Genomic DNA, 56501 nt, shown 5'->3' on the forward strand with positions numbered 1-56501 from the left:
CGTCCAGCTCGGCCGCGCGGTGCGGGGAGCAAGGCGTATTCAGGCGATACGCCTCGGGCAGCACGCGCGCTGGCGCCAGTCCGCTCAGCGCCGCCACGCGCTCGGCATCGCTATCGCCGTCGAGCCCGGCCTGTACCGGCTTCCAGTAATGGCCGCCCAGCGCCCCCACCAATGCCGCGGCGAACACGGTCTTGCCGATATCCGTATCGGTGCCGGTCACGACATGCGCCAGACTGTTCACAATGCATCTCCCAGCGCCACCGCCAGCGCATCGATCTCCGCGGTACCGACATTCAGCGTCAGCGACAGGCGCAACCGCGATGTGCCCGCCGGCACGGTCGGGGGCCGCACCCCGCGCACGTCGAATCCCGCCGCCTGCAGCGCGCTCGCCACACGCATCGTCCGCGCATCGTCGCCGAGCACCAGCGGCATGATCTGCGATCCTGTCGTCGTCACGCCGTACGGCGCGAAGGTTTTGGCGGCATATTCTGTCAGCGCGTCGAGCGCGCTGCGCCGCGCCGGCTCGTCGGCCAGGATCCGCAGGCTCTCGCGCACGGCGGCTGCGATCAACGGGGAGGGCGCGGTCGAGAAGATGAACGCGCGGCCGCGATTGATCAGCATGTCGCGCATGATCGCCGGGCCGCACAGCAAGGCCCCCTCGCACCCCAATGCCTTGCCGCAGGTCCTGAGCGTGATGACGTTGTCGCGACCCTCCAGCGTATCGGCGAGGCCGCGCCCGTCGCGTCCGAACACGCCCGTGGCATGCGCTTCGTCGATCAGCAGCATCGCGCCCAGCCGATCCGCCAGCGCGCCCAGCTCAGCAAGCGGCGCGCGGTCGCCATCCATGCTGTACAGGCTCTCGACCGCGATCCATGCCTGACCGGTCGCGCCGCCAGCGCGCCACGCGGCGATCGCGTCGGCAATCGCCTGCACGTCGTTATGCTCCGCCGCCACCACGTCGGCCCGGCCTAGCCGCATCCCCTCATGCGCGCTGGCGTGGATCAGCGCATCATACACCACCAGGTCGCCGCGCTGTGGCAGCGTCGACAGCAAGGCGGCATTGGCGGCATAACCGCTCGAGAAGAACAGCGCGCTGTCGCTGCCGAAGAATGCCGCGGCCTCCGCTTCCAGCGCTTCATGCTCGGGATCGTTGCCGCGCAGCAGCCGCGATCCGCCCGATCCCACCGCCACGCCGCGCGCCAGCGCCTCGGCCACGGCGGTGCGCAGGCGCGGGGCATTGGCCAGCCCGAGATAGTCGTTCGACGCGAAATCGATGCCGCCGCGCGGCTGCAGTCGCCGCAATCGCGCGCGCGCGTCGAGCGCGTGCAGGTCCGCTTGTTGTGCCGTCAGAAATGCCATCGCAGCTATGCGGTGCCCGCCAGCGCGGCGATCGCCGTGCGCGGCGGGATCGCGCCGGCATGGCCGATCGTCACCGCCGTCACGCGGTTGGCGAACACCGCCGCCGCGGCCGCGGTGAGATAGGCCGGCGCATGCTCCAGCCGTGCGAGCGCGACGGCGATGTTCAGCGTATCGCCGCCGATCTCGATCATCCCTTCGCCAAAGGCGACTATGCTCGCCATTCTGGTCTGCTCCCGAAACTGACATCGCGCCACATCGCGCGCACCCCTAGCGGGCGCGCCCGATGCTGTCTGCACCGCTCCGGCCACCGCCTGGCGCTTTCCGTATCGGGCGGGTTGCCAATCGCCGCGCGACCGCGGCAGGCTGAGGATCGGGGCAGCAGCAACGCCGAATCACGTCGATCTGCCCACGCGTACCGATATCGCGAGCGACTGTTTCTCGCCCGCCTGCGCCTCCCGCTGATCATCGCGGGCATCCTGCTTCACATTCGAGGAGACCGACGCATGGCTTTCGTCACGACCCAGGACGGCACCGAGATCTATTACAAGGATTGGGGGCCCAAGACCGCGCAGCCGATCGTGTTCCATCACGGCTGGCCGCTCAGCGCCGACGACTGGGATACGCAGATGCTGTATTTCCTCGCCCAGGGGTATCGCGTGGTGGCACATGATCGTCGCGGACACGGGCGGTCGAGCCAATCCGCGGACGGGCACGACATGGATCACTACGCCGCCGATGCCGCGGCAGTGGCCGACGCGCTGGATCTGCAGAATGCGGTGCATATCGGCCATTCGACCGGCGGCGGCGAAGTGGCGCGCTATGTCGCGGATGCCGCGCCGGGGCGCGTCGCCAAGGCCGTGTTGGTCAGCGCCGTACCGCCCTTGATGGTGCAGACGCGGGCGCATCCCAAAGGACTGCCGATCGAAGTGTTCGACGGCATCCGCGCCGGGCTTGCCGCCAATCGCGCGCAGTTCTTCCTCGATTTCGCGAGCGGCCCTTTCTACGGCTTCAACCGGCCGGGCGCGACCGTCCATCAGGGCGTGATCGATAATTGGTGGCGCCAGGGCATGATGGGCAGCGCCTGGGCGCATTACCAGGGCATCAAGGCATTTTCGGAAACCGACTTCACTGCAGACCTGCAGAAGATATCGGTACCGGTGCTGGTGATGCATGGCGAGGACGATCAGGTCGTGCCGATCGCCGAGGCCTCGGAACTGAGCGTCAAGCTGGTCCAGGACGGCACGTTGAAAACCTATCCCGGCTTCCCGCACGGCATGCTGACGACGCATGCCGAGGTGCTGAACGCCGATCTGCTGGCGTTCATCCGCGCCTGAGGGCCGCGGGCCGGATCGCCATGCGGTCCGGCCCGTCGCTCAGCTGTCGATCGTGCGGGGCGGCAGCAATTCGCCCAGCGCCGCAATGCCTTCGCCGAAGAACGAGGCGTGCGACACGCCGTCGATCTGCACCGCGCGTTCGGGCGTCAGCGTCGCGGCGACGCGGTGCTGCGGATCGAGCGCGATCCAGGCGCGCACCGCGCCCTCCAGGCTGGTCACTTCGGCGACATCACCGCCCCCGCGCGGCACGTCTTCCAGCGCGGCGCTCATCCGCCAGTCGATCTCGGGCGTCTTGGCATCGGTGCCCCAGGTGGCTTCGGTCATGTCTCGGTACCTTGTTCGGCGGGCCGCGGCGGCCCCTCGTCAAGGTAAGCGCCTGCCTGGCGCCCATGTTCCGCAAACGTGGGCCGAAACTATAAGAGAATGCGGAACAGCGCGCCGCCGGCAGGGCCCTGACTGACCTCGATATTGCCGCCATGCGCGACGACGATCTGCCGCGCGAGATTGAGCCCCACGCCGGTGCCGCTTGCGCGCGTGGTGAAGAACGGCAGAAACACGTCGCCATAGAGCGCGGGCGGTACGCCGGGGCCATTGTCGGACACCTCGATCGCCAGCTGGCCGGGCGCCCTGCGGTACAATCCCAGCACGATGTCGGCGCGCTCGATCGCTATTGTCGCCTCGCCCGCATTGCGCAGCAGGTTGATCAGCACTTGCGCGAGCAGATCGGGATCGGCGTGGAGTTCCAGGCTGGGGGGATCGATCTGTACGTGCAGGTGTACGCTCGGCCAGTCGGCGGCGAACAGCCGCGCGATCTCGGCGACGAACGGCGCGGCGGCGAACGTCTGGCGCTGCAGTCGCGGCGGGCTGGCGACCGCGCGATAGCTGTCGATGAACCGCGCCAGCCCCTCCGCGCGCCGCGCCAGCGTGGCGACCGCCTGGTGCGCATCGGCGAGACGCGGATCGCCACCGCGATCGATCTCGCCGAGCAGCCCCGCGGCGGTCGCGGCGAGCGAGGTCACCGGAGTCAGCGAATTGAGGATCTCGTGCGTCAGCACGCGCACCAGATCGGTCTGCGCCGCCATCTCGATCTCGTTCAGCGTGTCGTGCACCGGTTGCACAATCGTCGCGCGCGTCGTCCGCCCGAGCCGCGTCAGCGTGGCCGATCGCACCAGCGCGCGCTGGGCATGGCCATCGAGATTGAGGATCAGCATCTCCTCGCGATCCGCCCCGCCGCCCGCCAGCCGCGCGGCAAATGTCGCGCCGTATACCGCATAGTCTTCGGCCCGCGCGCCGCCATGGCGCGCGAACAGCCGGCGCGCGGCCTTGTTGCCGGGATCGATCCGCCCGCTCGCATCGGCGGTGAGCAGCGCCACCGGCATGTCGTCGATCAACGCCTCGAGATAGCGCAGTTCGTCGCCGGAGAGCCGCCGTTCCTCGCGCACCTGCTGGATCGCGGCGTTGAACGCATCGCCCAGCGTGCCGAAGCCGGATCCCTCGCGACCAGAAAAATGCGCGGTCAGATCGCCCAGGCGCAGCGTTTCGATGAACCGCGCGACTTCGACATTGGTGCGCGAGATCAATTGCCACAGGCCGTATACCGTGCCGGCCAGCACCAGTGCGGCGAGCCAGCGTACTGCTACCAGTCCGGGCGTCTGCCACGCCCATACGACGGCAAAGGTTGCGCCCAGCAGCAGCACGAAACGCACGATCAGCGCGCGCGTGAAGCCGCGGTCAAAGCCCATGCTTTTCCATCCGGCGGTACAGTGCGGCGCGCGACAGGCCCAGTTCCTGCGCCGCGAGCGAGATATTGTAGCCGTGGCGGCGCAGTGCTTCCTCGACCAGCCGTCGCTCGACGCGATCGAGATTGAGGTCGTCGGCCGCCGCCGGCGTTACGACCGCGCTTGCGGCGATCCGCGGCGGCGCGCCCAACGAGAAATCCTCCGCGTCCAGCACCGGCCCCGGCGCCAGGATCACCGCGCGCTCCACCGCATGGCGCAGCGCGCGGACATTGCCCGGCCAGTCATGCGCCTCGAGCGCGGCGCGTGCCGCCGGCGATACGCGCGGCGCCGGGCGATCATAGCGTCTGGCGTAGATCTCGACATAATGATCCACCAGCACGGCGATGTCGTCGCGCCGCTCGCGCAACGGGGGCAGGCGGATCTCCACCGTGTTGAGGCGGAACAGCAGATCCTGGCGGAAATGCGCCTCGTCGTGCAGCCGTTCGGGCGACAGGTTGGTCGCGGCGATCACGCGGATGTCGATCGCCACCGGCTTGTTCGCGCCGACCGGCGTCACCTGCCGCTGCTCCAACGCGGTGAGCAATTTGGGCTGCAGCCGAAGCGGCAGATTGCCGATCTCATCGAGAAACAGTGTCCCGCCGTCCGCTGCCTGCAACCGTCCGATGCGATCGCTGCGCGCATCGGTGAACGCGCCCTTCACATGGCCGAACAGTTCTGAATCGATCAGATCCTCCGCCACGGCGCCCAGATCCACCGTCACCATCACCCGCTCGGCGCGGCGCGAGGCGGCGTGCAGCGCGCGCGCGACCAGTTCCTTGCCGGTGCCGTTCTCGCCCAGCACCAGCACGTTGGCGTCGGTCGGCGCGGCGCGCGCGATCAGCGAATGGACGCGCGCCATTGCCGGCGCAGCGCCGAGCAGGGGCGAGGTGCCGCCGCCCGCGGGCGCGGCGATCGTCGCCACCTTGCCGCGCTCGGTCGCCACCGCACGGCGCGAACGGCGCAGTGCGGCGGCGGTGCGCACCGTGGCGAGCAGCCGCTCGTTGCGCCACGGCTTTGAGACGAAGTCGGTCGCGCCATGCTTCATCGCGGTCACTGCGACCTGCACGCCGGCATGCGCGGTGATCATCACCACGACCAGCTCGGGATCCGCGACCAGCAGCCGATCGAGCAGCGCCAGCCCCTCGCCGGCGTCGGTCGCACCGCGCCCGAAATTGGCATCGAGCAGCACCACGTCGGGCGCGCGTCCGGCGATCGCCGCCAGCGCCTCGTCGGGTCCTTGCGCGGTCAGCACCTCGGAGAACAGCGTGCGCAACAGCAGCCGCGCCGCCATGAGGATGTCCTCATCGTCGTCGATCACCACGCAAAGATCGAATTCCGCCCCCATCGCGTTCGCTTCCGTACAGCCTGTGTGCGGAAACGGACAATCAATTAACGTGCCAGACGCTTTCGCCCTCCGTCACGCCACAGCGAGCAGGCTCTTTGCACTATAGGTGCAGCCGCCTCCCCAATCGTCACCCCGGACCTGTTCCGGGGTCCACCGTCCCGCAAGACAAAGACTTGCGAGCCGCGCCGCACAGTGGACCCCGGAACAAGTCCGGGGTGACGAACTGGATTGAGGAGCGACGGCCCGCGTAGGCCGGACGCGCATCTCATTTGGCACATCCCCTGCAATGCGTCTGAGGTCGGCATGCTCGCCGGCAGCGAGGAAACGACCATGCAGCCCGACTGGCCCCCGAAAATTCTCGCCGTGATGCTGGCGCTGATCGCCGTGGCGGCGCTGACGCTGGCATCCACCTATGGCTGGGTTCAGCTCCCGCAGGTCCACGCATCCGCCAGCCTCCAGATGGAGATCGTCCTGTGACCGTCGCGCCGACCGATCTGTCCGCTATCGGACGCGACTGTTCGTTTCCGGACAGTCCGGGCCGCCGCAACCCACGCATTTCCCTCAAAAAATATGGCACGCCGATTGCGTGGGGTGGTGCATGAGCATCGCCCGCATTCGCCCCGAGACCGATCCGGCCGGCGCCGCCGTCAGTGGCAGCGGGATGGACCGCGTCGTCGAATCGCGGAAATGGCCGCTCAAATACAAGATCGGCGCCGGGATCGTCCTGCTGCTGCTCGCGCTCGCCGCCTTCTGGTATGCCGCGCCGCGCAGCGACAGCCAGAACGTCGCCACCGGCCGGCTTACCATTTCCACCGTGTCGCGCGGTACGTTCGACGACTTCATCCCGCTGCGCGCGCGCGTCACGCCGCTGCAGACCGTGTTCCTCGATGCGATCGAGGGGGGGCGGGTGGAGAAAGTGCTGGTCGAGGACGGCGCCAGCCTCGCCGCCGGCCAGCCGATCGCGCTTCTCTCCAATGCCGAACTGCAACTCTCCGTGCTGGCGCGGCAAAGCGAAGTGACCGAGCAGCTCAACAATATGCGCAGCCAGGAACTCGCGCTGGCGCAGACCCAGCTCGCCAACGAACGCGCGATCCTCGAGGCCGATCTCGCGCGCACCAGGGCGGAGCGCCAGTACGCGCGGGAAAAGGCGCTGGCGGCACGGGGCTTCGTCGCCGCGCGGACGTTCAGCGATACCAGCGATTCCTACGCTTATGAGCGCGAACGCGGCACCGTGCTGCGCCGCGGCCAGGCAACCGACCGCAAGCTGATGTCGAGCCAGCTGGCGCAGCTCCGCGCCTCGTCCAACTCGCTGATGTCGAGCCTGGCGCTGGCGCGCGCCAATCTCGATGCGCTCAATCTGCGCGCGCCGGTCGCCGGGCAGCTGTCCGGCTTTTCGATCCAGGTCGGCCAGTCGCTGTCGCGCGGCCAGCGCATCGGCCAGATCGATTCGCCCGGCCGCAACAAGCTGATCGCCGGGGTCGACGAATATTATCTCGGCCGCGTCGTGATCGGGCAGAAAGCGACGATCGACGTCGGCGGCAAGAGCTTCGCCGCGCGCGTCAGCAAGATCTATCCGCAGGTGCAGAACGGCGAGTTCCAGCTCGATCTGCAGTTCATCGGCGCGGAACCCAAGGACATCCAGCGCGGCCAGTCGCTGCAGGCGCGGCTCACGCTCGGCGATCCCGCACCGGCGATCCTGTTGCCCAACGGCGCCTTCTACAACGAAACCGGTGGCGCCTGGGTGTTCGTCGTCGCGCCGGGCGGCGGGCAGGCGATCAAGCGCCAGGTGCGCATGGGCCGCCGCAACACCGAGAGTATCGAAATCCTCGACGGGCTCGATCCCGGCGAGCGCGTGATCACTTCCCCCTATACGGGCTTTGCCGACAAGGCCGAGCTCTCCCTCGCCAAGTGAAGGACCGCCTGATGGACACCGCCCTGCTGACGATGCGCAATCTGTGCCGCGTGTACCGCTCCGACATGATCGAGACGACCGCGATCGATGCGATCGATCTGGATATCCTGCCCGGCGAATTCGTCGCCATCATGGGGCCGTCGGGCTGCGGCAAATCAACCCTGCTCAACCTGATCGGCATGCTCGATAGCCCGTCGAGCGGCTCCTACATGTTTGCCGGCAAGGAGGTTGCGGGGCTGAGCGAGAGCGCGCTGTCCGGGGTGCGAAAGGAAAATATCGGCTTCATCTTCCAGAGCTTCAACCTGGTCGATGAGCTCTCCGTGCGCGAGAATATCGAACTGGCGCTGCTCTATCACGACGTCTCCGCCGCCGACCGCAAGCGCCGCACCGATGCGGTGATGGACAAGGTCGGCATCGCCCATCGCGCCCGGCATCGGCCCAGCCAGCTCTCGGGCGGGCAGCAGCAGCGCGTGGCGGTGGCGCGTGCCTTGGTTGCCGCGCCGAAACTGATCCTGGCCGACGAACCAACCGGCAATCTCGATACGCAGCACGGCGAGGAAGTGATGAAGATGCTGCAGACGCTGAACGCCGAGGGTTCGACGATCGTGATGGTCACGCATTCGCCCGCGCATGCCGATTATGCCGGCCGCGTCGTCAACATGCTCGACGGCCGCATCCTGCAGGAACGCCGCCGCGCCGCCTGATCCCGATTACGGAGACTATCCCCATGTGGCGCAATTATCTCACGGTCGGCATCCGAGCCCTGCTCAAGAACCGCACCTATGCCTTCATCAACATCCTGGGGCTGGCGATCGGCCTGGCCGCCTGCCTGCTGATCTCGCTGTTCGTGCGCGAGCATCTGTCGTTCGATCGCTTCGTGCCGAATGCGGACAATATCTATCAGTTGCAGTCGTTCAACACCGACCCGCAGACCGGCGCGGTCGATTCCATGCAGATGTCGCCTTATGCTGCCGGCGCCGCCCTGAAGAAGGATTTCCCGCAGATTGCCCGGCTGTCCTATGCCACCAACTGGCAGCCGGTGATCATGGACAAGGGCCAGCCGCGGCAGCTGACCATCACGCAGGTCGGCGCCGATTATTTCAAGATCTTCGATCTGCCGTTCGTGCGCGGCACCGCTGCCACCGCGCTCTCCGATACCAACAGCATCGTCGTGTCGCAAAAGACCGCGCTCGCGCTGTTCGGCACCGAGGATGCGATCGGCCGTACGGTCACCACACAGGCACGAGAGGGCAGCCGTGACTTCCGCGTCACCGGCGTGTTCAAGGATCTGCCGCGCAACTCGCACAACCGCATGGGCATGGCCGTGCTGATCGATCCGGCCAAGTTTCAGCCCGGGCAGGAAACGCAATGGGGCTGGTACAGCGGTTACAATTACGTGCAGTTGCAGCCGGGCGCCGATGTCGCCGCGCTTAACGCGCAACTCGATGCCTGGAAGGCGCGCGCTGCGCCCAAGGATATGGTCGGCGGACAACTGGTAAGCCAGGCGGCGGACAATCGCTTCGAGCTCGTCGCCTTGCCCAAGGTCCATCTCGGAATCGCCAAGCACGGCCCGGCCGGTAATGAGGAGGATGCCGGGACGATCGTCACCTTTGCCATCCTCGCCGCGCTGATCCTGGTCATGGCCTGCGTCAACTTCACCAACCTCGCCACCGCCCGCGCTTCGCAGCGCGCCCGCGAAGTGGCGTTGCGCAAGGTGCTGGGCGCCAGCCGCGGGCAGCTGATCGCGCAGTTCCTTGCCGAATCCGTGCTGGTCGCGGGGATCGCGATGCTCGTCGCGCTGGCGATCGTCGAACTGTCGCTGCCATGGCTGCGCACCTATCTCAACATGGAGCTGTCGCTGCGTTATGTCGGCGCTGACGGCGCGCTGCTGCCGGCGCTCGTGCTGGTGCTGCTCGTCGGTCTCGCCGGCGGCCTGTACCCCGCTTTCTATCTCACCCGTTTCCAGCCGGCGCGCGTGCTCAAGGCGAACAAGTCGGCGGCGGAGGCGGAAGGATCGGGCCTGCTGCGCAACGGCCTGGTGGTCGTGCAGTTCGCCATCTCGATCGGGCTGATCATCTGCACCGCGATCGTCTATTCGCAGACCGCCTTCCTGCGCAGCGCCGATCCCGGTTTCAAGCGCGCCGGCCTGGTGCAGATCGAAAATATGAGCCGTACCGCGGTGCGCGCATCGATCGACACGATCGAGCAGCAATTGCTGCGCACCCCCGGCGTGACGCATGTCGCGCGCACCAGCATCGCCGTCGCCACCGACAACCGCATGAACCAGAGCGTGGTGCTGCCCGGCAGGCCTGCCCCGCTGACCATGGGTTCGTACAGCGTCGGGTTCGATTATCCCGAGACGATGGGAATGAAACTGCTCGCTGGCCGCACGCTCACGCGCGATCGCGCCATGGACGATGCCAGCATCGGCGACCAACCTGATATCGCAAAGGAAAAGGTGCTGGTCGCGCGCGGCATCAATGTGATGGTCAACGAAAGCTCGGCGCACCAGATGGGCTTCGCCACCCCACAGGCCGCGATCGGCAAGCAGTTTCGCATCAGCTTCGTCGATCCCAAGAACGGCACCGTCCCCGCGACGATCGTCGGCGTGCTCGCCGACACGCGCTTCCGCAGCGCGCGCGAGCAAGTCGAGGACATGATCCTGTACCACGACGAGTTCAACCTGCCGTGGCTCGTCGCGCGTGTCGAGGATCCCGATCCCGCGGCGGTGATGGATCGGATCGGCGCGGTGTGGAAGCGGATCGTGCCGACCGTGCCGTTCGCCGCCGACTTTTCGGACGACAAGGCGGCCGAACTTTATCGCTCGGATGTCGCCACCGGGCAGGTGTTCGCCGGGTTCGCGATCCTCTCGGTGATCATCGGCTGTCTCGGCCTGTTCGGGCTTGCCGCTTTCACTGCCGAACGCCGCACCAAGGAGATCGGCATCCGCAAGGTGCTCGGGGCGCGCACTCGCGATATCGTGCGGCTGCTGGTCTGGCAGTTTACCCGGCCGGTGGTCGTGGCGAACCTGATTGCCTGGCCGATCGCCTGGTGGGTGATGCGCGGCTGGCTCAACGGCTTCGACGACCGCGTCGCGCTCGGGCCGCTGCCCTTCCTCGCCGCCGGTGGCCTGGCATTGGGCATCGCGGTGGTGACGATCGCCAGCCACGCTTGGCGTGTGGCGCGCGAAAACCCGATCCGTGCGTTGCGCTACGAATAGCGCAAAAAGGGCGCGGGCATTGCTGCCCGCGCCCTTCCGATGCGCTCGGAAGCCGATCGTTACATCGTCTTGAGCATCATGATGTGATGCTGCACCACCGGCACGATCTTCGCCGCGGCGGTCTTCAGCGGCATCGCTTTGCCGTCCATGGCATAGGCCTGCTGCACTGCCAGTGCCTGGCCGTGCGCCGCCTTTTGCTGCGCAACATAGGCCGCATCGCGCGCCGTGCCGGTTTCGGCGCGAAGCTGCGCGATCATCTCGGCCTGGGTCGGCGTCAGCATCGCCGCCGCGGGCCGGACACGGGCTTTGAGGGCCGCCGCCTTGATCATCAGCGTGCTCTTGCCGTGATCGGTGAGCATCATCTGCGCGAAGGAGCGGATTGCCGGATTGGTGGTCGTCTGGAGCACGATCTGCGCCGACTGGCGCTCGTACAGATCGCTCGCGCCCGCGGTTTTGACATAGTCGGCCGCGGGCATGACCTGCGCCATGGCCGGCGCGGCGACGATCAATGCCCAGGGGGCGAGGATGAACAGCTTCTTCATGGTAATCTCCTTGGGTGCCAGGGCGGCGCGATTATTTGGCAAAGGCGGCCTTGAGCCGGGCAATGGCATAGTCGTTCGCGTCATAGGCGCCGCGCACAACCTTCCCCATGCCGAAGAACTCGTGCGTCACGCCCGGGAAGGTGCGCTGCTCGACACGGTCGCCGGCTGATTTCATCGCCTCGGCCAGCGTCTCGCCATCCGAGCGCAACGGATCGATCTGCGCATTGATGATCGTCGTCGGCGGCAGCCCGCGCAGATCGGCACCGACCAGGTTGAGCCGCGGATCCATCATCTCCGCCTTGCTGGTCGCATAATAATAGCCGAACCAGTTGAGCATCGCGGTGTTGAGCGGCTTGGCATTGGCGGAATCGATGCGCGACGGCAGCGTCATGCTGCTGTTGGCGATCGGATAGACCGACAGGATATGCACCGGCATCGCGATCTTGGTGTCGCGCGCATGGATCGCGGTGGCGACGGCGAGATTGCCGCCGGCACTTTCGCCCGCCACCGCCAGCCGGGTCACGTCGCCGCCCCAGGACGCGGCATTCTGCACCGTCCAGTCATAGGCGGCGAAGGCATCGTCATGCTGCGCCGGGAATTTGAATTCCGGGGCGTGGCGATATTCGACCGACACGACGATCGCATTAAGCTGCTTGGCCAGCAGGCGCGGCGCCGCGTCATACGTGTTGACGTCCGCGATCACCCAGCCGCCGCCATGATAATAGACGATCACCGGCAACGCGGCACCGCTGTTGGCAGCGGCAACCGGCTTGTAGATCCGCGCAAACTGCATCGGATCGGCGCCGTACGGCATGTCCATCGTCGTCACCGCAGGATCGGGCGCGGTCGACTGGCCCTGCTTGCGCATCACGGCCTTGGCGGCATCGGCGGCCGATGGCTGCAGGCGCGCCATGACGGGCGTGAGCGTTTCGATCGGCTTGGGCTGCAGCGCCATATGGGCATCGAGCACGGCCTGCATATCGGCGGCTGCGGCCGCTGGCATCGTCGATACGGCGGGCGGCGTCGGCGGGGGGGCGGCATTTGTGGAGGGGGCGGATTGGGCGATTGCCGCACCGGACACGCCCACCATGGCTACGGCGAGAATAACGAGCTTCATAAGGTCTTTCCCTGTTACGCAAACTACTTGCGACAACAAGGAGCAGGGGACGGGGTTCCCCGGCTTTACTAAGAATTACTGAAATGGCCTTCGCGCGGAACGCCACAAAGAATTGCCGCCACCCCGGCATATTTCGGGGTGACGGCAACGGAAGATTGTACAGCCTGGATCGTTTAGGCCGCTGCGGCCTTCGCGTTGGCCTTGCTTTCCGCCATCGCGGTCAGCTTCTCGTCGGTGGCCTTTTCCTCGGCCAGCGTTTCGGCGAACAGGGCAGCAGCCTCGCTATGGCCGAGTTCCTTGGCCCAGGCGATCAGCGTGCCGTAACGCGTGATCTCGTAATGCTCGACCGCCTGTGCCGCCGCGATCAGCGCCGCATCGAGCACCGCCTTGTCGGATACTTCGCCAGCGATCTCATTGGCTTCCTTGATGATCCCGTCGATCGCCGGGCAGGTCACTGCCTTGGCCTTTTCGTCGAGCGAGGCGAACGCGCGCTCGAGCCGTGCGATCTGGCCCTCGGTCTCCTTGAGATGCTTCTCAAAGCCCTTCTTGAGCGCCGGTGCCGTCGCCTTGTCGATCATCTTGGGCAGCGCCTTCATGATCTGATTCTCGGCGTAGTAGATGTCCTGCAGCGTGTGCAGGAACAGATCGTGCAGCGTGGCGATGTCTTTGCTGAACAAGCCCATGGTCGGTCTCCTAAATGTGTGATGCGATCAATTGTCGGCGGTGCCCGGCTCGGCCATCTTGCGATGCTGTTCGGCAAGCACGGCGTTCGGGGTGACGTTCGCCACCGCCGACTGGATCTTGTTCTTCAGCCCCGAGACGACGCTCGCCTTGCCGGACATCAGCGCATCCCAGCCGTTCTTGGCCGTATCCGCCGGATCTTCCTTTTTCGGATCGGTGCCGACCGACGTATCCATCATGTCGCCGCGTTCGAAGAAATCGGTGTCCGTCGGTCCGGGCATCAGGTTGGTCAGCGTGACGCCGTCCGCCTCCTTGATCTCGTTCTGCAGCGCCGCGACGAAGCTGTCGACGAACGCCTTGGTACCGTTATACACCGCCTGGAACGCGCCCGGGATATAGCCCGCGATCGACCCCGTCACGAGCACCTTGCCGTCGTTGCGCGCCACCATGTGCGGCAGCACCTTCTGCAGCAGATAGGCGGTACCGACGATGTTGGTGTCGACGACATGTTTCCATTCCGCCGGATCCTGATCGAGGAACGCGCGGCCCAGGCCATGGCCGGCATTGGCGCAGAGCAGATCGATCTGGCGGCCGCCAGCAGCTTCCAGCAGCCGATCGACGCCCTCGAAGGTGGAGAGATCGACGTCGAGCGTCTGGGCATTGCCGACGCTTTCGGTGAACGGCGTATCGGCGGCGAGCAGCAGGTCATAGCCCTCGGCCGCAGCCAGCTTGGCGAGCTCGGCGCCGATCCCGGCAGAGGCGCCGGTGACGATTGCGAATTTGGCCATAGTCTTACTCCTAAATTTCTTCCCCTCCCTGGAAGGGAGGGGGCAGGGGGTGGGTGGACTGGGGCGGCCGCTACATTTCCTCGCGACCCACCCCCGACCCCTCCCTTTTAGGGAGGGGCGTTAGCTCAGCGGCCCAGACCGGGTTTCAGCACGACCTTGGTCACATTGTTCTGGTCGTTCTTGAACATGTCGTACGCCTTGGGGGCGTCCTCCAGGTCCATGCGGTGCGAGATCAGGAAGGTGGTGTCGATCTTCTCTTCCATGATCGCGTTGAGCAAAGCCGGCATGTAATGCTGCACGTGCGTCTGGCCGGTCTTGAGCGTCAGGCCCTTTTCCATGAACGCGCCCAGCGGGAATTTGTCGACGAACCCGCCATAGACCGCCGGCATCGACACGCGACCGCCCTTGCGGCAGGCGATGATCGCCTGGCGGATCGAATGCGTGCGGTCGGTGCCGAGGAAGGTCGACGCCTTGATCTGATCGACGATATTGTCGACGAACAGGCCGTGCGCTTCCAGGCCGACCGCGTCGATCACCGCATCGGGGCCGATCCCGCCGGTCATCTCCATCAGCGCTTCATAGACCGCGCTTTCCTCGAAATTGATCGTCTCCGCGCCGAATTTGCGCGCCAGTTCGAGCCGCTTGGGGAAGTGATCGATCGCGATGACGCGCTCGGCGCCCATCAGGAACGCCGATTGCACCGCGAACAGGCCGACCGGCCCGCAGCCCCATACTGCCACTGTATCGCCGGGCTCGATCTCGGCATATTCCGCCGCCTGCCAGCCGGTCGGCAGGATGTCGGACAGGAACAGCACCTTGTCGTCGTCCACGCCGTCTGGAATGACGATCGGGCCGACATCGCTGAACGGTACGCGGACATATTCCGCCTGGCCGCCCGCATAGCCGCCGGTCATGTGGCTATAGCCGAACAGGCCGGACATCGGCTGACCGTAGATCGTCTGCGCGATATCCTGATTGTCGGCGGGCAGGCCGTTGTCGCAGGCCGAATATTGATGCTTGCCGCAATGATAGCAGCTGCCGCACGCGATCGTGAACGGCACGACGACGCGCTGGCCCTTCTTGAGCGTCGATTTGGGGCCCGTCTCGACCACTTCGCCCATGAATTCATGGCCGAGAATGTCGCCTGCCTGCATCGTCGGGATGTAATTGTCGTACAGGTGCAGGTCCGATCCACAGATCGCGGTCGAGGTGATCTTGATGATCGCATCGCGCGGGTTGAGGATCTCGGGATCGGGCACCGTATCCATGCGGACGTCGTGCTTGCCGTGCCATGCCAGTGCGCGCATCAGCGTCGCTCCTCTTTACAAAAACGTGCGCGCATCAGTTACGCTCCTCGTCGAGTTGTTCTTGGGTGAAGGCCGCGGTGGCGATCTCGCCCGTTTCCATCAGCTGCTTGAAGCGGCGCAGATCGCGCCGCGCCTGGATCGCCGGTTCGCGCTGGAACAGTTTGGCGATCACCTTGCCGACCACGCCCATCGGCGGATCATAGTTGATCGTCGCGGTGACGACGGTGCCGCGCGCGCCCGCTTCGCGGAAATCGATCCGTCCGCTGTTCGGCACGTCGGCACCTTCTTCGGATGCCCAAGCGATGAAGCTGTTCTCGGCTTCGTCGGTAACCACCGCGTTCCATTCGACGGTCTTGCCCGCGGGCGCTTTGACGACCCAGTGCGAGCGCTTGGCGTCCAGCGTGTCGATCGACACGACGTTTTCCATGAACGACGCGAGATTCGAAAAATCGCGCCAATAGGCGAACAGTTCGGCGGCGGGACGGTTGATCGTGACGGCGCGGCCGACAAGACTGTCGCCCTTGGGTTCGATCAGCGTCTGGCCGGCCTGCTCGGCGGCGTGCTTGTCCTTCGATGCGGTAAGTGGCGCATCGTCCGTGGTAGCAAATTCGTTGGCCATGAAGTTCCTCCGGTCTTGCTGGTCGGCGGCTCAAGCAAACGAAACGGCGGTAAGTTCCGGGTTGTTTCACCGGCGAAATCAAACGATGTGAGCGGGTTAATCTGGATCAGTGATTTTCTTGAATGGTTGCTTTTGATGCCGCCTTCGTCACCCCGCACTTGGTCCGGGGACACCAGGCGACCCCCGAAACGACTTTTATGATTGCCGATCAGCGGCCTGGCAGACGTCCGACCAGTCCGCGGTCTGCCATGTCGGTTTGCCGCCCTCAGCCGCGCCACGCCCGCATCGCGGCATCGTAATGCTCAGCCAGCCGATCCCGCGCCTCTTCCAAGGCACGCGTCTCCTCGCGCTGTTCGCGCACCAGCGCGTCGCGGTCCGCCTGCAGCGCGGCGATCCGCGCCTCGATCGCCTGGCGTGCCTTGTCGTGCTGCTTCCCGGCACGATCGATCGCCGCATCGGCATCGTCCAGCGCCGTGCGATCCGGCCGCGGTTTCGGCGGTTTGGGCTTGGCAACGGGTTTCGCCGCGGTCTTCTTCGCCCTGGGCGGTGCTTGCTCGGCATCGGCTGGCTTGGGTTTGCGCGGCTTGTCCGGCGGCAGCGCGGCGATCTGCTCCGCCGCGGTGCCGCGCGAGCGCTTGATCACCACGCCGGGTTCGGCGAGCGGCGCCTTGCTCAATTCGGCATCGGTGACGAGTTCGGCCGATCCGCGCGCGAACAGGTCCTTGGCGCTGCCCCAGGCGCGCAGCGCCGCCTTCTTGCTCGGCGCGGCGACATAGGCGTCGTGAAAGCCGATCGGCGTGCGATAGACTTTGAGCGTCGCCATGGCGCTACAATCCCCGGTCGCGCCGCGTTGTTCCGGTGCGCAGCAGCCCCATATCGGTCGCATGACCGCCCAGTTCGATCTGTTCGCTGCTCCCCCGCCGCTGCCGGCCGGCCTCACTTATGCCGACGCCATTCTTGACCCGGCCGAGGAGCGCGCGCTGCTCGTCCGGCTCGCCGACGTGCCCGTCACGCCGTTCAAATTCCAGGGCTGGCTGGGCAAGCGCGAAACCGCCTCGTACGGCTGGCGCTACGATTTCGCGGATGCGAGCTTCGGCCCGACCGAACCGATCCCCGATTTCCTGCTGCCGCTGCGCGCCCGCGCCGCCGCCTTTGCCGGGCTCGCCGAGGAGGATCTCGTCCAGGCGATGGTCACGCGCTACGATCCGGGCGCTGGGATCGGCTGGCACCGCGACCGCCCGGTATTCGAGCATGTCATCGGCATCTCGCTCGCCAATCCCGCGACCTTGCGCCTGCGCCGCCGCACGGCAGACGGGTTCGAGCGCGCGCATCTGCCGCTGCCGCCGCGCTCGATCTACCGGCTGAGCGGCGCGGTGCGGCACGCTTGGGAGCATAGCATCGCCGCGATGGACGTGCCGCGCTGGTCGATCACCTTCCGTACCCTGTCCGACAAGGGCCTCAAGGAGCTCGCGCGGCGATCAGGCGGGCCAGATCGTCCGGCCGGTTGATGTTGGGAATGTCGCCCGGCGCGTCGATCGCGGCCGCGCCGACCAGCGCGCCCCAGCCGCGCACCGAACGATCGCCATCCCGCACAAGATGCGCGGCCAGCAATTCGGCCAGAGCTACCGGCCACCAGCCGACGATCGGCATCTGCCGCACATAGCAGGGCCCGCGCGCCGCCAGCAGCAGGTCGAGCAACGCCGGCGGCATGGCGGGCGTGTCGCAGCCGATCGTGAGCACCGCATCGAAACCGTTGCCCGCCGCATGATGCAGCGCGCCGCACAGGCCCCCCAAAGGTCCGAGCCCGGGCGCTGGGCGATCGGCAATCGTGGTCAGGGAGTCAGGCGCTGCCGCTCGGCCGCAGACCACCACGTCGTCGCATTTGCTGCGCAATATGGCTGCAGCATGTTCGATCAGCGTGCACCCTTCGAGCAGCGCCATGCCCTTGTCGCTGCCGAAGCGCCGCGCTTCGCCGCCGGCCAGGATCGCGCCGAGGATCGTCACTCGGCCACTGCCAGCAGCGCGTCGCCCCGCGCCAGCATGATCAGCCGCAACCCGGCCTCCCGCGCCCGCGCGATGGCCAGGTCGGTCGCGGCCGAGATCGTCACCAACAGCGGGCAATCCGCCAGCGCGGCCTTTTCGACCAGTTCGTACGAGCAGCGCGATGACAGCAAGGCGAAGCCGCCGTCCCAGCCGCGTCCGCCCCGCGCCATCGCCCCGATCAGCTTGTCGAACGCATTGTGCCGCCCGACATCCTCGCGCACGATCAGCACGTCGCCGGCGGCGGAGCACAAGGCCGCCGCATGCACCGCTCCGGTCGCGCGATTGAGCGGCTGCTCGGCGCGCAACGCGGCCAGCGCGCGAAACACCGCCGTCTCGTCCGCCGTGCTGACCGCAGAAATGCGGGGCAGGGGGCGCAGCGCCTGTTCCAGATTCTCGATCCCGCACAGCCCGCACGAGGATTCGGACACGCGGTGCCGGACGCGCTCCAGCAGTCGGTCGCTGCACGACGCCGCCAGCGTGGCGCGCACGACATCGCCGTGCGGCGCGGTATGCACGTCCACGTCGAGAAGTGATCCCGGCGCATCGACCAGCCGTTCGCTCAGCGCAAAGCCGGTGACGAAATCCTGCAGATCGGCCGGCGTTGCCATCATCACGGCATAGCCGATGCCGTTGAACTCGATCGCGATCGGCCGTTCGATCGCGATCGCGCGCTCGATCGGCTCGGCGCCGCCATCGGGCGTCACGCGGACAAAGGAAGACGGCAGGGAGGTCATCCCTGCCGTCCTACAGCATCCCGCGCTTACGCCAACTCGCTCGTCGCGGCCGGCTCGTGGATCGGGCAGCCGTTGAACTTGGCGCGATATCCCGCCGAGAATTCGTACGGATCACGCCGCGCGCGGTTGACGCCGCCCAATGGCTGATGCGCCGCCAGCCCATGCCAGGGCGCGAACGACAGCGCGTCCTCGGTCTTCTCGCTCTTGCCCGATTCCCACGCCGCCTGCGGTTCTGCGGTCAGCGTCGCCACGGTGCGGAACGGGCTTTCCTTCTCGTCCCACAGGACGGTCGGATCCTCGATCGGCATCTTCTCGAGATCGGTGCACAATTGCACCTGCAATTCCCAGGTTCCGCCCTGTTCGACGAGCAATTCGTTTACCGCCTCGCGGATCGCATCGGGGCGGCCGCTGGCGTTGATCGTCTCATCGGCGAAATCCTTGATGCCGGAGACCGGCTTCAGCGAGAATTTGGCGATATAGTCGCCGTAGCGGAACGGCGTCTGAGTATAATAGGTCGCGCCCAGCGGATGCACCGGCTTGGCCCCGCCCAGCGTGCTGAGCAGAGAGGATTCGCCGCCGAATGCCTCCAGCGTCGCCTCCGCACCGCGCAACACCGAGGACAGCACCTTCTTCGCGCCTTCCGCCTTGTCGGTGGTCTTGGCGAGCAGCTTGAGATTGCCGAGGAATGCCTTGGGGTTGGGCGCGGCGAAGGTCGGGCCGTTGACCATCACGAAATCCTGCGTCGAGCCGTCGGCGCCCTGCAGCCGCTCGCCCGGCACCCCCATGATCTTGAGCGCCAGGCCGCGCGGCAGCGAGATCGCGTCATCCAGGATGTCGCCGGCATTGGTCGACAGGCGCAGCACGGCATCATAGCTGCCGGGTTGGGCGAACAGGCCCTGCGCCAGTTCGGGCGGCAACCCATCGGCCACCGTCAGCGTAGCCCGCGCAAGGCCATGGCCCTTGGCGTGCACCGAGCGCACGGCATGGCCGTAATCGGCGGAGGTCGTGTCGAGAATGATCTTGAACTGCTCTTCCAGCCCCTTGATCGTCTCGGCCTCGTCGGGCGCGGGGGTTTCGACGGAGGGGGAGAAACGCACGGGGGTCGGCATGGCAAATTCCTTACATTGGAATTCGGGATGAACCATTTTGTTGCCGTGCCGTTCCCTGCATAGGATAGGCGCCGCGCCTAAAACCAGCCCGGGCAGGAGTCGATCATGGCCAAGCAGCATTCCGACAAGCCCGAGATTACGCCGTTCGAAGGGCCGGCGGGCGGCTGGGGCTCGGTGCGCTCGCTTGCCGAAATCTTCCCGCGCGAACGCGTCCCGCCGGAAACGCTGCGCGAACTGGTGCGGCAGAACAAGCCCGACGGGTTCCAGTGCGTCAGCTGCGCCTGGCCCAAGCCGGCCAACCACCATCCGGTCGAATTCTGCGAGGAGGGCGCCAAGGCCACCGCCTGGGAACTCACCACCTATCGCACCACGCCCGAATTCTTCGCCAAGCATACGCTGGCTGAATTGCGCGGCTGGAAGGATTACGATCTCGAACAGCATGGCCGTCTGACCCATCCGCTGCGCTATGATGCTGCGACCGACAAATATGTCGCCTGTGCGTGGGACGAGGCCTTCGCCGAGATCGGCGCGGTGCTGCGCCCGCTCGATCCGAAATCGGTGGTCTTCTATTCCTCCGGCCGCACCAGCCTGGAAGCGTCGTACATGTACGGGCTGATGGCGCGGATGTACGGCAACCAGAACCTGCCCGACAGTTCGAACATGTGCCATGAATCCACCTCGGTCGGCCTCAAGGCGGCGATCGGTGTGCCCGTCGGCACGACGCGACTCGAGGATTTCGAGCAGTGCGACGCGATCCTGTTCTTCGGCCAGAATGTCGGCTCGAACGCGCCACGCATGCTCCATGATCTGCGCAGCGCGCGCAAACGCGGGGTGGAGATCATCACCTTCAATCCCTTGCGCGAACGCGGGCTCGAACGCTTCACCGATCCGCAGAATCCGATCGAGATGGCGACGCGCGCGGAAACCAACATCTCCACGCAATATCACCAGGTGAAGGCGGGTGGCGATATCGCCGCGATGATGGGGATCGCCAAGTTCCTGGTCGAATGGCACGACGCGGCGATCCTGGCCGGCCAGCCCGCCGTGCTCGATACCGCCTTCATCGAGGCGCACACGCACGGCTTCGAGGATTTCGTCGCCGCGGTGCGCGCCGCGGATTGGGGCGCGATCGTCCACGAAGCGGGCCTCGCCAAGACCGCGCTCGAAGAAGCCGCGCGGGTCTATGCCAAGTCCAAGGCGGTGATGGCGATCTATGGCATGGGCCTGACGCAGCATGTGAAGGGCGTCGAGAACGTCCGGATGGTCGTCAACCTGCTCCTCATGCGCGGCAATATCGGCAAGCCCGGCGCCGGCCCCACGCCCGTGCGCGGCCATAGCAACGTGCAGGGCCAGCGCACCGTCGGCATCACCGAGAAGACCGAGCTCGTGCCGGTCGAGAAGCTCGAGGCGCAATACGGCTTTACCGCGCCGCGCGAGAAGGGGCTCGATACGGTCGAAAGTTGCCGCGGCGTGATCGACGGATCGGTCAAGGCGTTCGTCGCCTTGGGCGGCAATTTCCTCCGCGCGGTGCCCGAGACCGGGCCGATGGAAGCCGCCTGGACCAATCTCGATCTGTCGGTGCAGATCGCCACCAAGCTCAACCGCAACCATCTCTTTCCTGGCAAGGTCACCTATCTGCTGCCGTGCCTCGGCCGGATCGAGACGGACGTGCAGGCGAGTGGCCCGCAAGTCGTGACGGTCGAGGATTCCACCAGCTGCATCCATGCCTCGCGCGGCAAGGCCACGCCGGCCAGCAAGCATCTGCTGTCCGAACCGGCGATCGTCGGCGCGCTCGCCAAGCAGATCCTGCCCGCCAATCCCAAGGTCGACTGGGACGCTTGGGTGGCGGATTATGCCACGATCCGCGACGCGATCGAGCAGACCTATCCGCTGGTCTTTCGCGATTTCAACGCGCGCCTGTTCCAGCCCGGTGGCTTCTGGAAGGGCAACAAGGCAAGCGAGCGGATCTGGCAGACCGAGAGCGGCAAGGCCGAGTTCCTCACCCCCACCGGCCTGTCGGCCACCGGCTTCGCCGACGCGGACGGCCGTTTCCGGCTGATGACGCTGCGCTCGAACGATCAGTTCAACACCACGATCTACGGCTATCACGATCGCTTCCGCGGCGTGAAGGGCACGCGCGACGTGCTGTTCATGCACGCGGCGGACATCGCTGCGGCGGGGCTCAAGGAAAACCAGATCGTCGCGCTGGAAAGCGATGCCGGCGACGGCATCACGCGCCGCCGCGAGGGGCTGATCGTCACGCCGTACAGCATCCCGCGCGGTTGCCTCGGCGCCTATTATCCGGAATGCAACGTGCTGATGCCGGTCGAGCATTTCGCCGAAGAAAGCCATGTCCCGGCGGCCAAATCGGTGCCTGTGAAGATCGTCGCCTGACCGTCGCCCCGGCGACGGCCGGGGCCGCCGGGAGGCATGCGGCGCAGCTGCGGCACGGCGGCTCCTGCCGTCGCCGGCGTAGACCTATTTCGGCGCCGCAGTGATAGTCGATCGCAATAGGCACCTTCCGGCGTGCCTGACGTTATGCCCGATTGAACCAGTACATCCGGCCCGCTGGGCCCCGTTGAGTGAGGAACGATATTGCCATGAGCGATAGCGGAGAATTTGAGATGTCGCGCCGCGGCCTGCTGGGCGCAGGGGCCGCATCGGTGGCGGCCACCGCCGTTCCGGTCAGCGCGGCGCAGGTCGGCAAGCCGGCCGCGCCGAGCCTGGCCAAGCTCGCCTTCGAGGTGAACGGCAAGAAGCGCACGCTGCAGGTCGATACGCGCACCACCTTGCTCGATGCGCTACGCGAGAACCTGCAGCTCACCGGCACCAAGAAGGGCTGCGATCACGGCCAGTGCGGCGCCTGCACCGTGCTCGTCGATGGCGTGCGGATCAATTCCTGCCTCAGCCTCGCGGTGATGCACGAAGGCGACAAGATCACCACGATCGAGGGGCTGGGCCAGCCGGACAACCTGCATCCGATGCAGGCCGCCTTCATCAAGCATGACGGCTATCAGTGCGGCTATTGCACGCCGGGGCAGATCTGCTCGGCGGTCGCAGTGCTGGGCGAGATCAAGGCCGGCATCCCGAGCCATGTCACCGCCGATCTCAACGGCCGTCCGACCGCCTCCAATGACGAGATGCGCGAGCGGATGAGCGGCAATATCTGCCGCTGCGGCGCCTATTCGAACATCCTCGAAGCGATGACCGACGTCGCGGAGAAAGTCGCATGAAGCCCTTTACCTATCAGCGCGTCAGCACGCCCGCCGAGGCCGCCGCCGCCGCGGCGCGCATGGCGAACTCGAAATTCATCGCCGGTGGCACCAACCTGCTCGATCTGATGAAGCTGCAGATCGAGGCGCCGGCGCATCTGATCGACGTCAACGCGCTCAAGCTCGACAAGATCGAGGATATGCCGGACGGCGGGCTGCGCATCGGTGCGCTGGTGACCAACACCAATCTTGCCGCGGACACGCGCGTGCGGCGCGATTATGGCGTGCTCAGCCGCGCGATCGTTGCCGGCGCGAGCGGCCAGCTGCGCAACAAGGCGACCACCGCGGGTAATCTGCTGCAGCGCACGCGCTGCCCCTATTTCTACGACACCAACCAGCCGTGCAACAAGCGCCAGCCCGGCACCGGCTGTTCGGCGATCGGCGGCTATAGCCGCCAGCTCGGCGTGATCGGCACGAGCGATTCGTGCATCGCGACCTATCCCGGCGACATGGCGGTGGCGATGCGTGTGCTCGACGCCACCGTGCATACGGTGAAGCCCGATGGGCTTACGCGGACGATCCCGATCGCCGATTTCCACCGCCTGCCTGGCGATACGCCGCAGGCCGATACCGTGCTGCAGACGGGCGAGCTGATCACCGCGGTCACGTTGCCCAAGCCGATCGGCGGCACGCACGTCTATCAAAAGGTGCGCGATCGCGCGTCCTATGCCTTCGCCCTGGTGTCGGTGGCGGCGGTCGTGCAGTCCGATGGCAGCGGTCGTATCGCGGTTGGCGGCATCGCGCCCAAGCCGTGGCGCAACGAGGCGGCGGAAGCCGATCTGCCGCGCGGCGCCAAGGCGGTGACCACCAAGCTGCTCGCCGACGCGCGGCCGACCGAAGACAATGCATTCAAGGTGAGCCTGGTCGAGCGCACGCTCGCCGCGGCGCTCGCCGAAGCGAAGGGGTAATCCCATGAAGTTCGACACCCCCGCCGGCCAGAACCCGATCGATCAGCTGAAGGTCGTCGGTAAGCCGCACGATCGTATCGACGGCAAGTACAAGACCACCGGCACCGCGCTCTATGCCTATGAGCGCAACGATGCCGTCGCCAACCATGCCTATGGCTATATGGTCGGGTCGGCGATCGCCAAGGGCCGCATCAACGCGATCGATCTGGCCGAGGCCAAGGGTGCGCCCGGCGTGATCGCGATCGTCACCGCGGCCAATGCCGGCAAGCTGACGAAAGGCGATTTCAACACCGCCAATCTGCTCGGCGGCCCGGAAATCCAGCATTATCACCAGGCCGTCGCCCTCGTTATCGCGGAGACGTTCGAACAGGCGCGTGCCGCCGCACAGCTCGTGCGGGTCGATTATGCCCGCGGCAAGGGGCGCTTCGATCTCGCCACCGAATTGAAGGGCGCACCGCTCAAGCCGGCCGAGGACAAGGGCCCGCCGGTCGACCGCGTCGGCGATTTCGAGGGTGCGTTCGGCAAGGCCGCGGTCAAGCTCGACGCGCGCTACACGACGCCCGATCACAGCCATGCGATGATGGAGCCGCACGCCTCGATCGCGACATGGGAAGGCGACAAGCTGACGCTGTGGACGTCCAACCAGATGATCGCCTGGGGCAAGGGCGATGTCGCCAAGACGCTCGGCCTGCCCAAGGAGAATGTCCGGCTGATCTCGCCCTATATCGGTGGCGGGTTCGGCGGGAAATTGTTCGTCCGCACCGATGCGATCATGGCAGCGCTCGGCGCCAAGGCGGCCGGCCGTTCGGTCAAGGTCACGCTGCAGCGCCCGCTGATGATCAACAACACCACGCATCGTCCGGCGACGATGCAGCGTATCCGTATCGGCGCGACCAAGGCCGGCAAGATCACCGCGATCGCGCACGAAAGCGGCTCGGGCGATCTCCCTGGCGGTCAGCCCGAGACCGCGGTCAATCAGACCAAGCTGATGTACGCCGGTGCCAACCGCCTGACCTCGATGCGGCTCGCCGTGCTCGATCTGCCCGAGGGCAATGCGATGCGCGCGCCGGGCGAGGCCCCGGGCCTGATGGCGCTTGAGATCGCGATGGATGAGATGGCCGAGAAATTGGGCATGGATCCGGTCGCGTTCCGCATCGCCAACGATACGCAGGTCGATCCGGAAAAGCCCGAACGACGCTTCTCGCAGCGCCAGTTGATCAAATGTCTGCAGACCGGTGCGGACAGCTTCGGCTGGAACAGGCGCAATGCCAAGCCGGCGCAGGTGCGCGACGGCAAGTGGCTGGTCGGGCTCGGCATGGCTGCGGGCTTCCGCAACAACATGCTGATGAAGTCGGCGGCGCGCGTCGGCATCGACCGCAAGGGCATCGTCACCGTCACCACCGACATGACCGATATCGGCACCGGCAGCTACACGATCATCGCGCAGACTGCGGCCGAAATGATGGGCGTCGATCTCGACAAGGTCGTGGTGAAGCTGGGTGATTCCGACAGCCCGGCCTCGGCCGGCTCGGGCGGGCAGTGGGGCGCCAACAATTCGACCTCGGGCGTCTACGCCGCGTGCGTCAAGCTGCGCGAGGCAGTTGCGCAGAAGCTTGGCTTCAATTCGACGGACGCTGAATTCGCCGACGGCAAGGTACGTTCGGGCAACCGTAGCGTCAGCCTGGCCGAGGCGGCGGGCGATGCCGGCTTGGTCGCCGAGGATGCGATCGAATATGGAGATCTCGACAAGAAGTATCAGCAATCGACCTTTGCTGGCCATTTCGTCGAGGTGGGCGTCAACGCCTATACCGGCGAGACGCGCATCCGCCGCATGCTCGCGGTGTGCGCGGCAGGGCGTATCCTCAATCCCAAGTCGGCACGCAGTCAGGTGATCGGCGGGATGACGATGGGCGCGGGCGCGGCGCTGATGGAGGAACTGGCGGTCGACAAGCGCTTCGGCTTTTTCGTCAATCACGATCTGGCGAGCTACGAGGTCCCGGTCCATGCCGATATCCCGCACCAGGACGTGATCTTCCTCGATGAGGTCGATCCGATTTCCTCGCCGATGAAGGCCAAGGGCGTCGGCGAGCTCGGCCTGTGCGGCGTCGGCGCGGCGATCGCCAACGCGATCTACAACGCCACCGGCGTGCGCGTGCGCGACTATCCGATCACGCTCGACAAGCATCTCGACAAGCTGCCCGAGATCGCCTGAGCCTGGCGATCTGATTGCGGCGGGCGTCGGTCGCTAAGACCTTGACCACGCCCGTCGCCCCTTTATCCCCCGCGCTCGAAGGAGAGCCGCTGGTGGAAGTCGTCGCAGTCGATATCGGGGGGACGCACGCGCGCTTCGCCATTGCCGAGGTGGCCGAGGGGCGCGTGGCGTCGCTGGGTGAAGCGGTCACGCTCAAGACCGCCGATTATGCCAGCGTGCAGAGCGCGTGGCAGGCATTCGGCGCGCAGGCCGGCCGGCCGCTGCCGCGCAATGCCGCGATCGCCGTCGCCTCGCCGGTCGGCGGCGAGGTGATCAAGCTGACCAACAACCCGTGGATCATTCGTCCGGCAATGATCCCCAGCCGGCTCGAGGTCGATCAGTTCAGCCTGATCAACGATTTCGGTGCGGTCGGCCATGCCGTCGCGCAGGCGCCGTCCAGCGACTTCCTGCATCTTGCCGGCCCCGATGTGCCGTTCAAGGAGCGCGGCGTGATCACCGTGTGCGGCCCCGGCACCGGCCTCGGCGTGGCGCAGGTGCTGCGCACCGGTGACGATTATCATGTCCTGCCCACCGAAGGCGGGCATACCGATTTCGCCCCACTCGACCGTCTGGAGGACGCGATCGTCCAGCATCTCCGCCCGATCTATCGCCGCGTCTCGGCCGAACGGATCGTCTCCGGGCCCGGCATCGTCGGCATCTACGAGACGCTGGCGGCAATGGGCGGGCAGGCCGTGCCGCGGCTCGACGACAAGGCGATCTGGACGATGGCGCTGGCGGGCACGGACAGTCTGGCGCTCGATGCGCTGGATCGCTTCTGCCAAGCGCTGGGCGCGGTGGCGGGCGATCTCGCACTGGCGCACGGCGCGATGGGCGTGGTGATCGCCGGTGGCCTCGGCCTTAGGCTCAAGGATCATTTCGCGCGCAGCGGCTTTGCCGAACGGTTCGCGGCCAAGGGCCGGTTCGAGGCGATGATGTCGGCGATCCCGGTCAAGCTCATCGTTCATCCGCAACCCGGCCTGTACGGCGCCGCGGCCGCCTTCGCGCAGGAACATGCACGCTAGGGTCTGAGTGCCGGCACGGTTCCCGGGGCTGCGTTAGCACATAAAGCCACTGTCCTACAGAAAACCAAATAGGTTATTCCTTCCCGACTCGCCGCATTCCGCGGCGGGATGGCGGAAGGGCATGGCATGAGCATTCTCGACGGTATCATCGGGCCGATCGCGGGCCTGATCGACAAGATCATCCCCGATCCCAGGGCACGCGACGCGGCCAAGCTGGAATTGCTGCGGCTGCAAGGCAGCCAGGAGCTCGATCAGGTCAAGACGCAGATGTCGGCGATCCTCAGCGAGGCGCAATCGACCGATCCCTGGACCAGTCGCGCGCGGCCGAGCTTCCTGTACGTGATGTATGCGCTGCTGTTGTGGGCGATCCCGATGGGGCTGATCGCTGCCGTGCAGCCGGTCATGGCGCGGGATATCGCGGCGGGCATGAACGCGTATCTCAGCGGCATCCCCGAACCGCTCTACGCGCTCTTCGGGACGGGCTATCTCGGCTATACCGTCGCGCGGAGCTGGGGAAAGGCCAAGGGCAGCGAGAAGTGACCGCAGCCCGACGTTGATTTTCGCAACGCCCCCCGGGCTTGTTCCTGGGCCCGCTTCCCCGCATACCGACGGCCAATGGACGTGCGGCGCAGCTTATGCCGGAACAAGTCCGGCAGGGCGGGTGAGCGATGACCAGACTGAAATTCGTGCTCCTGACCATCGTCGCCTTGGTCGCGATCATCGGCCTGATCATCGCCTTCGCCTCGCCGCCCGCCGTGCTCAATTTCATCAACAGCCACACGCCGGGCGACGGCAATGCGCACGAGGTGGCGGAGGGGGTGGCGTACGGCCCGGATGCCGCGCAGAAGCTGAACGTCTGGGCGCCCAAGGACAGCAAGCCGGGCCAGACCTATCCGGTGTTGGTCTTCTATTATGGTGGCGGCTGGGTGAAGGGCTCGCGCGGCGAATATGACTTTGCGGCCCGCGCTTATGCCGCCCGGGGCTTCGTCGTCGTCGTGCCGGATTACCGGCTGGTCCCGGCGGTGCATTTTCCGGTGTTCGTGCAGGATTCCGCGCTGGCGGTGAAATGGACGCGCGACAATGTCGCCCGGTTCGGCGGCGATCCGCGGCGCATCACCTTGGGCGGTCACTCGGCCGGTGCGTACAATGCCGCGATGCTGGCACTCGACCCGCATTGGCTGCGGGATATCGGCGTCGATCCCAAGATCGTCCGTGCGGCGGCGCTGCTCGCCGGCCCGTACGATTTCTACCCGTTCGACAAGAAGCGCAGCATCGATGCGATGAGCAACTGGCCGCGCCCGCTGGAGACGCAGCCGATCCGTTTCGCCGCCAAGGACAGCCCGCCTTTATGGCTCGCCGCCGGCACGGCCGACGATGTCGTGCGACCGTACAATAGCGAACGGCTGGCGGCGAAGCTGAAAGGCCTCGGCGCCACCGTCGAGCTCCGCCTCTATCCGGGCAAGAGCCATAACGATCTGATCATGGGCATTTCCAAACCGTTGCGCGGTCGTGCCCCGACCTTGCAGGAAAGTGTCGATTTTCTGCACGCGCACGCGCGCTGATTGCACCGCCGCCCGACCGCTCCCATATCGCGCCCATGAGCGAAAAACTGACGTGGCACGGCACGACCATTCTCTCCGTGCGCCGCAATGGACGCGTCGTCGTCGCCGGTGACGGCCAGGTGACGCAGGGCCAGACCGTGATGAAGCCCAATGCCAAGAAGGTCCGTCGCCTGGGCGACGGATCGGTCATCGCGGGGTTTGCCGGCGCGACCGCCGATGCCTTTACCCTGTTCGAACGGCTCGAGCGCAAGCTGGAGCAGCATCACGGCCAATTGCTGCGCGCGGCGGTGGAACTGGCCAAGGACTGGCGCACCGACAAATATCTTCGCAATCTGGAGGCGATGATGATCGTCGCCGACAAGGACGTGACCCTGATCCTGACCGGCAACGGCGATGTGCTTGAGCCCGAAGCCGGCGTCGCGGCGATCGGCTCGGGCGGCAATTACGCGCTCGCCGCAGCCCGCGCCTTGGTCGATTACGAACAGGATGCCGAGACGATCTGCCGCAAGGCAATGGCGATCGCGGCGGAGGTCTGCGTCTACACCAACGACCGGCTGACGGTGGAAGCGCTGGACGCCGCCTAAGTCCCCCTCCCGCTTGCGGGAGGGGTTAGGGGAGGGCCCGTCCTCCCGCGAACCGCCCGCCGGCCGACACGCCCTCCCCCCGACCCCTCCCGCAAGCGGGAGGGGGGAAGAAGAGAAGAACATGAACGACGCCCTGACACCCAAAGCCATCGTCGCCGCACTCGACGAGCACATCATCGGCCAGACCGACGCCAAGAAGGCCGTCGCCGTCGCGATGCGCAATCGCTGGCGCCGCCAGCGCCTCGGCGCCGATCTGCGCGACGAGGTGTCCCCAAAGAACATCCTGATGATCGGCCCCACCGGCTGCGGCAAGACCGAGATCAGCCGCCGCCTGGCCAAGCTCGCCGACGCGCCGTTCATCAAGATCGAGGCGACCAAGTTCACCGAGGTCGGCTATGTAGGCCGCGACGTCGAGCAGATCGCGCGCGACCTGGTCGAGGAAGCGGTGCGGCTGGAGAAGGAGCGCCGCCGCGTCGCGGTGAAGGACAAGGCCGAGGATGCGGCGATGGTCCGCCTGCTCGATGCGCTGACCGGCAAGGGTGCCAGCGAAGCGACGCGCGAGGCGTTCCGCCAGCGCATGCGCGACGGGCATCTCAACGAGACCGAGATCGAGATCGAGATGGAGGCGCCGCCCGCCATGCCGTTCGAAGTGCCCGGCGGCGCACCGCAGATGATCAACTTGTCGGAAATGATGGGCAAGGCGTTCGGCGGCGCGCAATTGAAGCGCCGCAAGCTCACCGTGCCCGCAGCCTGGGAGAAACTGGTCGAGGAGGAAGCCGACAAGCGCCTCGATCAGGAAGAGGTCAGCCGTGCCGCTTTGGCCGATGCCGAAGCCAATGGCATCGTGTTCCTCGACGAGATCGACAAGATCGCCGTCTCCGGCCAGCATGGCGGGTCGGTCAGCCGCGAAGGCGTGCAGCGCGATCTGCTGCCGCTGATCGAAGGCACGACGGTCGCGACCAAATATGGGCCGATGAAGACCGACCATATCCTGTTCATCGCCAGCGGCGCGTTCCACGTCGCCAAGCCGAGCGACCTGCTGCCCGAGCTGCAGGGGCGTCTCCCGATCCGCGTCGAGCTGAAGGCACTGACCGAGGCCGATTTCGTCGCCATCCTCAGCGACACCAAGGCCAGCCTGCTGCAGCAATATACCGCGCTGATCGGCACCGAAGGCGTGACGATCGACTTTACGCCGGACGGCATTGCCGCGGTCGCCAAGATCGCTGCCGACGTGAATGGCGAGATCGAGAATATCGGTGCGCGCCGCCTGCAGACGGTGATGGAGAAGCTCCTCGAGGACGTCAGCTTCAATGCCGAGGATCGCGGCGGCGAGACGGTGGTGGTGGATGCCGCCTATGTCGAGGCGCAGCTCGCGAGCATCGCCCGCAACACGGATCTCAGCCGCTTCGTGCTGTAAGCGCCGCTCGGCAACACCGTCATCCCGGATTTGGTCCGGGATGACGGCGAGCTTTACTTGCCCAATCCAAGCGCTAGCTTCCCCGCAAATCTCCGAGGGGAACAGTTTGTGAAGTATCTCGCCGTGCTCGGCCTCACCGCCGCCGTCATCCTTCCCGCCACCGCGCAGGATGCGCCCCGGCCGCCGGTCGCCGCGAAGAAGCCGTTCGTGGTCAAGGCCCCGTTCGGCGCGGCGCGCACCGACGAATATTACTGGCTGCGCGATGACACGCGCAAGGATCCGGCCATGCTGGCTCACCTCGCGGCCGAGAATGCCTATGCCGATGCCGTGCTCGCCCCGAACAAGCCGTTGCAGGCCGCGCTGTACAAGGAGACGGTGAGCCGCATCAAGCAGGACGACAGTTCGGTGCCGTACCTGCGGAACGGCTATTATTATTACACCCGCTTCGATACCGGCGCCGATTATGCGATCACCGCGCGCCGCAAGGGCGCGATGACCGCGCCCGAGGAAGTGCTGCTCGATCAGCCCAAGCTGGCGGCGGGGAAGGGCTTCTTCTCGGTTGGCGACACGGAGGTCAGCCCCGACAACACGATGCTTGCCTGGGCCGAGGACGTCGTCGGGCGCCGCCAGTATGTGCTCAAGGTGAAGAACATCGCCAGCGGCGCGGTGCTGCCCGATACGATCCCCAATGCCGAGCCCGGCGCGATCTGGGCCGATGACAACAAGACGATCTTCTACGTCGAAAAGGACCCGGTCACTTTGCTGAGCAAGCGCGTCAAGGCGCACGTACTTGGCACGCCGGTATCGGCCGACAAGCTCATCTATGAGGAGAAGGACGATACCTTCTACATGGGCATCGGCCGCACTACCGATGACAAATATATCTGCATTGGCGTGCAGAGCACGGTCAGCGCGGAGCAACGCTGCGCGCCCGCCGCCAACCCCACCGCGTTCACCATCCTGGCCCCGCGGCAGCGTGACTTTCTCTATGACGCCGATCATCTCGGCGGGCGCTGGATCTTCCGGACCAATTGGGATGCGCCGAATTACCGGCTAATGGCCGTCGCCGACGCTCAGGCGCGCGGCGATCGCACGGCGTGGCGTGATCTCGTGCCGGTCAAATCGGACGTGTTCATCGAGGCGTTCAAGCCGTTCGACGGCTTCCTTGCGATCGAGGAGCGCTCCGGCGGCAACAAGCGCGTGCGCACGCTCGCCAATGACGGCAAGAGCAGCTTCGTGCAGTCGGACGAGCCGGCCTATGCCATGAACCTGTCGGTCAACGAGGAGCCGGCCACGCCGTGGCTGCGCTACACCTATGGCTCGCTCACCACGCCGCTCACGACCTACGAAATCAACACGACGACCGGCGAGCGCCGCACGCTCAAGGTCCAGCCGGTGCCGGGCTATGATGCCACGCAATATGTCACCGAGCGGGTCTGGGTGCCGGCGCGCGACGGCGTGAAGGTGCCGGTCAGCCTGGTCTATAAGAAGGGCTTCAAGCGCGATGGCAGCGCGGCGATGCTGCAATATGGCTATGGCAGCTACGGCGCGTCGATGGATCCTGGCTATTCGGTGCAGACGACGAGCCTGCTCGATCGCGGCATGGTCTATGCGCTGGCGCATATCCGCGGCGGTCAGGAACTGGGGCGTGCCTGGTATGACGACGGGCATCTGATGAAGAAGCAGAACAGCTTCAACGATTTCATCGACGTGACACGCTGGCTGGTCGCCAACAAATACGCCGCCCGGGGCCGCGTCGCGGCGATGGGCGGCAGCGCCGGCGGGCTGCTGATGGGCGGCATCGCCAACCAGGCGCCTAAGGATTACAAGGTGATCATCGCGCAGGTGCCGTTCGTCGATGTGCTGACGACGATGCTCGATGCCAGCATTCCGCTCACCACCGGCGAATATGACGAATGGGGCAATCCCGCGCAGAAGGCCGCCTACGACTATATGGCGACCTATTCGCCCTACGATAACATCACGGCCCAGGCCTATCCGGCGCTGTTCGTCGGCACCGGCCTGTGGGACAGCCAGGTGCAATATTACGAGCCGGCCAAATGGGTCGCCAGGCTGCGGGCGACCAAGACCGATCGCAATCCGCTGGTGTTCCGCATCAACATGGAGGCCGGGCATGGCGGCAAGTCGGGCCGGTTCGAGCGCTACAAGGAATCCGCCGAGGCAATGGCCTTCGCGCTGAACCAGTTGGGCGTGGCCGACGCGCCGTGACGACGCGGGGCTGATGCGGCCTGGCGCGGAACGCTCGCTGCGTCCGCTGGTTACCCTTCCGACGATTAATCACAGGGAAGCGACGACCATGGCTACCAAGCCCCGCAAGACGACGACGAAACGCAAGCCCGCGGCGCAGCGCCGCGAGTCCAGGCTCGACACCTCCACCGCGCTGTCGATCGGCGGCGCGGTGCTCGCGGTCGGTGCGGCCGTGGCCGGCTTCCTCGCGCGGCGTCAGATTGCCGCCTTCGTCGCCCCCGGCACGGCCGAGCATCAGGCGCCGGATCTCGCGCTGGATCAGCCGCACAACGACGGCGCGACCCGCGCCCCGGTCGATTTTCGTCCGGACATGGATGCGCCGATGTCGCCGGCCGAGCGTGAGGCGCTGCGCCCCGCCACCGGTCCGGCACCGACCATGGTCGCCGAAGCCGGAACGATGAACAGCCAGACCGGCGCTGACAACTGAGGGAGACCGATCATGGCCGATGACACGAGCAAGCCGACCGAGACCCAGCCGGCGCCGAATATCTCGACCGAGCATCAGGCGCCGGGCGACGCCCGCCGCCCCGGCGACACGCTCGATCGCGCGCAACCTGACGATGGCGAGACGGTCCGCAAATCGTCTCTCACGCGGAACGAATAGGCGCTGATCCGCATTAGGCATCTATCCAACAGGAGAAGCAAGATGCGCGCACTCACACTCGGCCTGATCGCCGCCTCGACGATGGTCGCCGGCTGCAGCACCTATGACCAGGGCGGCCGCCCGGGCTATGCCGGTGACTATAGCCGCTACGATTACAACAATCCGGATCCCGCTTATGGCGGTTACGATGCCGGCCGTTACTATCGTGAGGACAATCGTCGCTATCGCGAGCGTCAGCTGTCGGCCAATGATCGCGTCTACCGCGGCAATGATGGCCGCTATTACTGCCGTCGCGAAGATGGCACCACCGGGCTGATCGTCGGCGGCCTCGCCGGTGGCGCGCTGGGTGCGGTGATTGCGCCGGGTGGTTCGGGCTTGTTGGGCGCGGTCATCGGCGCGGCCGGCGGGGCGCTCGCCGGCCAGGCGATCGACAAGAGCGACAACAACAACCGCGGCCGCGGCGCGCGCTGCCGTTGAGCTGAAGCGGGGCGGGGTCCGGTAATCGGGCCCCGTCGCCGCACTCAGGCTGGCAAGGCCCGAGAAAGTTGCTAGAGGCTGGGGCCTAATGGCCGCATCAGACTCTCCCCGCGTCAATTTCCGTCTTCGCCGCGAGGTGGACGGCTTCCGCGGCTTCGTGCAGCGCCTCTGGGCGCGCTGGTGGGTCAAGGCCCTCGTCATCCTCGCGGCGCTTGGCGGGATCGGCATCCTGCTGATCTGGCTGCTCGTCGCGCGCGATCTGCCCTCGGTCGACAAGCTGCGTGCCTACGAGCCGCCCTTGCCGACGAACGTGCGCGGCATCGATGGCGATCCGATCTACAGCTACGCGCGCGAGCGGCGCGTCGAACTGAGCTACGCCGAATATCCGCAATTGCTCGTCCGCGCCTTCATCTCGGCCGAGGACAAGACCTTTTTCGAGCATCACGGCGTCGATTATCCGGGCATCGCCGCGGCGGCGTTCAACAATCTGCGCAGCAACCGCCGCCCGGTCGGCGCCTCGACGATCACGCAGCAGGTCGCCAAGAACCTGCTGATCGGCAACGAAACCAGCTATATGCGCAAGGCCAAGGAAGCCATCCTGGCCTATCGCATCGAGGATACGCTGACCAAGCCGCAGATCCTCGAACTGTATCTCAACCAGATCGCGCTCGGTCGCAACGCGTTCGGCGTGGCGGCGGCCAGCTATGCCTATTTCGGCAAGGATCTGAACGAGCTCGATCTGGCGCAGATGGCGTATCTGGCGATCCTGCCCAAGGGCCCGGCAAATTACGATCCGATCCGCAACACGCAGCGCGCGCTCGACCGGCGCAATTACGTGCTCGGCGAAATGCTCAAGAACGGGTTCATCACCCAGGCGCAATATGCCGCGGCCAATGCCGAGCCGCTCGGCGCGGTGCCGCGCCAGACGCCCAAGGCGCAGGTCGCGGGCTCGGGCTATTTCGTCGAGGAAGTCCGCCGCCAGCTGATCGACAAGTTCGGTGAGGACGAGAAGGGTGGGCCGTACAGCGTCTATGCCGGCGGCCTGTGGGTGCGCACGTCGTTCGACGAAAAGCAGCAGGATTTCGCGCAGGAAGCGCTGCGTGATGGGTTGCTGCGGTTCGAGCGCGGGCGCGGCTGGTCCGGCCCGCTGCTGCATGTCGATATCGCCGGGGACAATTGGCAGTCGGCGATGCTCAACACCAATATCGGGCTCGATTATCGGGATTGGCGTCCGGCGATCGTCACCGCGACCGGCGCGAGCGCGGCGACGCTCGGCTTTTCCAACGGCCAGACCGGCGAACTGCCGCGCTGGGCCGCGCAGATGCCGGTGCGCGGGCAGGGCGGCAGTGCCTTCAACGCGCTCGAGGTCGGCGACATCATCGCCGTCGCCCCGGAAGGCAGCAGCTTCGCCTTGCGCAGCGTGCCCAAAATCTCCGGTGCGTTCGTCGTCGAGGAACCGGCCACCGGGCGCGTGCTGGCGATGCAGGGCGGCTTCGATTCCCGTGTCCAGTCGTTCAACCGCGCGACCCAGGCACAGCGCCAGCCGGGCTCGACGATCAAGCCGATCGTCTACGCCGCGGCGCTCGCCAATGGCATGACGCCCGCCTCGATCATCGTCGACGGCCCGTTCTGCGTCTATCAGGGCGCACGGCTCGGCCAGAAATGCTTCCGCAACTTCAGCGGCGGCGGCGCCGGGCCGCACACGATGCGCTGGGGCGTCGAGCAATCGCGCAACCTGATGACGGTGCGCACCGCCAGCCAGACCGGCATGGACAAGGTCGTCGGGCTGATGGACCAGATCGGCGTCGGCAAATATCCCGCCTATCTGTCGTTCGCCCTGGGCGCCGGCGAGACCACGGTGTCGCGGATGGTCAACGCATATTCGATCCTCGCCAATCAGGGCCGGGCGCATCCCGCTACGCTGATCGATTTCGTCCAGGATCGCCACGGCAAGGTCGTCTGGCCGGAAAACTGGCGTGCCTGCGATGCCTGCAACGCGCCGGACTGGAACGGCCGCGCGATGCCGCGCCCGGTGATCCGCGGGAAGCAGGTGCTGGATGCGATCAGCGCCTATCAGATGGTGCATATCGCCGAGGGAGTGATCCAGCGCGGCACCGCCACCGTGCTGCGCGATCTCGATCGCCCGATGTTCGGCAAGACCGGCACCAATTCCGGCCCGACCGACGTGTGGTTCATCGGCGGCACGCCGCAGATGATCGCCGGCGTGTATATCGGCTATGATACGCCGCGGAAGCTGGGTGGCGCGGCACAGGGCGGCACGGTCGCCGCACCGATCTTCAAGCAATGGGCGGTCAAGGCCTATGAGGGCATGGACCGGCTGCCGTTCCGCGCTCCCGAGGGCGTGCGCATGGTGCGCATCGATCGCGCCAGCGGCAAGCCGGTCTATGGCGCCTGGCCCGGCACCGATCCCAAGGCGGCGGTGATCTGGGAAGCGTTCAAGCCCGAGAGCGAGCCGCGCCGCGCGATCCGCCGTGCCGGCGCGGTCGCCGATCCGGCGATCGCCGCGGCGGCCGCCAAGGAGCGTGCGGCGCGCGCCGCGCGGCGCGCGGAACAGCGCGCCGACAGCGATTTCTTGCAGAGAGAGGGCGGAATCTACTAGTCGACCCTATATACCGGCGTCATCCCGGCGACCGCCGGGGCCTCATGGCATCGGGCGCGTTTAGCCGCGCAAGATCCCAGCACTCGCTGGGGTGACGGAATTTTGGAGAACACCCATGCGCGCCGAAGCGCAGGCACATGTCGAAACGATCAACGCCGCGTTGGCCCTGTTGCGCCGCTCCCTCGATTGGGATCGTGCACTGCGCCGGCTCGACGAGCTGAACGCGCGCGTCGAGGATCAGGCGCTCTGGAACGATCCCAAGGCCGCGCAGGATGTCATGCGCGAACGCCGTCGGCTCGACGAGGCGATCACCGCGACGCGCAACATCGAGCGCGAACTGAGCGACAATATCGAGCTGATCGAAATGGCCGAGGCGGAGGGCGATACCGAGATGGAGACGGAGGGCGTCGCCGCGCTCGCCGAACTCGCCGAACGCTCGGACCGCGACAAGGTCACCGCCCTGCTGTCCGGCGAGGCCGACGGCAACGATACCTATGTCGAGATCAATTCCGGCGCCGGCGGGACGGAGAGCCAGGACTGGGCCGGCATGTTGCTGCGCATGTATACGCGCTGGGCCGAGCGCCATGGCTACAAGGTCGATCTGATCGATTATCATGCCGGCGAGCAAGCCGGGATCAAATCGGCGACCTTGCTGGTCAAGGGCGAGAACGCTTACGGTTATGCCAAGACCGAGAGCGGCGTGCATCGCCTGGTGCGCATCTCGCCATACGACAGCGCGGCGCGGCGCCACACCTCGTTTTCGAGCGTGTGGGTCTATCCGGTGATCGATGACGATATCAACGTCGAGTATAACGAGAGCGATCTGCGCATCGACACGTACCGCGCGAGCGGTGCCGGTGGTCAGCACATCAACACGACCGACTCCGCCGTGCGCATCACGCATATCCCGACCGGCATCGTCGTGCAGTGCCAGAACCAGCGCTCGCAGCACAAGAACAAGGCCGAGGCCTATAATCAGCTGCGCGCCCGCCTGTACGAGCGCGAGCTGTCGATTCGCGAGGAAGCCGCGAACGCCGAGAATGCGACCAAGACCGATATCGGCTGGGGCCACCAGATCCGTTCCTACGTGCTCCAGCCCTATCAGCTGGTGAAGGATCTGCGCACCGGCACGACGTCGACCGCACCGGCTGACGTGCTGGATGGCGCGCTCGATCCGTTCATGGCCGCGGCCCTGTCGCAGCGCGTCACCGGCGAGGCGGTCGAGGTCGAGGACGTCGATTGAGCCGCCGCCCGGGTCATCTTCCCGCGCTGATGGGCGTCGGCTTGCTCGCGCTCGCCGCGTGCGAGGCCGCGCCCAGCTTGCCGAAGCCGCCCAAGGAGCGGATCGATCCGTTCCCCGCCGCCGATCGTCCGGTCGCGCAGATCGTCTCGTCGCGCTGGTCGACCGAGGAAGCGCGTGACCGGCTCAACGAGGCGGGGCAGGTGATGGCCAAGTCCGGCATAAAACCGGGCATAACGGTTGCCGATATCGGCGCCGGTGAGGGCTATTATACGATCCGCCTGGCGCAGCGCGTCGGCAAGGAAGGCCGCGTCCTGGCCGAGGATATCGTCGAGGAAGTGCGCGACACGCTGGCCGAGCGCGTGGCGCGCGAACGGCTCGACAATGTCAGCGTGCGCCTGGGTGCGCCGGCCGATCCCAAGCTGCCGGATGGCAGCTTCGATCGCATCTTCATGGTGCACATGTATCACGAGATCGAGCAGCCCTATGAATTCCTCTGGCGCATGCGGCCCGCGCTACGCCCCGGCGGGGAAGTCGTGGTCGTCGATGCCGACCGTCCGACCCGGGATCACGGCACGCCGCCAGCCTTGCTCAAATGCGAATTCGCTCGCGTGGGCTATCGCCAGGTGGCGATGGAAAACATGCCCTCGGCCGGCGGTTATCTCGCGACCTTCCGGGCGGTCGGGCCGCGGCCCGATCCGAAGACGATCCGGCCCTGCCGGATCGGTTAGAGCAGGCCCATCGCGCGCATGCTGGCCCAGCGCGGGCCTGCCAGCACGAGATGATCCACCAGCCGCACGTCGAGCGCCGCGACCGCGCCGAGCAGCCGCCGCGTGACCGCGAGATCCGCCGCGCTCGGGGTCGGATCGCCGCCCGGATGATTGTGCGCCAGCACGATGGCATGGGCGTCGAGCGTGAGAATGTCGCCGATCACCGCGCGCCATTGCATGACCACCCCGTCCGGCGTCCCGAACGGCGTTCGGCGGACGCCCAACAAGCGCCATTCCGGATCAAGATAGGCGATGCCGCAGCGCTCGCGATCGGCATCGGCGAGGTCGGCGAACAACGCGACCGCGTCCGACGCCGCCCGAACCGCACGGCCGTCGAGGGCAAGGCAGGCTGCAATCGCCACCGGTCGATGCTATCGTGCTGCCGGCCGGGCTCCACCTGATCTTGATCCGTTCCGGCGATGCATCTAGGCGCGGGCTGACAGGGAGAAACGGCATGGCCGAGGCCGCGCATTACGAGCACCAATATCTCCAGCTGTTGCGCGATGTGTGGGACCGCGGCGACGAGCGTCGCGACCGCACCGGGGTCGGCACCCGCTCGCTGTTCGGGCCGACGATGCGCTTCGATCTCGCCGATGATGCCATGCCGCTGCTCACCACCAAGCGAGTGGCGTGGAAGACGGCGGCACGCGAGATGCTGTGGTTTCTCACCGGCGACACCAACATTCGCGAACTGGTCCGCCAGAAGGTGCATATCTGGACCGATTGGCCGCTCGATCGCTATCGCCGCGCGACCGGCGAGGCGATCGATCGCGATGCGTTCGAGGCGCGGATCCTCGCCGACGAGGCGTTCGCCCGCGACTGGGGCGATCTCGGGCCGGTCTACGGCAAGCAATGGGTGGCGTGGGACACGTACGAGCCGGCCGGCGAGGGCCTGTTCCGGCGCGGCGCGCCGATCAACCAGATCGCCGCCCTGGTCGAGGCGATCCGCACCAACCCGACCTCGCGTCGGCTGCTGTTCACCGGCTGGAACGTCGCCGAGCTGGACGGCATGGCGCTGCCGCCGTGCCATATGACGTATCAGTTCCACGTGTCCGGCGGGCGGCTGTCGGTGATGCTGTGGCAGCGCTCGTGCGATCTCGGGCTGGGCTTCGCGTTCAACGCCTTTTCCGCCGCGCTGCTGCTGCGCATGCTCGCGCAGCAATGCGATCTCGCCCCCGGCGAACTGGTGTGGAGCGCGGGCGACGCGCATGTCTATCTCAACCACCAACATCTGGTGGACGAACAGCTCGCGCGCGAACCGCGCGGCCGCCCGCGCATGACCATCCGGCGCCGGCCGGAATCGATCTTCGACTATCGTATCGAGGATTTCGAGATCGTCGATTACGATCCGCATCCCGCGATCGCCGCGCCGGTCGCGGTCTGATCGCGGCGATGACCGACGCCATCGTCTCCCGCTATGCCGATCTCGCTGGCGACGCACGGGCGATGGCGATGATGTGCGCGGCGCTGCATCGCCTGGGGCAGTTTGCCGATGCGGTGGCGCTGGGGCGCGCGGCGATCGCCCAGGCCCCGCAATCGATGGAGGTGCGCACGATCGTGCGCCGCGCGTTGAGCCGCGGCGTCGCCTCCTTCCATGGCGCCATGCTGGGCGATGCCGCCCGCAGCCACGCTTATGTCCGCGCGATAGACCGCCTGGTGCGCCCGGGCATGACGGTGCTGGAAATCGGCGCGGGCTCGGGCCTGCTGGCGATGGCGGCGGCACGTGCCGGGGCGACGGTGGTGGCCTGCGAACAGAGCCCGGTGATCGCTGCGATGGCCGACCGGATCGTCGCCGCCAACGGCCTGTCGGATCGCGTCCGCATCGTCGCCAAACGCTCGGACGCGCTGCAGCTCGGTATCGATCTGGCCGCGCCGGTCGATCTGCTGATCCATGAGATTTTCGGCGAATCGCTGTTCAACGAAGGGGTCGAGGCGGCGCTGGCCGATGCGCAGACGCGCCTGCTCCGGCCGGGCGCCATCGTGCTGCCGCCGCGCGCCGAAATCCGGTGCGCGCTGGCCACGCTGACCCTGCCGGCGCACCCCCCGATCGCCACCGTGGAGGGATTCGACCTGTCCGATTTCAACCTGCTCCTGCCGCCCACGCCGCGCAACGTGGTCGCTGGCCGCCGCGGCTTCGCTTTGTGCTCGGCGCCCGCCTCGGCGCTGGCGATGGATTATCGCGGCCCGGCGCCGTTCGGCCCGCGCCGGGAAGGCCTGACGTTCGAATCGACCGGCGGTCGTATCGATGCGGTGGTGCAATGGCTGCGCCTCGATTTCGGCGACGGCGAGATATTGGAGAGCGACCCGACCCTGCCGCCCCCGGCCTCGTCCTGGATCGCACCGTTGTTCGAGTTGCCGACGCCGATCGACACGGCGCCGGGCGACCGTATCGCGGTGTCGCTGTTCCATGACGGCCATGATCTCTCGATCGACGTGGCGGCGGCATGATCACGCTGCACCTCGCGCGCGCCGATAACGGCGTGATCGGAAAAGACGGCAAGATGCCCTGGCACCTGCCCGCCGATCTCAAGCGCTTCAAGGCACACACGCTCGGCAAGCCGATGATCATGGGCCGCAAGACGTTCGAGAGCTTCCCGAATCCATTGCCCGGGCGGCGGCACATCGTGCTGACCCGCGACGCGCGCTGGTCCGCACCCGGCGCGGAGGTCGCGCATTCGGTGGCGGATGCGGTGCTGCTGGCCGGGCAGGGGGACGTCGCGGTGATCGGCGGCGCGGAGATCTACGCGCTGTTCCTGGATCGCGCCGATAAGGTCGAACTAACCGAAATCCACCTTTCGCCTGAGGGCGATGCGATGGTCCCCGCCTTCACCGGCTGGCAGGAAACCGCGCGCGAGGATCATCCCGCCGAAGGCGTGCGGCCGGGCTACAGCTTCGTCACGCTCGCCAGATCATGATCCGTCACCCCGGACTTGTTCCGGGGGCCACCGTCCCGCATACCGCCGGCCAATGGACGTGCGGCACGGTGGATGCCGGAACAAGTCCGGCATGACGGATGGGGTGGGAGACGCATGAAGAAATGGCTCTACGGCGCGCTCGCGCTGCTCGTCGTCGCCGCGCTCGCCTTCTTCGCACTCGCGCCGGGCATGACCGAGCGCTCGATGAACAAGGTCGTGCCCGTCCCGCTGAAGATCACGCCGCAAGCCCGCGCGCTGCACGCCCGGCTGCAGATCGCCGACATGCATGCCGATACGATGCTGTGGAACCGCGACCTGCTCGCCCGATCGGGCCGCGGGCAGGTGGATCTGCCGCGGCTGCAGGACGGCAATGTCGCGCTGCAGATCTTCTCGTCGGTCAGCAAAACGCCCAAGGGGCAAAATTACGACGCCAACAGCGCGGATAGCGACAATATCACGATGCTCGCCATGGCGCAGTTGCAGCCGGTGCGGACCTGGACGTCGCTGCTGCAGCGTTCGCTGTGGCACGCGGCCAAGCTCGATCGTGCCGCCGCCGCGTCGCAGGGCGAGTTCCGCGTGATCCGCACCGCGGCCGAACTCGATGCGCTGCTCGCCGCGCGGGCACGTGGGCAGAAGATCGTCGGCGGCATGCTGTCGATCGAGGGGCTGCAGGATCTGGAGGGCAAGCTTTCCAACCTCGATACGCTCTACGCCGCCGGCTTCCGCATGGCCGGCATGGCGCACTTCTTCGACAACGAAGTCGCCGGCTCGATGCACGGCGAGGCGAAGGGCGGGCTCACCCCGCTCGGGCGGCAGGTGATCGCGCGGATGGAGGCGCTCGGCATGGTGGTCGACATCGCGCATGCCAGCCACGCCACCGTCGCCGAGATCCTCCGCATCGCCACGCGCCCGGTCGTCGCCAGCCATGGCGGCGTGCAGGCGACCTGCGCGGTCAACCGCAACCTGACCGATGCCGAGATCAGGGGCGTCGCCGCGACCGGCGGGGTGGTCGGGATCGGCTATTGGGAAGCAGCGATCTGCGGCACCACGCCGGCCCGGGTGGCGCTGGTGATCGCGCATGTCCGCGACGTGGCGGGGATCGATCATGTCGGGCTCGGCTCGGACTTCGATGGCGCGGTGACCACCGGCTTCGATACCGGCCAGCTCGCCGCGGTGACGCAGGCGCTGGTGGATCGCGGCTTTTCGGACGGCGACGTGGCCAAGGTGATGGGCACCAACGTCCTGCGCGTGCTGCGCGCCGGCATCGTGCCCCGCTAATCCTCCCCGGAACGGGGAGGTGGCAGCCGAAGGCTGACGGAGGGGGTGGGCCGGCAACGCTACCGTGGCGCTTGCGGAGAGCCCCCTCCACCATTCGGCCGAAGAGGCCGAATGGTCCCCCTCCCCGTGCCGGGGAGGAATTAGGATGTAGCGTCCGCTTTTCCCGCCCCCTATAGCCTCCCCATGCAGCGGCTGGATGGCAGCGCTACGGTTCCCGCCTCCCTTGCCGGCGGCATCGTCGCGCTCGGCAATTTCGACGGTTTCCATCTCGGCCACCAGGCGGTGGTCGGCCGGGCGGTGGCGCGTGCGCGCGCCGCCGGGCGCCCGGCATTGGTCGCGACGTTCGATCCGCATCCGGTGCGCTATTTCACCCCCGATGCGCCGCCGTTCCGCCTGACCACGCTCGATCAGCGCGCCGAACTGTTTGCAGCCGCCGGCGCCGATGCGATGGTCGTGTTCGCCTTCGACGCCGCGCTCGCCAGCCTGACCGCGGCGCAATTCGTCGAGCAGCGGCTGATCGGGTGTCTCGCTGTCGGCGGCGTGGTGACCGGCGAGGATTTCACTTTCGGCAAGGCCAAGGGCGGCAATGTCCGCGTCATGGCCGAGATCGGCGCGCAGGCCGGCTTTTCGGTCGAGACGGTCGCCGCGGTGGCGCTGGACGGCGCGGCCGTGTCGTCGAGCCGGATCCGCGAGGCGCTGATCGCCGGCGACCCGCGCGAGGCGGCGCGGCTGCTCACCCGCCCGTTCGCGATTCGCGGAACCGTGCAGCATGGCGCCAAGCTGGGCCGCACGATCGGCTATCCCACCGCCAATATCGACATGGGCAAATATCTGCGCCCGGCCTACGGCATCTATGCGGTGCGCGGCCGGCTGCCCGACGGGCGCGTGCTCGCCGGCGCGGCCAATCTCGGCATCCGCCCGACCTTCGATCCGCCGAAGGAATTGCTCGAGGCCTATTTCTTCGATTTCGCGGACAATCTGTACGGGCAGGAGATCGAGGTCGAGCTGATCGACTATCTGCGCCCCGAGGCGAAGTTCGACAGTCTGGCCGCGCTGACCGCGCAGATGGACGCCGATTGCGCCCGCGCCCTCGCGATCCTCAGCGGGGCTTGAGCGGCGCGGCGTAGCGCGCGCGTTCGCCGGCCAGCGCGGAAAGATCGCGCGCCAGCGTTTCCTCCTGCTGCATCCGTCGCACGCGCAGCCGCACCCGATGCCATTGGTTCAACTCGTCCCATTGCCCGCCGGCGACCGCGGCATCGATGTTATGCTGGATCGTCGCGCTGCACTGCGCCGGGCCGAGCACCAGGCATTGCACGGCAAGAATGGCAATTTCGTCGTTGATGTCGGTCACGTCGCCCCTCCTGTTCGCAGTGGGCAATCGAAGGACGCCCGGCGGGCCGCCGCCGTTCCGCGCAATCGTGGTGAATCGGGCATTACCGTCCGCCGCGCGGCCGAGGAAAGAATCGCGAACGTTTGTATCCCGCCCCGTGCCCGGCTAAAGCCCGCACACCTATGACCGACACCCCAGATTCCGCCCGCGATTACCGCGACACCGTCTTCCTGCCGAAGACCGACTTTCCGATGAAGGCCGGCCTCGCCGCCAAGGAGCCGGCGATCCTGGAGCGCTGGGAGAAGATCGGCCTGTACGATCGCCTGCGCAGGGAGCGGCAGGGGCGCGAACGCTTCATCCTGCACGATGGCCCGCCCTACGCCAATGGCGACATCCATATGGGCCATGCGATGAACAAGGTGCTGAAGGACATCATCGTCCGCAGCCAGTCGCTGATGGGCAAGGATGCGCCCTACGTGCCGGGCTGGGATTGCCACGGCCTGCCGATCGAGTGGAAGGTCGAGGAAGCGTATCGCGCCAAGAAGCTCAACAAGGATGAGGTTCCCGTCGCGCAGTTCCGCGCCGAATGCCGTGCGTACGCCGAGAAATGGGTCGCGGTGCAGCGCGCGCAGTTCGAGCGGCTGGGCGTGATGGGCGACTGGGCCGATCCGTACCTGACGATGAAGTTCGACGCCGAAGCGGCGATCGTCGGCGAATTATTGAAGTTCGCCGAGAGCGGCCAGCTGTATCGCGGCGCGAAGCCGGTGATGTGGTCGCCGGTCGAAAAGACCGCGCTGGCCGAGGCCGAGGTGGAATATGAGGACGTGGTCTCGACGCAGATCGACGTTGCGTTCGAGATCATCGACGCGCCGAACGCGCCCGAGCTGGTCGGCGCGCATGCGGTAATCTGGACGACCACGCCGTGGACGATCCCGGTGAACCAGGCGCTGAGCTATGGGCCGGAGATCGAGTATGCGATTGTCGAGATCGTCGGTGGTGAAAGCCACGACGCGCCGCTCAAATCGCTTGGCCGCTTTCTGATTGCCGAGCAGCTCCAACCCGAGTTCGCACAACGTGTCGCAATGAAGTTGGCGCCTTTCACGGATCTCCAGATCCGGTGGACCGGCAAAGGCTCGCAGCTCGAAGGCGCCACTGCCCGCCACCCGATCTACAACTACCTCCGTCACCCCGGCGAAAGCCGGGGTCCCGCTTCTTCTGGCGAAGGCAGCGGGACCCCGGGTCAAGCCCGGGGTGACGGGGTGAGTGAGGCGGCGCTGGCGTTCTTCGCCAAGCCGCGCCCGTTCCTGCCCGGCGATTTCGTCACCACCGATGCCGGCACCGGCCTGGTCCATATGTCGCCCGATCATGGCGAGGACGATTTCCTGCTGTGCAAGCAATACGGCCTGGATCCGGTGTTCGCGGTCGATGGCGCCGGCATGTACCGGGACGACTGGGCGTGGCTCGGCGGGCAGGGCAGCGTGATCAACAAGAAGTTCGTCGCCGCCGACGGCCCCATCTGCACGGACCTGCGCGCGGCGGGGGCGTTGCTCGCGGCGAGCGACGATTTCGCGCATTCCTATCCGCATTCGTGGCGGAGCAAGGCGAAGGTGATCTTCCGCGCCACGCCGCAGTGGTTCATCCCGATGGACCGGAGCGCGACCAGCGACCTGCCGGGGGCAGGTCGCAGCGCGGAGGTCGGGTCGCAAGGCGAGCCGTCGCCTCTCGATAACGGGGCGACGCTGCGAGAGATCGCCTTGGATGCGATTGCTGCGACCCGCTGGGTCCCCGCCCGCGCGGAGAACCGCATCCGCGCGATGGTCGAAGGCCGCCCGGACTGGGTGATCTCGCGCCAGCGCGCCTGGGGCGTCCCCATCGCGCTCTACGTCAACCGCGCGACTGGCGAGTATCTCAACGACCCGTCCGTCAACGCGCGCATCCTCGCCGCGTTCAAGGCCGGCGGCGCGGACGCTTGGTTCGCCGCCGATCACCAGGCATTGCTCGGCGCGGAGTACAAGCTCGCCGACTATGAGGTGATCAACGACATCCTCGACGTGTGGTTCGACAGCGGCAGCACGCACGCCTTCGTGATCGAGGCGCGCTATGGCGAGGGCACGCGCGCCAACCTCTATCTCGAAGGTTCGGACCAGCATCGCGGTTGGTTCCAGTCCTCGCTGCTGGAGTCGAGCGGCACGCGCGGTCGCGCGCCGTACGACGCCGTGCTCACGCACGGCTTCGCGCTCGACCAGACCGGGCGGAAAATGTCTAAGTCGCTTGGCAACGTCGTCGATCCCTTGAAGATCATCCAGGAATCGGGCGCCGACATCCTGCGCATGTGGGTCGCCTCGACCGACTATTTCGACGATGTGAAGATCGGCAAGGAAGTGCTCGCCACGGCCAGCGATTCCTATCGCAAGCTGCGCAACACCTTCCGCTATCTGCTCGGCGCGCTCGACGGCTTCAGCGCGGCCGAGAAGGTGCCGGTGCGCGACATGCCCGATCTGGAAAGGTACGTCCTCCATCGCCTCGGCATGATCGATGTCGAGCTCAAGGCTGCGGCGGATGGTTATGAGTTCAACCGCTATCTCCGCCTGCTCACCGATTTCGCGCAGGACGATCTGTCCGCCTTCTTCTTCGATGTCCGCAAGGATTCGCTCTATTGCGACGCGCCCACGGACATCAAGCGCCGCAGCTACCGCACCGTGCTCGATATCCTGTTCCACGCGCTCGTGCGCTATGCCGCGCCGATCCTGTGCTTCACCGCCGAGGAAGTGTGGCAGGCGCGCTTCCCGAGCGAAGACGATTCGGTCCATTTCCTCGAATGGCCGGAACTGCCCGCGCTGCCGGGCGACGACGCCGCCTCGACCGAGTGGCGCGATGTCCGCGCATTGCGCGTGCAGGTCACCGAGGCGATCGAGCCGCTGCGCCGCGAGAAACGCGTCCGCTCCAGCCTCGAGGCGAACGTCACCGTGCCGGAGGCACTGCTCCCGGTCGAGGCGCTCGCCGAACTGTTCATCGTTGCGAAAGTGACGGAAGGGGATGAGGTGAGCGTGACGCCGAGCGACTATCATAAATGCGGCCGCTGCTGGCGCCTGCTGCCCGAAGTGACGGTGGATGGCGATCTGTGCGATCGCTGCGCCGAGGTGGTGGCGTGAGCCGCTTCGCCCCCGCCGGGTTCGTCACTGCGGCGATCGTCTTCGTCGTCGATCAGGCGATCAAGCTGTGGGTCACCGGCCCGCTCGGCATCGATCAGCTCGGTGCGTATCGCGAGATCGTGTCGTTCTTCGATCTGCGCTTCGTGCCGAATATCGGCGTCTCGCTGGGGCTGTTGCCCGCCGGCAGCCCGGCGATGCGCTGGGCGATCGTCGCGCTCACCGCGGCGATCGCCTGCGGCGTCGCGGTGTGGCTGACGCGCGAGACCAATCGCTGGGATCGGATGGCGCTCGGGCTCGTGCTCGGTGGCGCGATCGGCAATATCCTCGATCGCATCCGGCTCGGCTATGTCGTCGATTTCGCCGATCTGCATTTCGGCACGTGGCGGCCGTTTCTGGTATTCAATGTTGCGGATGCCGCGATTACGATAGGGGTGCTCGTCTTGCTCGTGCGCGCGCTTCTGGTACGAGACAAGAAGACGGACGCCGGACCGGCGCCAGTGGAGAATTTGAATGCGTAAGTTGGTGTCGATCGCTGCCGCGACTGTCGTGATGTTCAGCCTCTCCGCGTGCGGCAAGAGCGGTTATGACCGCGCCCGGCCGGATGAATTTGCCGTGGCCCGTCAGGCGCCGCTGGTCATCCCGCCCGATTTCTCGCTCGTGCCGCCCAAGCCGGGCGCCGCGCCGACCTCGGCCGGCAATCCCAACGCGCAGGCGCTCGACGCACTGTTCGGCGGCACCTCGGCACGCAGCGCCTCGGAGAGCGCGACGCTGACCGCGGCCGGCACCGATAGCGCGGCGGACGGCATCCGCTCGGACGTCGGCGATCCCGACACCGCCGTGGTCGACAAGGCCGGCACGACGCGTGACATCGTCGCCGCACCGGAAGGCGACGGCCAGGACGCGCGCGCCACGGCGCCGAAATAAGCTGATCCGATCGCGCCTTGCCCGGAAGGGTAGGGGCGTCCGGACATGAAAAAGGGGACGGCCGCGGCCGTCCCCTTTTTTGTGCGTGCGCCGCGTTAGAAGCTGACGCCGACCGAGCCGACCACACCGCCCTTGGAAATGTTCTTGCCCGACAGCGCGGAATACAGCGCCTTGTCGGTATCGACATAGGAGACGCCGAACGTCAGGTGGTTCCAGGTGTAGCTCGCGCCCAGGCTCCAGTCGGTATATTCCTTGCCGATCGTGAGATAGCTCGGGCCGAAGCTGTGGCCGATATGCGCCGACAGGCTGACCGGCGTGTTGGGCACGCCGGCCGACAGATCGAGCGCGGTGTACAGATTGTCTTCCTTGCCGTTGCCGACCGACAGCGCCTTGGCCTTGGGAGCATAGGCAGCGGAGAGCTTGCCGGTCACCGGGCCGATCGTGTGCGACAGGCTGGCATAGGGCTCGACGAAGTCGCTGGCATAGTTGGCGATGAACTGCGACGAGCCGGGATAGTAATAATAGAGCACGCCGACATCCAGCGTGGTACCGCCGAACGTGTGCTTGTAGCCGGCGATCAGATCGATCTCCTGGTCGCTGCCGCCGGCGACATACTCGTCGATCGAGGAGCCCCAGACGGTGGCGTACAGGCCGGATTCGTGGCTCACCGTGAACGTGCCCTGGACCGCGAAATCCTTGTCGGTCTGCGAGATGCCGCGGAAGCGGTAATCGGTCACCAGCGCAGCGCCACCCGAGACGGTGAAGGCCGGCGGCGGCGCGGTGTCGGCGTCCTGCGCGAATGCAGGGGAGGCGGCGGCGAACAGCAGGGCTGCTGCCAGGCTTGGCGTGGAAATGCGCATCATGTCCCTTTCGACGTTGGAATGCGGTCAGTTCCACCTGCGTTTTCGGGATGCCGCCTCTGTCGAATGCCCTCGAGCATTCCGTGCACCTTGCCCTCGACGCTCCTCAGTTGCCGAAGTGCGCTGCAACGCACAACATAATTCTGGTCCGTTGCCGAAACGTTTCTGGTGTGTTGCTGCGCGGCCACAGCATATTGCTGCGCTCAATTGTCCGCCGGCGGCTCCGGCAGGCGCAGGCGCACGTCGCGTTGCGGATAGGGGATGACGATGCCGTGCTGCTTGAACAGCAGCCACAGCCGGTTGAGCACGTCGGAGCGTACGTTGCCGACGCCGCCCTGCGGGTCGCTGATCCAGGCGAGGATCTCGTGCTCCACGCCGTTCTCGCCGAACGCGGTGAGCCACACATTGGGCGGCGGATCGTCGAGCACGCGCGGCGAATCGGTCGTCGCCTGCAGCATCAGCCGCTGCGCCTGCTGCAGGTCGCAGTCATAGGCGACGCGCACCGGGATGCGCACGCGCACGTTGCGATCGGTGAAGGACCAGTTCTCCACCTCCTGCGTCATCAGATTCTCGTTCGGAATCAGATGCTCCTTGCCGTCGCGCGTCAGCACGGAGACGGCGCGCACGCCGATCTTGTTGACCCAGCCGAAACTGTCGCCGACGACGATCACGTCCCCCGGCTTGATCGATCGATCCATCAGCAGGATGATCCCGGCGATCAGATTGCCGATCGTCTTCTGCAATCCGAAGCCGACCGCTAGCCCGAACGCGCCGGAGAAGACGGCAAAGGCGGTGAGATCCACGCCGAGCAGGTCGATGCCGATGAAGAAGGCCGCGACGATCACCGCGATCGAGGCCAGCTTCTGCGCGAGCAGCTTCTGCGTCGCATCGAAGCCGTTGGTCGCCGCGATCAGATGCCCGGTCGCGCGGTTGATCACGCGCACCGCCGCGAACAGCCCGACCAGCGTGATCAGCATCGTGATCAGCGCCAGCAGCGAGAAGCGGCGCGATCCCACGTCGAAGCCGATCTTCTGCAGCGTGAAGGTGATCTCGGCCAGCCCGCCGACCGCGCGGCTGAACAGGGCAACGAACAGGATCAGCGTCACCGCCCAGATCAGCGGCCGCGCGATGCTGACCCCGCGCAACACTTCGTAGGCGGCAAGCGCGGTCGCCGCGCCCAGCGCCAGGCCGATCGGGATCGCCGCGACCGGCGGCCAGCCATGTACCCCGGCGACGATCGCCAGGAGCACCGCCGCGGTGGTGTGGCGGATGATCAGCGTCAGCCGCCCGGCCAGCCCTTCGCCGCGATGGTCGAGCCGCCGGTGCCAAGCCTCGGCCGCCGCCGGGCCCAGCGTGCGGCTCGCCACCACGCCCAGCGTCAGCGACAGCAGCACCAGCCCGCCGGCGATCGCGCCTTCGGTCAGCGTGTGCTGGTTGAGCAGGATGCCGGCGGCTGCGAACCAGGCCGCGATCTCGGTCACGCGCGCGCGGTCTCGAACCGCGCCAGCCCGGCGGCAAGGTCGGCGATCAGATCGTCGGGATCCTCCAGCCCGATCTGCAGCCGCACCAGCGGGCCGGCATCGTCGCGCCGGGTCACGCTGCGATGGCGCTGCGGATCGATCGGCACGGCCAGGCTCTCGAACCCGCCCCAGCTATAGCCGATGCCGAACAGTGCGAGGCCGTCGATCAGCGCGACGCGGCCGGCATCACTGCCGCCGTTCAGCGCGAACGAGAACAGCCCCGACGATCCCCTGAAGTCGCGCAGGAACGTGTCGTGCCCCGGACAATCGGGCAGCGCCGGGTGGAACACGGCGGCGACCTGCGGCTGTTCGGCGAGCCAGCGGGCGATGCGCAGCGCGCTGGCTTCGTGCTGCTTGAGCCGCACCGCCATCGTGCGCAGCCCGCGCGACCCGAGATAGCAATCGTCCGGGCTGGCGACCTGGCCGAGCTGGAAGCTGGTGTCGCGCAGCCGCGCGAAGAAGCCCGGCCCGGCGGTCACCGATCCCAGCATCGCATCCGAATGGCCGACGATATATTTGGTGCACGCAAGGATCGTCAGGTCGACGCCCAGCCCGATCGCCGGGAACAGCAGCGGCGTCGCCCAGGTATTGTCGAGCAGCGTCACCACGCCGCGGGCCTTGGCCGCGGCGACGATCGCCGGCACGTCCTGCACCTCGAACGTCAGGCTGCCCGGGCTTTCCATCAGGATCGCGCGCGTGGCAGGGCCGATCAGCTCGGCGATGCCGGCGCCGATCAGCGGATCGTAGAAGCGCGCGGTAATGCCCAGCCGCTTGAGCAGGCCGGTGGCGAGCGCGCGGGTCGGATCGTAGGACGTATCCGGCAGCAGCAATTCGTCGCCCGCTGAGAGGACCGCGAGGAACGCCGCCGCGATCGCCGCCACGCCCGAGCAATAGAGGAACGTGCCTTCCGCCCCCGGCTCGAGCTCGTTCAGCGCATCGGCCAGCGACCATTGCGTCGGCAGCCCGCGCCGGCCGTAGAAGAATTTGTGATGCGTGTCGGACACGCGCTCGCGCATCTCGGCGACCGAATCGTACAGGATGGTCGAGCCGCGCCACACCGGCGGGTTGACCACCCCGCCGGTCCATTCCTTGCGCCGCCCGGCGAGCACGACGCGCGTGGCGTCGCCCACCGGGCGATCGATCGGTCCGCTCATGCCGCTCCCGTCGCCTTGGGCGTGTCGCTGGCCGCACCCCATTCGGACCAGCTGCCATCATAGACGGCGGCATTGCTGCCGAGCAGATGCGCGCCGAACGCCAGTACCGAGGCGGTGATGCCCGAGCCGCAGGTCGTGACGAGCGGCTTGGCGAGATCGATCCCGGCGCCCTCGAACGCGGCCTTCAGCGCGTCGCCGGTCTTGTACGTGCCGTCCTCGTTGAACAATTGCCCGACCGGCAAATTCTTTGATCCCGGGATATGCCCGGCATGCGTCGCCGGCCGCGGGTCCGGTTCCTCGCCGGTGAAGCGCGCCGCCGAGCGCGCGTCGAGCACCTGCTCGGCCTTGCTGTCGAGATTGGCCTTCATCTGGTCCTTGGTGCGCACGCCCTTGTCGTCGGCCCAGACGGTGAAGTGGCGATGGCGCACCTGTTCCTTGCCGCTGGCGATCTCGCGCCCCTCGGCCTGCCATTTTTCCAGCCCGCCATCGAGAATCGCGACGTCATGCGCGCCGAACGTGCGCAGCATGAACCAGGCGCGCGCCGCAGTGTGGTACGGCGAATTGTCGTACAGCACGATGCGGCTGCCGTCGCCGAGGCCCAAAGATTGCATGCGGCTGGCGAACTTCTCGGGTGCCGGCAGCATCGTCGGCAGCGGGCTCGACGTGTCGGCGATTTCGCCAAGATCCATGAACACTGCGCCCGGAATATGCGCCTTTTCATACTCCGCCGCCGGGTCGCGATCGCCCGCGCCGGCGAAGAAGGTCGCGTCGACGATCCTGAGGTCGTTCGCGCCAAGCTCGCCTGCGAGCCATTCCGTCGTCACCAGCGAATCCATCTGCCGTCTCCTATTCTATGGTTGCGCAATCCTAGCCATAGCCGGGCGCGGCGTCGAGTGAAGCAAGGGTTTGCGCCGCCTGAGCGCGGATATCCGCCTGCGTCGTCGCATCCATCTTCGCCCAGGTGCGATAGGGCATGGCAAGCCGCGGGTTGCGCGCCAATTTGTCCTCGTTGCGCACGAGGAAATCCCAATAGAGCGCGTTGAACGGGCAGGCGTCCGGCCCGGTGCGCTGCTTCACGTCGTAGCGGCAGTGACGGCAATAATCCGACATGCGGTTGATGTACGCGCCCGACGACGCATAGGGTTTGGAGCCGAGCAGCCCGCCATCGGCGAACTGGCTCATGCCCAGCGTGTTGGGCAGCTCGACCCATTCATACGCATCGAGATAGACTTCCAGATACCATTGATGGACCTGCCGGGGATCCGCGCCGATCAGCAGCGCGAAATTGCCGGTGACCATCAGCCGCTGGATGTGGTGCGCGTGCGCGGTTTCCAGCGTCTGGCCGATCGCCTCTTTCAGGCAGTGCATGTCGGTGTCGCCGGTCCAGTAGAAGCCGGGCAGGGGGCGATGCGCCTCGAGGAAGTTGCGCTCGACATAATCGGGGCCCTGCGACCAGTAGATGCCGCGCATATATTCGCGCCAGCCGATGATCTGGCGGATGAACCCCTCGACCGAATTGAGCGGCGCGCGTCCGGCGCGATATTCCGCCTCCGCCGCGCGGCACAAATCGAGCGGATCGAGCAGCCCCGAATTGATATAGGGCGACAGGATCGAGTGCCACAGGAAGCGCTCGCCGGTGAGCATCGCATCCTGGTAATCGCCGAAGCAGGGCAAAGCGTGCTTCAGGAAATAGCCCTGCTGTTCGAGCGCATCGGTGCGCGTGACGGCATAGTCGAACCGGTCGAGCGTGCCGGGATTGTCCGGGAAACGTTCGGCGATCAACGACAGCACGTCGGTCGTGATGCCGTCCGGCACGAATGCCAGCGGGCGCGGCATGAGCAGGCTGGCCTGCGCAGGTTTGCGGTTTTCGGAATCGTAATTCCATTCGCCGCCGGCCGGCTTGCCATCGTCGAGCAACAGGCCGGTCTTGCGGCGCATATCGCGGTAGAAATATTCCATGCGCAATTGCTTGCGCCCTTCGATCCACGTCGCGAACTCGGCAAGGCTGGCGATGAATCGGTCGTCGGCGCGGATCTCGACCGGCAGCCCGAAGATCGTCTCCCACGCTTCCAGCATCGCCGCGACGCGCCATTCGCCTGCCTCGGTGACGACGATGCGCTCGGGCGCATGGCGCGCGACGGCGCGGGCGATCTCGCCGGTGAAGCTGCCGCTATTGTCGGGATCGTCGAGCGTGACGTAATCGAGCGTCCAGCCGTCGGCGCGCAACGCCTCGGCATGGTGGCGCATCGCCGAGAAGATATAGGCGATCTTCTTCTTGTGGTGGCGGACATAGGTCGTCTCGTCGGCCACCTCCATCATCAGCAGCCGGGCGTCGGCCCTGTCGGCATCGTCGAGCGCGGAGAGGTCGAGGCTCAGCTGGTCGCCGAGGATGGGGATGAGCGTGGTCACCCATGCTCTACCACCGGCGCATCAACTGGTTCCGGCCCCTGCCACCCCGCCACAGTGCCGCCACGGCAGCGCTCGCTCCTCCAACGCCACCCTTGCCCCTCCGTCATCCTGAACTCGATTCAGGATCCATTGTGCCGGCAGGGCAGCGCTCGCGCCTCCAACCCCGGACCTAGCCGCCCGATGGATCCTGAATCGAGTTCAGGATGACGCCAGTGGGTTGGCCGCATTGCCTAAAGACGCCCAGGATGTCGGCAGTAAGCTCGGCCGCAACGCCCGCCGATACACGCACGACGAAGCCAGTAAGCCCAGCCGCGACGCCCGCCGATCCGCTCGGGGTGACGCCGCCGCTTCGCCACCCTATATCCGCCCGCATGACCCCAACGCATCTCGGCCAGACCAGCGCGCTTCCCGCCTCCCCGGAGGAGGCGATCCTCGATTACGTGCCCAATCCGCGCACCGGGCGCCCCTATCTCGTGCGCTTCACCGCGCCCGAATTCACCTCGCTCTGCCCGGTCACCGCGCAGCCCGATTTCGCGCATCTGGTGATCGATTACGCGCCCGGCGCGACGATCGTCGAATCCAAGTCGCTCAAGCTGTTCCTCGGCAGCTTCCGCAATCACCAGGCGTTCCATGAGGATTGCACCGTCGGCATCGGCGAGCGGCTGTTCGCCGAGATGCAGCCGTTATGGCTGCGCATCGGCGGCTATTGGTATCCGCGCGGCGGCATTCCGATCGACGTCTTCTGGCAGTCAGGCGAGCCGCCGCAGGGGCTGTGGCTGCCGTCGCAGGATGTGCCGGGCTATCGCGGCCGCGGCTGAGCGCTCCGTTCGTCGCAAGAATCCGTTCATCTGGCGTCAATGTTCGCAGCGCACCTGTTGCGCTGCAGCATTGGTGCAACCATATTGAATTCAGGCCGTTTAGGGAGGCTGATGTTAGGAGCGCCCAGCTCCATCCACACCAAAGGTTCGATGTATGGCGCACGTGGCAGATGTTGCTTCCAGGATTGATCGCGTCGCGTTGATCGGCAACTTTTTGCCCCGTAAATGCGGTTTGGCGACCTTTACGACCGACACGTTCACCGCGTTGCGCGGCCGCTATCCCGATCTGAAGGTCGACGTCTATGCGATGGACGACCATCCCGGCCTGTACGATTATCCGGCCGAGGTGACGATGAGCATCCCGGATCAGGATCGCAGCGCCTATATCGCCGCTGCGCGCGCGATCGAGACCAGCGGTGCCAAGGCATTGTGGCTGCAGCACGAATATGGCATTTTCGGCGGCCCCGCCGGCGATCATATCCTGACGCTGCTCGATCGCGTGTCGATCCCGGTGATCGTCACGCTGCACACGATCCTGGAAAAGCCCAGCGCCGACGAGCGTCGCGTGATGGAAGGCCTGCTGCGCCGCGCCTCGCGCGTCGTCGTGATGGCCGAGCGCGGGCGTGAAATCCTCGAGCGCGTCTATGGCGCGAGCGGCCGCTCGATCGTGATGATCCCGCACGGCGTGCCGGATCGCGATTTCGTCGCACCCGATACGCTGAAGGCGCAGTTCGGCTGGGAAGGGCGCAAGGTCGTGCTGACCTTCGGTCTGCTCGCGCCGAACAAGGGCATCGAGACGCTGATCGGCGCGCTGCCGGAGATCGCCGAGGCCAATCCCGACGTGCTGTACGCGGTGCTCGGCGCGACGCATCCGAACCTCGTCGCGCATGAGGGCGAAAAGTATCGCGACCGGCTCAAGACGCTCGCCGCCGATCTCGGCGTGGCCGACCATATCCAGTTCATCGACGCGTTCGTCGAACATGACGAATTGCTCAATTATCTGCAGGCGGCGGACGTCTATGCCACGCCCTATTCCAATCCGGCGCAGATCACCTCGGGCACGCTGTCCTACGCCGTTGGCGTCGGCAAGGCGGTCGTCTCCACGCCCTATGTCCACGCAACGGAAATCCTTGCCGATGGGCACGGCGTGCTGGTCGATTTCGGCGACAGCGCGGCGTTCGCGCGCGAGATCAACCTGCTGCTCGGCAGCGAGCGCAACCGCACGCGCCTGTCGCAGCGCGCTTATGCTCGCGGCCGC

55 protein-coding genes (2 of these 55 running past the window's edge) are annotated in these 56501 nt (G+C 66.6%); 32 read left to right on the forward strand and 23 right to left on the reverse strand.

The window, feature by feature from the left end; translation table 11 throughout:
* The 3 genes in view from bioD to NV401_RS16600 are tightly spaced (at most 5 nt apart) and all read right to left on the reverse strand, a layout consistent with a single transcriptional unit that may run on beyond the window.
* Positions 1 to 241, reverse strand: partial view of a dethiobiotin synthase gene (gene bioD / locus NV401_RS16590; RefSeq protein ID WP_261295564.1) — the 5' portion only. The gene continues 386 nt to the left of window position 1, outside the view; 241 of the gene's 627 nt are visible here — the first part of the coding sequence; it begins with the start codon at positions 239 to 241; its stop codon lies beyond the left edge, outside the window.
* Positions 238 to 1359, reverse strand: coding sequence for an 8-amino-7-oxononanoate synthase (locus tag NV401_RS16595; protein ID WP_261295565.1), 1122 nt, complete (start codon positions 1357 to 1359; stop codon positions 238 to 240). The genes bioD and NV401_RS16595 overlap by 4 nt, the downstream gene beginning before the upstream one ends.
* A gap of 5 nt (positions 1360 to 1364) precedes the next feature.
* Positions 1365 to 1580: a hypothetical protein gene (locus NV401_RS16600; RefSeq protein WP_261295566.1), complete on the reverse strand. Its 216-nt coding sequence runs from the start codon at positions 1578 to 1580 to the stop codon at positions 1365 to 1367.
* Between the two features lie 282 nt (positions 1581 to 1862).
* Between NV401_RS16600 and NV401_RS16605 the strand changes: the two genes are divergently transcribed.
* Entirely contained in the window at positions 1863 to 2693 is an 831-nt protein-coding gene (locus NV401_RS16605) for an alpha/beta fold hydrolase (protein WP_261295567.1), read from the forward strand.
* A 39-nt stretch (positions 2694 to 2732) separates the two neighbouring features.
* On the opposite strand, the gene NV401_RS16610 is transcribed toward NV401_RS16605, so the two are convergent.
* The 3 genes from NV401_RS16610 to NV401_RS16620 all read right to left on the reverse strand — a co-directional run bounded on the left by NV401_RS16610 (position 2733) and on the right by NV401_RS16620 (position 5816).
* A complete protein-coding gene (locus tag NV401_RS16610; protein WP_261295568.1) occupies positions 2733 to 3017 on the reverse strand; it encodes a hypothetical protein in 285 nt (94 codons plus the stop codon).
* Between the two features lie 89 nt (positions 3018 to 3106).
* Positions 3107 to 4435: a sensor histidine kinase gene (locus NV401_RS16615; protein WP_261295569.1), complete on the reverse strand. Its 1329-nt coding sequence runs from the start codon at positions 4433 to 4435 to the stop codon at positions 3107 to 3109.
* A complete protein-coding gene (locus NV401_RS16620) occupies positions 4425 to 5816 on the reverse strand; it encodes a sigma-54-dependent transcriptional regulator (RefSeq protein WP_261295570.1) in 1392 nt (463 codons plus the stop codon). Before NV401_RS16620 ends, NV401_RS16615 begins: the two co-directional genes overlap by 11 nt.
* Positions 5817 to 6119: 303 nt before the next feature.
* Between NV401_RS16620 and NV401_RS16625 the strand changes: the two genes are divergently transcribed.
* The 4 genes from NV401_RS16625 to NV401_RS16640 all read left to right on the forward strand — a co-directional run bounded on the left by NV401_RS16625 (position 6120) and on the right by NV401_RS16640 (position 10948).
* Entirely contained in the window at positions 6120 to 6293 is a 174-nt protein-coding gene (locus NV401_RS16625; protein WP_261295571.1) for a hypothetical protein, read from the forward strand.
* Between the two features lie 121 nt (positions 6294 to 6414).
* Positions 6415 to 7728, forward strand: a complete 1314-nt coding sequence (locus NV401_RS16630) for an efflux RND transporter periplasmic adaptor subunit (protein ID WP_261295572.1) — start codon at positions 6415 to 6417, stop codon at positions 7726 to 7728.
* An 11-nt stretch (positions 7729 to 7739) separates the two neighbouring features.
* The gene (locus NV401_RS16635; protein ID WP_315369837.1) at positions 7740 to 8432 is read left to right on the forward strand and encodes an ABC transporter ATP-binding protein; all 693 of its coding nucleotides are present in this window, start codon (positions 7740 to 7742) and stop codon (positions 8430 to 8432) included.
* Between the two features lie 23 nt (positions 8433 to 8455).
* Positions 8456 to 10948, forward strand: coding sequence for an ABC transporter permease (locus NV401_RS16640; RefSeq protein WP_261295573.1), 2493 nt, complete (start codon positions 8456 to 8458; stop codon positions 10946 to 10948).
* A 59-nt stretch (positions 10949 to 11007) separates the two neighbouring features.
* Here the strand turns inward: NV401_RS16640 and NV401_RS16645 are convergent, their stop codons facing one another.
* The 7 genes from NV401_RS16645 to NV401_RS16675 all read right to left on the reverse strand — a co-directional run bounded on the left by NV401_RS16645 (position 11008) and on the right by NV401_RS16675 (position 16825).
* Positions 11008 to 11490, reverse strand: coding sequence for a DUF4142 domain-containing protein (locus tag NV401_RS16645; protein ID WP_261295574.1), 483 nt, complete (start codon positions 11488 to 11490; stop codon positions 11008 to 11010).
* Positions 11491 to 11521: 31 nt separating this feature from the next.
* The gene (locus tag NV401_RS16650) at positions 11522 to 12607 is read right to left on the reverse strand and encodes an alpha/beta hydrolase (RefSeq protein ID WP_261295575.1); all 1086 of its coding nucleotides are present in this window, start codon (positions 12605 to 12607) and stop codon (positions 11522 to 11524) included.
* A 173-nt stretch (positions 12608 to 12780) separates the two neighbouring features.
* Positions 12781 to 13290, reverse strand: a complete 510-nt coding sequence (locus tag NV401_RS16655; protein WP_261295576.1) for a YciE/YciF ferroxidase family protein — start codon at positions 13288 to 13290, stop codon at positions 12781 to 12783.
* A gap of 27 nt (positions 13291 to 13317) precedes the next feature.
* On the reverse strand, positions 13318 to 14076 hold the full coding sequence (locus tag NV401_RS16660; protein WP_261295577.1) for an SDR family NAD(P)-dependent oxidoreductase: 759 nt from the start codon (positions 14074 to 14076) through the stop codon (positions 13318 to 13320).
* Between the two features lie 125 nt (positions 14077 to 14201).
* Positions 14202 to 15383, reverse strand: a complete 1182-nt coding sequence (locus tag NV401_RS16665; RefSeq protein ID WP_261295578.1) for a zinc-dependent alcohol dehydrogenase — start codon at positions 15381 to 15383, stop codon at positions 14202 to 14204.
* 34 nt (positions 15384 to 15417) lie between these two features.
* Positions 15418 to 16002 carry an SRPBCC family protein gene (locus NV401_RS16670; RefSeq protein ID WP_261295579.1) on the reverse strand — a complete coding sequence of 195 codons (585 nt, stop codon included), beginning with the start codon at positions 16000 to 16002 and terminating at the stop codon, positions 15418 to 15420.
* Between the two features lie 265 nt (positions 16003 to 16267).
* Complete coding sequence (locus tag NV401_RS16675) at positions 16268 to 16825, reverse strand: hypothetical protein (protein ID WP_261295580.1); 558 nt, start codon at positions 16823 to 16825, stop codon at positions 16268 to 16270.
* 61 nt (positions 16826 to 16886) lie between these two features.
* On the opposite strand from NV401_RS16675, the gene NV401_RS16680 reads away from it, so the two are divergent.
* On the forward strand, positions 16887 to 17510 hold the full coding sequence (locus tag NV401_RS16680) for an alpha-ketoglutarate-dependent dioxygenase AlkB (RefSeq protein WP_261295581.1): 624 nt from the start codon (positions 16887 to 16889) through the stop codon (positions 17508 to 17510).
* Here the strand turns inward: NV401_RS16680 and mobA are convergent.
* From mobA to NV401_RS16695, 3 genes are read right to left on the reverse strand one after another with little or no spacing between them, the layout of a single operon-like run.
* Complete coding sequence (mobA, locus tag NV401_RS16685; protein ID WP_261295582.1) at positions 17461 to 18006, reverse strand: molybdenum cofactor guanylyltransferase; 546 nt, start codon at positions 18004 to 18006, stop codon at positions 17461 to 17463. The two genes, NV401_RS16680 and mobA, sit on opposite strands and share 50 nt — an antisense overlap.
* Positions 18003 to 18779 carry a formate dehydrogenase accessory sulfurtransferase FdhD gene (gene fdhD, locus NV401_RS16690; RefSeq protein ID WP_261295583.1) on the reverse strand — a complete coding sequence of 259 codons (777 nt, stop codon included), beginning with the start codon at positions 18777 to 18779 and terminating at the stop codon, positions 18003 to 18005. Before fdhD ends, mobA begins: the two co-directional genes overlap by 4 nt.
* A 26-nt stretch (positions 18780 to 18805) precedes the next feature.
* Complete coding sequence (locus NV401_RS16695) at positions 18806 to 19888, reverse strand: catalase family protein (RefSeq protein WP_261295584.1); 1083 nt, start codon at positions 19886 to 19888, stop codon at positions 18806 to 18808.
* 105 nt (positions 19889 to 19993) lie between these two features.
* On the opposite strand from NV401_RS16695, the gene NV401_RS16700 reads away from it, so the two are divergent.
* The 16 genes from NV401_RS16700 (at position 19994) to NV401_RS16775 (ending at position 38844) form a co-directional block, all read left to right on the forward strand.
* Complete coding sequence (locus NV401_RS16700) at positions 19994 to 22282, forward strand: FdhF/YdeP family oxidoreductase (protein ID WP_261295585.1); 2289 nt, start codon at positions 19994 to 19996, stop codon at positions 22280 to 22282.
* Between the two features lie 206 nt (positions 22283 to 22488).
* Complete coding sequence (gene paoA / locus NV401_RS16705; protein ID WP_261295586.1) at positions 22489 to 23121, forward strand: aldehyde dehydrogenase iron-sulfur subunit PaoA; 633 nt, start codon at positions 22489 to 22491, stop codon at positions 23119 to 23121.
* Positions 23118 to 24068: an FAD binding domain-containing protein gene (locus tag NV401_RS16710; RefSeq protein WP_261295587.1), complete on the forward strand. Its 951-nt coding sequence runs from the start codon at positions 23118 to 23120 to the stop codon at positions 24066 to 24068. Before paoA ends, NV401_RS16710 begins: the two co-directional genes overlap by 4 nt.
* Before the next feature lie 4 nt (positions 24069 to 24072).
* Positions 24073 to 26280: an aldehyde oxidoreductase molybdenum-binding subunit PaoC gene (paoC, locus tag NV401_RS16715; protein ID WP_261295588.1), complete on the forward strand. Its 2208-nt coding sequence runs from the start codon at positions 24073 to 24075 to the stop codon at positions 26278 to 26280.
* Between the two features lie 92 nt (positions 26281 to 26372).
* On the forward strand, positions 26373 to 27341 hold the full coding sequence (gene glk, locus NV401_RS16720) for a glucokinase (RefSeq protein WP_261295589.1): 969 nt from the start codon (positions 26373 to 26375) through the stop codon (positions 27339 to 27341).
* A 126-nt stretch (positions 27342 to 27467) separates the two neighbouring features.
* A complete protein-coding gene (locus NV401_RS16725; protein ID WP_261295590.1) occupies positions 27468 to 27881 on the forward strand; it encodes a holin family protein in 414 nt (137 codons plus the stop codon).
* A 128-nt stretch (positions 27882 to 28009) separates the two neighbouring features.
* Entirely contained in the window at positions 28010 to 28903 is an 894-nt protein-coding gene (locus tag NV401_RS16730) for an alpha/beta hydrolase (RefSeq protein WP_261295591.1), read from the forward strand.
* 35 nt (positions 28904 to 28938) lie between these two features.
* Positions 28939 to 29487, forward strand: a complete 549-nt coding sequence (gene hslV / locus NV401_RS16735; protein WP_261295592.1) for an ATP-dependent protease subunit HslV — start codon at positions 28939 to 28941, stop codon at positions 29485 to 29487.
* Positions 29488 to 29608: 121 nt separating this feature from the next.
* The gene (gene hslU, locus NV401_RS16740) at positions 29609 to 30904 is read left to right on the forward strand and encodes an ATP-dependent protease ATPase subunit HslU (protein WP_261295593.1); all 1296 of its coding nucleotides are present in this window, start codon (positions 29609 to 29611) and stop codon (positions 30902 to 30904) included.
* 108 nt (positions 30905 to 31012) lie between these two features.
* The gene (locus NV401_RS16745) at positions 31013 to 33133 is read left to right on the forward strand and encodes a S9 family peptidase (protein ID WP_261295594.1); all 2121 of its coding nucleotides are present in this window, start codon (positions 31013 to 31015) and stop codon (positions 33131 to 33133) included.
* Positions 33134 to 33221: 88 nt separating this feature from the next.
* On the forward strand, positions 33222 to 33599 hold the full coding sequence (locus NV401_RS16750; RefSeq protein WP_261295595.1) for a hypothetical protein: 378 nt from the start codon (positions 33222 to 33224) through the stop codon (positions 33597 to 33599).
* 12 nt (positions 33600 to 33611) lie between these two features.
* Positions 33612 to 33776, forward strand: a complete 165-nt coding sequence (locus NV401_RS16755) for a hypothetical protein (RefSeq protein WP_261295596.1) — start codon at positions 33612 to 33614, stop codon at positions 33774 to 33776.
* Positions 33777 to 33818: 42 nt separating this feature from the next.
* A complete protein-coding gene (locus tag NV401_RS16760; protein WP_261295597.1) occupies positions 33819 to 34253 on the forward strand; it encodes a hypothetical protein in 435 nt (144 codons plus the stop codon).
* Between the two features lie 88 nt (positions 34254 to 34341).
* On the forward strand, positions 34342 to 36873 hold the full coding sequence (locus NV401_RS16765) for a penicillin-binding protein 1A (protein WP_261295598.1): 2532 nt from the start codon (positions 34342 to 34344) through the stop codon (positions 36871 to 36873).
* Between the two features lie 115 nt (positions 36874 to 36988).
* On the forward strand, positions 36989 to 38116 hold the full coding sequence (gene prfB / locus NV401_RS16770; RefSeq protein WP_261295599.1) for a peptide chain release factor 2: 1128 nt from the start codon (positions 36989 to 36991) through the stop codon (positions 38114 to 38116).
* 29 nt (positions 38117 to 38145) lie between these two features.
* On the forward strand, positions 38146 to 38844 hold the full coding sequence (locus NV401_RS16775) for a class I SAM-dependent methyltransferase (RefSeq protein ID WP_261295705.1): 699 nt from the start codon (positions 38146 to 38148) through the stop codon (positions 38842 to 38844).
* On the opposite strand, the gene NV401_RS16780 is transcribed toward NV401_RS16775, so the two are convergent.
* Positions 38841 to 39245: a JAB domain-containing protein gene (locus NV401_RS16780; protein ID WP_261295600.1), complete on the reverse strand. Its 405-nt coding sequence runs from the start codon at positions 39243 to 39245 to the stop codon at positions 38841 to 38843. The two genes, NV401_RS16775 and NV401_RS16780, sit on opposite strands and share 4 nt — an antisense overlap.
* Positions 39246 to 39337: 92 nt before the next feature.
* Between NV401_RS16780 and thyA the strand changes: the two genes are divergently transcribed.
* From thyA to NV401_RS16805, 5 genes are all read left to right on the forward strand, one after another.
* A complete protein-coding gene (thyA, locus tag NV401_RS16785; RefSeq protein ID WP_261295601.1) occupies positions 39338 to 40267 on the forward strand; it encodes a thymidylate synthase in 930 nt (309 codons plus the stop codon).
* Between the two features lie 8 nt (positions 40268 to 40275).
* Complete coding sequence (locus NV401_RS16790; RefSeq protein ID WP_261295602.1) at positions 40276 to 41331, forward strand: 50S ribosomal protein L11 methyltransferase; 1056 nt, start codon at positions 40276 to 40278, stop codon at positions 41329 to 41331.
* Complete coding sequence (locus tag NV401_RS16795) at positions 41328 to 41798, forward strand: dihydrofolate reductase (RefSeq protein ID WP_261295603.1); 471 nt, start codon at positions 41328 to 41330, stop codon at positions 41796 to 41798. The genes NV401_RS16790 and NV401_RS16795 overlap by 4 nt, the downstream gene beginning before the upstream one ends.
* A 114-nt stretch (positions 41799 to 41912) precedes the next feature.
* Positions 41913 to 43076, forward strand: a complete 1164-nt coding sequence (locus NV401_RS16800) for a dipeptidase (RefSeq protein ID WP_261295604.1) — start codon at positions 41913 to 41915, stop codon at positions 43074 to 43076.
* 183 nt (positions 43077 to 43259) lie between these two features.
* Positions 43260 to 44189 carry a bifunctional riboflavin kinase/FAD synthetase gene (locus NV401_RS16805; protein ID WP_261295605.1) on the forward strand — a complete coding sequence of 310 codons (930 nt, stop codon included), beginning with the start codon at positions 43260 to 43262 and terminating at the stop codon, positions 44187 to 44189.
* Here NV401_RS16805 and NV401_RS16810 read toward each other — a convergent pair.
* Positions 44176 to 44427: a hypothetical protein gene (locus tag NV401_RS16810; RefSeq protein ID WP_261295606.1), complete on the reverse strand. Its 252-nt coding sequence runs from the start codon at positions 44425 to 44427 to the stop codon at positions 44176 to 44178. The genes NV401_RS16805 and NV401_RS16810 overlap by 14 nt on opposite strands.
* A gap of 161 nt (positions 44428 to 44588) precedes the next feature.
* Between NV401_RS16810 and ileS the strand changes: the two genes are divergently transcribed.
* Genes ileS through NV401_RS16825 form a run of 3 tightly spaced genes read left to right on the forward strand, consistent with a single transcriptional unit; the run spans position 44589 to position 48482 of the window.
* Positions 44589 to 47558, forward strand: a complete 2970-nt coding sequence (gene ileS / locus NV401_RS16815; protein WP_261295607.1) for an isoleucine--tRNA ligase — start codon at positions 44589 to 44591, stop codon at positions 47556 to 47558.
* A complete protein-coding gene (lspA, locus tag NV401_RS16820; protein WP_261295608.1) occupies positions 47555 to 48076 on the forward strand; it encodes a signal peptidase II in 522 nt (173 codons plus the stop codon). The genes ileS and lspA overlap by 4 nt, the downstream gene beginning before the upstream one ends.
* On the forward strand, positions 48069 to 48482 hold the full coding sequence (locus NV401_RS16825) for a DUF3035 domain-containing protein (RefSeq protein ID WP_261295609.1): 414 nt from the start codon (positions 48069 to 48071) through the stop codon (positions 48480 to 48482). Before lspA ends, NV401_RS16825 begins: the two co-directional genes overlap by 8 nt.
* A 95-nt stretch (positions 48483 to 48577) precedes the next feature.
* On the opposite strand, the gene NV401_RS16830 is transcribed toward NV401_RS16825, so the two are convergent.
* From NV401_RS16830 to NV401_RS16850, 5 genes are all read right to left on the reverse strand, one after another.
* A complete protein-coding gene (locus NV401_RS16830; RefSeq protein ID WP_261295610.1) occupies positions 48578 to 49342 on the reverse strand; it encodes a TorF family putative porin in 765 nt (254 codons plus the stop codon).
* 203 nt (positions 49343 to 49545) lie between these two features.
* Positions 49546 to 50814, reverse strand: a complete 1269-nt coding sequence (locus tag NV401_RS16835; RefSeq protein ID WP_380816344.1) for a mechanosensitive ion channel family protein — start codon at positions 50812 to 50814, stop codon at positions 49546 to 49548.
* A 5-nt stretch (positions 50815 to 50819) separates the two neighbouring features.
* On the reverse strand, positions 50820 to 52016 hold the full coding sequence (gene metC / locus NV401_RS16840; protein WP_261295612.1) for a cystathionine beta-lyase: 1197 nt from the start codon (positions 52014 to 52016) through the stop codon (positions 50820 to 50822).
* On the reverse strand, positions 52013 to 52852 hold the full coding sequence (gene sseA, locus NV401_RS16845) for a 3-mercaptopyruvate sulfurtransferase (protein ID WP_261295613.1): 840 nt from the start codon (positions 52850 to 52852) through the stop codon (positions 52013 to 52015). Before sseA ends, metC begins: the two co-directional genes overlap by 4 nt.
* Positions 52853 to 52883: 31 nt before the next feature.
* Complete coding sequence (locus NV401_RS16850; RefSeq protein WP_261295614.1) at positions 52884 to 54425, reverse strand: cryptochrome/photolyase family protein; 1542 nt, start codon at positions 54423 to 54425, stop codon at positions 52884 to 52886.
* A 371-nt stretch (positions 54426 to 54796) separates the two neighbouring features.
* Here NV401_RS16850 and queF point away from each other — a divergent pair, with 371 nt between their 5' ends.
* Complete coding sequence (queF, locus tag NV401_RS16855; RefSeq protein ID WP_261295615.1) at positions 54797 to 55243, forward strand: preQ(1) synthase; 447 nt, start codon at positions 54797 to 54799, stop codon at positions 55241 to 55243.
* Between the two features lie 154 nt (positions 55244 to 55397).
* Positions 55398 to 56501 carry the start of a glycosyltransferase family 4 protein gene (locus NV401_RS16860; protein WP_261295616.1) on the forward strand. Its footprint extends 1170 nt past the window's final position, so 1104 of the gene's 2274 nt are visible here — the first part of the coding sequence; the start codon lies at positions 55398 to 55400; its stop codon lies beyond the right edge, outside the window.

Origin of the sequence: Sphingomonas hylomeconis (assembly GCF_025370105.1) — a bacterium.
In the GTDB taxonomy this organism is placed as follows: domain Bacteria; phylum Pseudomonadota; class Alphaproteobacteria; order Sphingomonadales; family Sphingomonadaceae; genus Sphingomonas; species Sphingomonas hylomeconis.

Bases quoted from the DNA above. Each gene is read 5' to 3' on its own strand.
- NV401_RS16595 (WP_261295565.1), bottom strand. From the start codon at position 1,359: ATGGCATTTCTGACGGCACAACAAGCGGACCTGCACGCGCTCGACGCG.
- NV401_RS16600 (WP_261295566.1), bottom strand. From the start codon at position 1,580: ATGGCGAGCATAGTCGCCTTTGGCGAAGGGATGATCGAGATCGGCGGC.
- NV401_RS16605 (WP_261295567.1), top strand. From the start codon at position 1,863: ATGGCTTTCGTCACGACCCAGGACGGCACCGAGATCTATTACAAGGAT.
- NV401_RS16610 (WP_261295568.1), bottom strand. From the start codon at position 3,017: ATGACCGAAGCCACCTGGGGCACCGATGCCAAGACGCCCGAGATCGAC.
- NV401_RS16615 (WP_261295569.1), bottom strand. From the start codon at position 4,435: ATGGGCTTTGACCGCGGCTTCACGCGCGCGCTGATCGTGCGTTTCGTG.
- NV401_RS16620 (WP_261295570.1), bottom strand. From the start codon at position 5,816: ATGGGGGCGGAATTCGATCTTTGCGTGGTGATCGACGACGATGAGGAC.
- NV401_RS16625 (WP_261295571.1), top strand. From the start codon at position 6,120: ATGCTCGCCGGCAGCGAGGAAACGACCATGCAGCCCGACTGGCCCCCG.
- NV401_RS16630 (WP_261295572.1), top strand. From the start codon at position 6,415: ATGAGCATCGCCCGCATTCGCCCCGAGACCGATCCGGCCGGCGCCGCC.
- NV401_RS16635 (WP_315369837.1), top strand. From the start codon at position 7,740: ATGGACACCGCCCTGCTGACGATGCGCAATCTGTGCCGCGTGTACCGC.
- NV401_RS16640 (WP_261295573.1), top strand. From the start codon at position 8,456: ATGTGGCGCAATTATCTCACGGTCGGCATCCGAGCCCTGCTCAAGAAC.
- NV401_RS16645 (WP_261295574.1), bottom strand. From the start codon at position 11,490: ATGAAGAAGCTGTTCATCCTCGCCCCCTGGGCATTGATCGTCGCCGCG.
- NV401_RS16650 (WP_261295575.1), bottom strand. From the start codon at position 12,607: ATGAAGCTCGTTATTCTCGCCGTAGCCATGGTGGGCGTGTCCGGTGCG.
- NV401_RS16655 (WP_261295576.1), bottom strand. From the start codon at position 13,290: ATGGGCTTGTTCAGCAAAGACATCGCCACGCTGCACGATCTGTTCCTG.
- NV401_RS16660 (WP_261295577.1), bottom strand. From the start codon at position 14,076: ATGGCCAAATTCGCAATCGTCACCGGCGCCTCTGCCGGGATCGGCGCC.
- NV401_RS16665 (WP_261295578.1), bottom strand. From the start codon at position 15,383: ATGCGCGCACTGGCATGGCACGGCAAGCACGACGTCCGCATGGATACG.
- NV401_RS16670 (WP_261295579.1), bottom strand. From the start codon at position 16,002: ATGGCCAACGAATTTGCTACCACGGACGATGCGCCACTTACCGCATCG.
- NV401_RS16675 (WP_261295580.1), bottom strand. From the start codon at position 16,825: ATGGCGACGCTCAAAGTCTATCGCACGCCGATCGGCTTTCACGACGCC.
- NV401_RS16680 (WP_261295581.1), top strand. From the start codon at position 16,887: ATGACCGCCCAGTTCGATCTGTTCGCTGCTCCCCCGCCGCTGCCGGCC.
- fdhD (WP_261295583.1), bottom strand. From the start codon at position 18,779: ATGACCTCCCTGCCGTCTTCCTTTGTCCGCGTGACGCCCGATGGCGGC.
- NV401_RS16695 (WP_261295584.1), bottom strand. From the start codon at position 19,888: ATGCCGACCCCCGTGCGTTTCTCCCCCTCCGTCGAAACCCCCGCGCCC.
- NV401_RS16700 (WP_261295585.1), top strand. From the start codon at position 19,994: ATGGCCAAGCAGCATTCCGACAAGCCCGAGATTACGCCGTTCGAAGGG.
- paoA (WP_261295586.1), top strand. From the start codon at position 22,489: ATGAGCGATAGCGGAGAATTTGAGATGTCGCGCCGCGGCCTGCTGGGC.
- NV401_RS16710 (WP_261295587.1), top strand. From the start codon at position 23,118: ATGAAGCCCTTTACCTATCAGCGCGTCAGCACGCCCGCCGAGGCCGCC.
- paoC (WP_261295588.1), top strand. From the start codon at position 24,073: ATGAAGTTCGACACCCCCGCCGGCCAGAACCCGATCGATCAGCTGAAG.
- NV401_RS16725 (WP_261295590.1), top strand. From the start codon at position 27,468: ATGAGCATTCTCGACGGTATCATCGGGCCGATCGCGGGCCTGATCGAC.
- NV401_RS16730 (WP_261295591.1), top strand. From the start codon at position 28,010: ATGACCAGACTGAAATTCGTGCTCCTGACCATCGTCGCCTTGGTCGCG.
- hslV (WP_261295592.1), top strand. From the start codon at position 28,939: ATGAGCGAAAAACTGACGTGGCACGGCACGACCATTCTCTCCGTGCGC.
- hslU (WP_261295593.1), top strand. From the start codon at position 29,609: ATGAACGACGCCCTGACACCCAAAGCCATCGTCGCCGCACTCGACGAG.
- NV401_RS16750 (WP_261295595.1), top strand. From the start codon at position 33,222: ATGGCTACCAAGCCCCGCAAGACGACGACGAAACGCAAGCCCGCGGCG.
- NV401_RS16755 (WP_261295596.1), top strand. From the start codon at position 33,612: ATGGCCGATGACACGAGCAAGCCGACCGAGACCCAGCCGGCGCCGAAT.
- NV401_RS16760 (WP_261295597.1), top strand. From the start codon at position 33,819: ATGCGCGCACTCACACTCGGCCTGATCGCCGCCTCGACGATGGTCGCC.
- NV401_RS16765 (WP_261295598.1), top strand. From the start codon at position 34,342: ATGGCCGCATCAGACTCTCCCCGCGTCAATTTCCGTCTTCGCCGCGAG.
- prfB (WP_261295599.1), top strand. From the start codon at position 36,989: ATGCGCGCCGAAGCGCAGGCACATGTCGAAACGATCAACGCCGCGTTG.
- NV401_RS16775 (WP_261295705.1), top strand. From the start codon at position 38,146: ATGGGCGTCGGCTTGCTCGCGCTCGCCGCGTGCGAGGCCGCGCCCAGC.
- thyA (WP_261295601.1), top strand. From the start codon at position 39,338: ATGGCCGAGGCCGCGCATTACGAGCACCAATATCTCCAGCTGTTGCGC.
- NV401_RS16790 (WP_261295602.1), top strand. From the start codon at position 40,276: ATGACCGACGCCATCGTCTCCCGCTATGCCGATCTCGCTGGCGACGCA.
- NV401_RS16795 (WP_261295603.1), top strand. From the start codon at position 41,328: ATGATCACGCTGCACCTCGCGCGCGCCGATAACGGCGTGATCGGAAAA.
- NV401_RS16800 (WP_261295604.1), top strand. From the start codon at position 41,913: ATGAAGAAATGGCTCTACGGCGCGCTCGCGCTGCTCGTCGTCGCCGCG.
- NV401_RS16805 (WP_261295605.1), top strand. From the start codon at position 43,260: ATGCAGCGGCTGGATGGCAGCGCTACGGTTCCCGCCTCCCTTGCCGGC.
- ileS (WP_261295607.1), top strand. From the start codon at position 44,589: ATGACCGACACCCCAGATTCCGCCCGCGATTACCGCGACACCGTCTTC.
- NV401_RS16825 (WP_261295609.1), top strand. From the start codon at position 48,069: ATGCGTAAGTTGGTGTCGATCGCTGCCGCGACTGTCGTGATGTTCAGC.
- NV401_RS16830 (WP_261295610.1), bottom strand. From the start codon at position 49,342: ATGCGCATTTCCACGCCAAGCCTGGCAGCAGCCCTGCTGTTCGCCGCC.
- metC (WP_261295612.1), bottom strand. From the start codon at position 52,016: ATGAGCGGACCGATCGATCGCCCGGTGGGCGACGCCACGCGCGTCGTG.
- sseA (WP_261295613.1), bottom strand. From the start codon at position 52,852: ATGGATTCGCTGGTGACGACGGAATGGCTCGCAGGCGAGCTTGGCGCG.
- queF (WP_261295615.1), top strand. From the start codon at position 54,797: ATGACCCCAACGCATCTCGGCCAGACCAGCGCGCTTCCCGCCTCCCCG.